Here is a 53841-nt window from a genome sequence, read left to right as displayed (position 1 = left end):
ACGGCATCCAGGCGCTGACCCCGGCCTACGTCACGAACCGCCAGATCGAGGCGGCTCGTATCGCGATGACCCGCCACATCAAGCGTGGCGGCAAGGTCTGGATCAACATCTACCCGGACCGTCCCCTCACCAAGAAGCCCGCCGAGACCCGCATGGGTTCCGGTAAGGGTTCTCCGGAGTGGTGGATCGCCAACGTCAAGCCCGGACGTGTGATGTTCGAGCTGTCGTACCCCAACGAGAAGATCGCCCGTGAGGCGCTGACTCGTGCGGCCCACAAGCTGCCGATGAAGTGCCGGATCGTCAAGCGCGAGGCAGGTGAAGCGTGATGTCGGCCGGTACCAAGGCGTCCGAGCTGCGCGAGCTGGGCAACGAGGAGCTGCTGAACAAGCTCCGCGAGGCCAAGGAAGAGCTGTTCAACCTCCGCTTCCAGGCGGCGACGGGTCAGCTCGAGAACCACGGTCGGCTGAAGGCCGTCCGTAAGGACATCGCGCGGATCTACACCCTGATGCGTGAGCGCGAGCTGGGCATCGAGACGGTGGAGAGCGCCTGATGAGCGAGAGCAACGTGACTGAGAACACCGAAGCCCGTGGCTTCCGTAAGACCCGTGAGGGTCTGGTCGTCAGCGACAAGATGGACAAGACCGTCGTCGTCGCTGTCGAGGACCGTGTGAAGCACGCGCTGTACGGCAAGGTCATCCGCCGTACCAACAAGCTCAAGGCCCACGACGAGCAGAACGCCGCGGGTGTCGGCGACCGCGTCCTCCTCATGGAGACCCGGCCGCTGTCCGCGACGAAGCGCTGGCGCGTCGTCGAGATCCTCGAGAAGGCCAAGTAATTCCTGCGGGCAAACCCGCAGGTCAGTTCCGCCAGGCTCGGCAGGGGTCCTCGTGCATGAGGCCCCTGCCGGGAACCGGCAGACGATCAGGAGATAGACGTGATCCAGCAGGAGTCGCGACTGCGCGTCGCCGACAACACTGGTGCGAAGGAAATCCTTTGCATCCGTGTGCTCGGTGGCTCCGGTCGCCGCTACGCGGGCATCGGTGACGTCATCGTCGCCACCGTCAAGGACGCGATCCCCGGTGGCAACGTGAAGAAGGGTGACGTCGTCAAGGCGGTCATCGTTCGCACCGTCAAGGAGCGCCGTCGTCCGGACGGCTCGTACATCCGCTTCGACGAGAACGCCGCCGTCATTCTGAAGAACGACGGCGACCCTCGCGGCACCCGCATCTTCGGCCCGGTCGGCCGGGAGCTGCGCGAGAAGAAGTTCATGAAGATCATCTCGCTCGCGCCGGAGGTGCTGTAAGCATGAAGATCAAGAAGGGCGACCTGGTCCAGGTCATCACCGGTAAGGACAAGGGCAAGCAGGGCAAGGTCATCGCGGCCTACCCGCGCGAGGACCGTGTCCTGGTCGAGGGTGTCAACCGGGTCAAGAAGCACACCAAGGCCGGTCCGACCGCCAGCGGTTCGCAGGCCGGCGGCATCGTCACGACCGAGGCGCCGATCCACGTCTCCAACGTCCAGCTGGTCGTTGAGAAGGACGGCAACAAGGTCGTCACGCGTGTCGGTTACCGCTTCGACGACGAGGGCAACAAGATCCGCGTTGCCAAGCGGACGGGTGAGGACATCTGATGGCGACCACCACCACTCCGCGTCTGAAGCAGAAGTACCGCGAGGAGATCGCGGGCAAGCTGCGTGACGAGTTCAAGTACGAGAACGTCATGCAGGTTCCCGGCCTCGTCAAGATCGTGGTCAACATGGGTGTGGGCGACGCCGCCCGCGACTCCAAGCTGATCGAGGGCGCCATCCGCGACCTCACCACGATCACCGGTCAGAAGCCGGCCGTCACCAAGGCCCGCAAGTCCATCGCGCAGTTCAAGCTGCGTGAGGGTCAGCCGATCGGTGCCCACGTCACGCTCCGTGGCGACCGCATGTGGGAGTTCCTGGACCGCACCCTGTCGCTCGCGCTGCCGCGCATCCGCGACTTCCGCGGCCTGTCCCCCAAGCAGTTCGACGGCCGTGGCAACTACACCTTCGGTCTCACGGAGCAGGTCATGTTCCACGAGATCGACCAGGACAAGATCGACCGTGTCCGGGGTATGGACATCACCGTGGTCACCACGGCGACCAACGACGCTGAGGGCCGCGCGCTCCTTCGTCACCTCGGCTTCCCGTTCAAGGAGGCGTGAGCGAGATGGCGAAGAAGGCTCTGATCGCTAAGGCTGCTCGCAAGCCCAAGTTCGGTGTGCGTGGCTACACCCGCTGCCAGCGCTGCGGCCGCCCGCACTCCGTGTACCGCAAGTTCGGCCTGTGCCGCGTGTGCCTTCGTGAGATGGCTCACCGTGGCGAGCTGCCGGGCGTGACCAAGAGCTCCTGGTAATCCCCCACATAGGGGATTCCTGAAGCTCTCGGTAAGCATCTGGGTCGGCAGAGGCCCTTCTCCGTATGCCGTAGGCTAGCGGGGTTGGGCGTCTGTCGCCCGTACGACTTACTACGCCGTAGGTCCACCGCGCCGCACCCGTCCCGTCTCGGATCGGGGAGAGGGATGGCGCACCAGGAAACCCCGGCGAGAGAGGCCGAAGGCCAATTCATGACCATGACTGATCCGATCGCAGACATGCTTACGCGTCTGCGGAACGCGAACTCGGCATACCACGACTCCGTGACGATGCCGGCATCGAAGATCAAGTCGCACATCGCGGAGATCCTCCAGCAGGAGGGCTTCATCACGGGCTGGAAGACCGAGGACGCCGAGGTCGGCAAGAACCTCGTTCTCGAGCTGAAGTTCGGCCCGAACCGTGAGCGCTCCATCGCGGGCATCAAGCGGATCTCCAAGCCCGGTCTCCGGGTGTACGCGAAGTCCACCAACCTGCCGAAGGTGCTGGGCGGCCTGGGCGTGGCGATCATCTCCACGTCGCACGGGCTCCTCACCGACAAGCAGGCCGGCAAGAAGGGCGTGGGTGGGGAAGTCCTCGCCTACGTCTGGTAACGGAAGGGAACGGAGGAAACAGCTATGTCGCGTATTGGCAAGCTCCCCATCACGGTTCCCGCCGGCGTGGACGTCACCATCGACGGCCGTACGGTCTCGGTCAAGGGCCCCAAGGGCTCGCTGACCCACACCGTCGTCGCGCCGATCGACATCGTCAAGGGTGAGGACGGCGTTCTGAACGTCACCCGTCCGAACGACGAGCGTCAGAACAAGGCCCTCCACGGCCTGTCCCGCACGCTGGTGGCGAACATGATCACCGGCGTGACCCAGGGTTACGTGAAGAAGCTCGAGATCAGCGGTGTCGGTTACCGCGTGACGGCCAAGGGTTCGAACCTCGAGTTCGCGCTCGGCTACAGCCACCCGATCGTCGTCGAGGCGCCCGAGGGCATCACCTTCAAGGTGGAGAGCCCGACCCGCTTCCAGGTCGAGGGCATCGACAAGCAGAAGGTCGGCGAGGTTGCGGCCAACATCCGCAAGCTGCGCAAGCCTGACCCGTACAAGGCCAAGGGCGTCAAGTACGAGGGCGAAGTCATCCGCCGCAAGGTCGGAAAGGCGGGTAAGTAAGCCATGGCATACGGGCAGAAGATCCTCAAGGGCGACGCCTACAAGCGCGCCGCGATCAAGCGCCGTCACATCCGGATCCGCAAGAACCTTTCCGGTACGGCGGAGCGTCCCCGTCTGGTCGTGACCCGCTCCAACCGCCACATCGTGGCGCAGGTGATCGACGACCTCAAGGGCCACACCCTGGCGTCCGCGTCCACCCTGGACGCGTCCGTCCGCGGTGGCGAGGGCGACAAGTCGGCCCAGGCCAAGCAGGTCGGCGCCCTGGTCGCCGAGCGTGCCAAGGCCGCCGGTGTCGAGGCTGTCGTGTTCGACCGTGGTGGCAACCAGTACGCCGGGCGCATCGCCGCCCTGGCGGACGCCGCCCGCGAAGCCGGGCTCAAGTTCTGAGCCTGCCGTAGCTAGCGGAAACAGAGAGAGGTAATTCCAATGGCTGGACCCCAGCGCCGCGGTGGCGGTGCCGGTGGCGGCGAGCGGCGGGACCGGAAGGGCCGTGACGGCGGCGCTGCTGCCGCCGAGAAGACCGCGTACGTTGAGCGCGTCGTCGCGATCAACCGCGTCGCCAAGGTTGTGAAGGGTGGTCGTCGCTTCAGCTTCACCGCGCTGGTCGTGGTGGGCGATGGCGACGGCACCGTGGGTGTCGGTTACGGCAAGGCCAAGGAGGTGCCGGCCGCCATCGCCAAGGGTGTTGAGGAGGCCAAGAAGCACTTCTTCAAGGTCCCCCGTATCCAGGGCACCATCCCCCACCCCATCCAGGGTGAGAAGGCTGCCGGCGTCGTGCTGCTCAAGCCCGCGTCCCCGGGTACCGGTGTTATCGCCGGTGGTCCGGTGCGCGCCGTGCTCGAGTGCGCCGGTATCCACGACGTGCTGTCGAAGTCGCTCGGCTCCGACAACGCGATCAACATCGTGCACGCGACCGTGGCGGCCCTGAAGGGCCTGCAGCGTCCCGAGGAGATCGCGGCCCGCCGTGGTCTGCCGCTCGAGGACGTCGCTCCCGCGGCTCTGCTGCGTGCGCGTGCCGGGGCGGGTGCGTAATCATGGCTCAGCTCAAGATCACGCAGGTCAAGTCCTACATCGGCAGCAAGCAGAACCACCGCGACACCCTGCGGTCCCTTGGTCTCAAGGGCATCAACACGCAGGTCGTCAAGGAGGATCGTCCCGAGTTCCGCGGCATGGTGCACACCGTCCGCCACCTCGTGACGGTCGAGGAGGTCGACTGATCATGGCGGAGAACAACCCGCTCAAGATCCACAACCTCCGTCCCGCCCCGGGCGCCAAGACCGCCAAGACCCGTGTGGGTCGTGGTGAGGCGTCGAAGGGTAAGACGGCCGGTCGTGGTACCAAGGGCACCAAGGCCCGCTACCAGGTTCCGGAGCGCTTCGAGGGCGGGCAGATGCCCCTCCACATGCGTCTCCCGAAGCTGAAGGGCTTCAAGAACCCGTTCAAGACCGAGTTCCAGGTCGTGAACCTCGACAAGCTGGCCGCGCTCTACCCCGAGGGTGGCGAGGTCACGGTCGAGGGTCTGGTGGCCAAGGGTGCCGTTCGCAAGAACAGCCTCGTCAAGGTCCTCGGCCAGGGCGAGATCTCCGTGGCGCTGCAGGTGACGGTCGACGCCGTCTCCGGCTCCGCCAAGGAGAAGATCACCGCCGCCGGCGGTACGGTCACCGAGCTCGTCTGAGTCCTTCGGACGACGCCTCGATGACGTAAACGATCCCGACCGGGGATACCTCACAATGAGGTATCCCCGGTTGGTCGTTCCTAGGGGGGCAGTGTCGCCGGTAAGGTGGCCTGCACTGTTCTTTTCCGTATTCGTCGAACTCAGACCGTCACCCTTGACGCAGTCGCGCGGGGGTCGCAGGAGGCACCGTGCTCACCGCGTTCGCCCGGGCGTTCAGGACGCCCGACCTGCGCAAGAAGCTCCTCTTCACGTTGGCCATCATCGTGGTCTACCGGGTCGGCACCCACATCCCGATCCCGGGCGTCGACTACAAGAACGTCCAGCAGTGTGTCCGGGAGGCCTCCGGTAACCAGGGCCTCTTCGGTCTCGTCAACATGTTCAGCGGTGGTGCGCTGCTGCAGATCACGATCTTCGCGCTCGGGATCATGCCGTACATCACGGCGAGCATCATCCTGCAGCTGCTGACCGTGGTCATCCCGCGCCTGGAGGCCCTGAAGAAGGAGGGTCAGGCGGGTACCGCGAAGATCACGCAGTACACCCGCTACCTGACCGTGGCGCTCGCCATCCTGCAGGGCACCGGTCTCGTCGCCACCGCGCGCAGCGGCGCCCTGTTCGGCCGGTGCTCGGTGGGCGGCCAGATCGTCCCCGACCAGTCGATCTTCACCACCATCACGATGGTCATCTGCATGACCGCGGGCACCTGTGTCGTCATGTGGCTCGGCGAGCTGATCACCGACCGCGGCATCGGCAACGGCATGTCGATCCTCATGTTCATCTCGATCGCCGCGACCTTCCCGTCCGCGCTGTGGGCCATCAAGAAGCAGGGCACCCTGGCCGGCGGCTGGATCGAGTTCGGCACCGTCATCGCGGTCGGCCTGATCATGGTCGCGCTCGTCGTCTTCGTCGAGCAGGCCCAGCGCCGTATCCCGGTGCAGTACGCGAAGCGCATGATCGGCCGGCGTTCCTACGGCGGTACGTCCACGTACATCCCGCTCAAGGTGAACCAGGCGGGTGTGATCCCCGTCATCTTCGCCTCCTCGCTGCTCTACATCCCGGCGCTCGTGGCGCAGTTCGCGGGAGGCAACTCGGGCTGGAAATCCTGGGTCGAGCAGAACCTGACCAAGGGTGACCACCCGATTTACATCGTTACGTACTTCTTGCTCATCGTTTTCTTCGCCTTCTTCTACGTCGCTATCTCCTTCAACCCCGAGGAAGTAGCCGACAACATGAAGAAGTATGGTGGCTTCATCCCGGGCATCCGGGCTGGCCGACCGACCGCTGAGTACCTGAGCTACGTGCTCAACCGGATCACCTGGCCGGGTTCGCTGTATCTGGGTCTGATCGCTCTCGTACCGACAATGGCGTTGGTGGGCTTCGGGGCAAGCCAGAACTTCCCCTTCGGCGGGACCAGCATCCTCATCATCGTGGGTGTCGGCCTCGAGACGGTGAAGCAGATCGAGAGCCAGCTCCAGCAGCGCAATTACGAAGGGTTCCTCCGCTGATGCGTATCGTCCTCGTCGGGCCGCCGGGTGCCGGTAAGGGAACGCAGGCCGTCCGGCTCGCTGAGAAGCTGGGCATCCCGCACATCTCCACGGGCGACCTGTTCCGCGCCAACATCAGTCGGCAGACGGAACTGGGCAAGCTCGCGAAGTCCTACATGGACGCCGGCAACCTCGTTCCCGACGAGGTGACCATCGCGATGGCCAAGGACCGCATGGAGCAGCCGGACGCGGAGAACGGCTTCCTGCTGGACGGCTTCCCGCGGAACGTCTCGCAGGCGGAGGCGCTGGACCAGCTGCTGCAGAGCGAGGGCATCACGCTGGACGCCGTCCTCGATCTGGAGGTCCCCGAGGACGAGGTCGTCAAGCGGATCGCCGGCCGGCGCATCTGCCGCAACGACTCCTCGCACGTCTTCCACGTGACGTACAGCCCGCCGAAGAAGGAGGGCGTCTGTGACGTCTGCGGCGGCGAGCTGTACCAGCGCGACGACGACTCCGAGGACACCGTGCGCAAGCGGCTCGAGGTCTACCACACGCAGACCGAGCCGATCATCGACTACTACAAGGCGCAGGGTCTGGTCGTGACGATCTCCGCCCTGGGCCCGGTGGACGAGATCACGCAGCGGGCCCTGGAGGCCCTCAAGCGCGAGAAGGCCGAGAAGTAGATCCCGGCCCTTCCGGCCGCGGTGCCCTGCCAGGGTGCCGCGGCCTTACTGTTGTACAGGTATCCCAGCCGACGTGAGTGACGGAGAGCGCAGGCCCCCATGGTGCAGATCAAGAGCCCCGAGCAGATCGCGAAGATGCGGGCGGCGGGCCTGGTCGTAGCCGCCATCCACGCGGCCACGCGCGAAGCCGCCGTTCCCGGCGCGACCACCAAGGACCTGGACGAGGTGGCCCGCAAGGTGCTCGCCGAGCACGGTGCCAAGTCGAACTTCCTGGGGTACGGCGGCTTCCCCGCCACCATCTGCACCTCCGTGAACGACGTCGTCGTCCACGGCATCCCCTCCGACGACGTCGTCCTCAAGGACGGCGACATCATCTCCATCGACTGCGGCGCGGTCGTCGACGGCTGGCACGGCGACGCCGCCTACACCGCCTTCGTGGGCTCCGGTCACGCTCCGGAGCTGGTCGAGCTGTCGCGGGTGACGGAAGAGTCGATGTGGGCCGGCATCGCCGCCATGAAGCAGGGCAACCGCCTGGTCGACGTCTCCCGGGCGATCGAGACGTACATCCGCCGCCAGCCCAAGCCGGGCGGCGGCAAGTACGGGATCATCGAGGACTACGGCGGCCACGGCATCGGCACCGAGATGCACATGGACCCGCACCTGCTGAACTACGTGGACCGCCGCCGCGGCAAGGGCCCCAAGCTGGTCCCCGGCTTCTGCCTCGCCATCGAGCCGATGGTCTCCCTCGGCACCCCGCGGACCGAGGTCCTCTCCGACGACTGGACGGTCATCACGACCGACGGCACCTGGTCCTCCCACTGGGAACACTCGGTGGCCCTGACCGCGGAGGGCCCGCTGGTCCTGACGGCTCCGGACGGCGGCAGGGCCAAGCTCGCCGAGTTCGGCATCACGGCCGCCCCCGACCCCCTGGCTTAGGGATCACTCCTATGGGGCAGACTTTCTCGATTCGCCTTTCCGGGTGTGCCGACGTAGACTGACTCGTCGGCTCTCGTGCACCCGCATGTCCGCATGCTCCCGTAAGGGAAATCCAGGGAACGCCCGAGAGTCGATCAAGGTAGTCGATTCGAAGGGCGAAGCGTGGCCAAGAAGCAAGGTGCCATCGAGATCGAGGGCACTGTCGTCGAGTCTCTGCCGAACGCCATGTTCAAGGTCGAGCTCCAGAACGGCCACCAGGTCCTGGCACACATCAGCGGCAAGATGCGTATGCACTACATCCGCATCCTCCCTGACGACCGGGTCGTGGTGGAGCTGTCTCCGTACGACCTGACTCGTGGCCGGATCGTCTACCGGTACAAGTAGATCTTGCCCGCGCCCCGGGCCCGCCCGGAGCGATGGCACTGACCCGGAGAACCTCACCAATGAAGGTCAAGCCGAGCGTCAAGAAGATCTGCGACAAGTGCAGGGTGATCCGCCGTCACGGCCGGGTCATGGTCATCTGCGAGAACCCGCGCCACAAGCAGCGCCAGGGCTGACGCACGACCATCACCCTCTGCACCTCTATCGCAGAGTTTCGCGCGACGCGAGCTGAATATGTTCATACGCAGAACCCGAGCCTTCCCGCTCGACACCCCCGGTTCGGAGGCCGGGGACCCGGTTCGTACCTGGTACGGCGGCCGGGAACCGGTTCTGTGGAAGACCTCCGAAGATTCACCAGGAGCCATTGAATGGCACGCGTTTCCGGTGTTGACATCCCGCGCGAAAAGCGCGTGGAGGTCGCCCTCACCTACGTGTTCGGCATCGGCCGGACCCTCTCGAAGGAGACGCTGGCTGCGACCGGCGTCGACCCGAACACCCGCGTTCGTGACCTGAGCGAAGAGCAGCTGGTCGCGATCCGCGAGTACGTCGACAACAACATCAAGACCGAGGGTGACCTCCGTCGCGAGATCCAGGCCGACATCCGCCGCAAGGTCGAGATCGGCTGCTACCAGGGTCTCCGTCACCGTCGCGGTCTGCCCGTCCGCGGTCAGCGCACCAGCACCAACGCTCGTACCCGCAAGGGCCCGCGTCGCGCCATCGCCGGCAAGAAGAAGCCGGGCAAGAAGTAGTCCGCAGCGGACCTCTGTCCACGGTCTTCGCTGTAGGACCGACCACCTCCCGTAGGAGTTAGTAGATGCCCCCCAAGGGTCGTCAGGGCGCTGCCAAGAAGGTGCGCCGCAAGGAAAAGAAGAACGTCGCCCACGGCCACGCGCACATCAAGAGCACGTTCAACAACACGATCGTCTCGATCACGGACCCCTCGGGCAACGTGATCTCCTGGGCCTCCGCCGGCCACGTCGGCTTCAAGGGCTCCCGGAAGTCCACGCCGTTCGCCGCGCAGATGGCCGCCGAGTCGGCTGCCCGCCGCGCCCAGGAGCACGGCATGCGCAAGGTCGACGTGTTCGTCAAGGGCCCGGGTTCCGGTCGTGAGACCGCGATCCGCTCCCTGCAGGCCACGGGCCTCGAGGTCGGCTCCATCCAGGACGTCACCCCGACCCCGCACAACGGCTGCCGTCCGCCGAAGCGCCGCCGCGTCTGACGCACGGTCGCTTCGAGGATTCGGGCGGTACGACCCCGTAACAAGGGCCGTATCGCCCGTACCCTTGCAGTACCCGCGCTTCTCACAGGTGCGGTTTCCGTCGGGTGTCAAATAGCGGGCGCCCACGAAAGAAGGATCTGATCCACACATGCTGATCGCTCAGCGTCCCTCGTTGACCGAAGAGGTCGTCGACGAATTCCGCTCCCGGTTCGTGATCGAGCCGCTGGAGCCGGGCTTCGGCTACACCCTCGGCAACTCCCTCCGCCGTACCCTCCTGTCCTCGATCCCCGGCGCCGCTGTCACCAGCATCCGGATCGACGGCGTGCTGCACGAGTTCACCACCGTGCCGGGCGTCAAGGAGGACGTCACCGACCTGATCCTCAACATCAAGCAGCTGGTCGTCTCCTCGGAGCACGACGAGCCGGTCGTGATGTACCTGCGCAAGCAGGGCCCGGGTCTGGTCACCGCCGCCGACATCGCGCCCCCGGCCGGTGTCGAGGTGCACAACCCCGACCTGGTCCTCGCCACGCTCAACGGCAAGGGCAAGCTGGAGATGGAGCTGACCGTCGAGCGCGGTCGCGGCTACGTCTCCGCCGTGCAGAACAAGCAGGTGGGCCAGGAGATCGGCCGTATCCCGGTCGACTCCATCTACTCGCCGGTTCTCAAGGTCACGTACAAGGTCGAGGCCACGCGTGTCGAGCAGCGCACCGACTTCGACAAGCTGATCGTCGACGTCGAGACCAAGCAGGCGATGCGTCCCCGTGACGCCATGGCCTCCGCCGGCAAGACCCTGGTCGAGCTGTTCGGTCTCGCCCGCGAGCTGAACATCGACGCCGAGGGCATCGACATGGGCCCGTCCCCCACGGACGCCGCCCTCGCCGCCGACCTCGCGCTGCCGATCGAGGAGCTGGAGCTCACCGTCCGCTCCTACAACTGCCTCAAGCGTGAGGGCATCCACTCGGTGGGTGAACTCGTCGCCCGCTCCGAGGCCGACCTCCTGGACATCCGCAACTTCGGTGCGAAGTCCATCGACGAGGTCAAGGCGAAGCTGGCCGGCATGGGCCTGGCCCTCAAGGACAGCCCGCCCGGATTCGACCCGACCGCCGCCGCCGACGCCTTCGGCGCCGACGACGACGCGGACGCCGGTTTCGTGGAGACCGAGCAGTACTGAGCCCTCCGTGAGGAGGCCGGTTCTGTGACTGCGGGGCCGTCGTGACTGGCCGCGCGGTTCCCCGCGTCCCTTCGGGGGCGCGGACCCTCCGGGCGTTCCCGAAAGGGACGCCCGGATCTCCGACAGGCGACCGCCTGCTCGGATACTGACCCCGGTACCTGATACGGCCGGGGCAGACACACAGGAGAAGAACATGCCGAAGCCCACCAAGGGTGCCCGTCTGGGCGGCAGCGCCGCGCACGAGAAGCTCCTCCTCGCGAACCTCGCGAAGAGCCTCTTCGAGCACGGCCGCATCACCACCACCGAGGCGAAGGCGCGCAAGCTGCGTCCGTACGCCGAGCGTCTGGTCACCAAGGCGAAGAAGGGCGACCTTCACAACCGCCGTCAGGTGCTCCAGGTCATCACGGACAAGAGCATCGTCCACACGCTCTTCACCGAGATCGGCCCGCGGTACGAGAACCGTCCCGGTGGCTACACCCGCATCACCAAGATCGGTAACCGTCGTGGCGACAACGCGCCCATGGCCGTCATCGAGCTGGTCGAGGCGCTGACGGTGCAGCAGAACGCCGTGGGTGAGGCCGAGGCCGCCACCAAGCGTGCGGTCAAGGAGTCCGACGAGGCCAAGGCCGAGGAGACCAAGGTCGAGGAGACCGAGGCCGCCGAGGCTCCCGCCGAGGAGTCGAAGGACGCGTAAGCGTTCGCGCCCCTTCAGGGCGATGGCGGGCCCGTTCCTTTTCGGAGCGGGCCCGCTCTTTTGTTGCTGAGAGGATCTGTACGTGAGTGATGAAGCAGCGCCCGGTCTCGTGCGCGTCCGCCTCGACCTCTCCTACGACGGCACCGACTTCCACGGCTGGGCCAAGCAGGCCGGCGGCAGGCGGACCGTGCAGGGGGAGATCGAGGACGCCCTGCGCACGGTGACACGGTCGAAGGAGACGTACGAGCTGACCGTGGCCGGGCGGACCGACGCCGGGGTGCACGCGCGGGGGCAGGTGGCCCATGTCGATCTGCCCGTCGGGCTGTGGGCGGAGCACCGGGAGAAGCTGCTCAAGCGGCTCGCGGGGCGGCTGCCGAAGGACGTGCGGGTGTGGCGGCTCACCGAGGCGCCGGCCGGCTTCGACGCCCGGTTCTCGGCGATCTGGCGCCGCTACGCCTACCGCGTCACCGACAACCCCGGCGGTGTGGACCCGCTGCTGCGCGGGCATGTGCTCTGGCACGACTGGCCGCTCGACGTGGACGCGATGAACGAGGCCGCCCGCGCGCTGCTCGGGGAGCACGACTTCGCCGCCTACTGCAAGAGGCGGGAGGGAGCGACCACGATCCGCACCCTCCAGGAGCTGAGCCTGGTCAGGGGCGGGGACGGGGTCATCACCGCCACCGTCCGCGCCGACGCCTTCTGCCACAACATGGTGCGGTCGCTGATCGGCGCGCTGCTGTTCGTCGGGGACGGGCACCGCGGCCCGGAATGGCCCGGGAAGGTGCTGGCCGCGGGTGTGCGGGACTCCGCCGTGCACGTCGTACGGCCGCACGGGCTGACCCTGGAGGAGGTCGGCTACCCCGCCGACGAGCTGCTGGCGGCCCGCAACAAGGAAGCGCGCAACAAGCGCTCGCTTCCCCTGGCGTCGGGCTGCGCCACCTGTTAGGGCCGCCGCCCGCCGCTAGCGGCCGGCCGCGGCCGAGGCCTGGGCCTGGCCGCGGCGGTAGATCTGGTTGACGGTGAACTGGGCCAGGTCGTTGCCGACGGCGAACACCTTGGTGTCCTGATTGGTGACGTCCTTGCCGCTGGTGAAGCCGGCGACCGTGAAGTAGGCGTAGCGGCCGTAGGCGTTCCGCGTGGAGCGGCAGAACGCTCCGTCGCAGAAGGGCTTGACGCCCTTGCCGAACAGGGAGCGCACGATGCTCCTGTCGTCGGTCTGCGCCTTGGCCTTCGTCGCCTGGGCCGCGGTGTCGAAGACGGCGACACCGACGGTGACGGCGATGTCGCCCTTGGTGTAGGTGGCGCGCAGCAGGCGGCTGCAGTCGTTGGCGGTGAGGGCCTTGGGGAGCGTGCCGCCGGCGGCACCGGCGCAGCTCCTGGTGTCGGCCGTCGGGCCCTTCTTGTACACGGCGGCGCCCATGGTCAGCTGTCTGCCCGGGAACAGGGTGTCGGCGCTGAGCGGGGCGGTGTCCTTCTTGGCGCTGGAGACGAAGACCTTGGGGTCCAGCGGCGGCGGGGCGCTGGTGGGCGCGAAGGACGGCGTCGCGCCGCCGGAGCCCGGCAGCGAGGTGCTGGCGGGCAGGCCGCTGGGTCCGGCCTGCGGGTCGCCGCCGTTCGCGGAGACGACGGCCACCGCGACCGCGGTGCCTATCGCGACCGTGGCGAGCGCGCCGCCGGCTATGAACAGCAGCTTGCGGCGCTTGTTCCGTGTCTCCGATGCCTCGGCGAGCGCGGCCCAGTCCGGAGTTCCGTCGTCGGCTGCGCCGGTCCACGGCTCCTGCTGGGAATTCGGTTTCCAGGGATCCCATTGAGACTGGGGTCCCCCCTGCCCGTAACTCATGGGGCGCATCTTAGACGGGGGGCGGAGTGCGCAGGGGCGCGTCCGGCGGCATGCCTTGTTTGTCCGTCGTCATGAGCCACGACAAGAGGGGAAGAGCCTCGTTTTGACCCGTCCGGGGCCTGGCAGGTAACCTGCTTCTTCGTTGTGTATTGGCTTGCTCATTCTCACGGGACGGGCCCTTACACCGGTCCACCGGGCCGATGACCAGCGATCAGCACGCGGTTTGCGTCACCGCGGTGCGGTCAAGGCTGTCGTGATCGTTTCGGTGACCTGTTCAGGACCATTCACTCGAAGCGAAGGCTACGAACCGTGCGTACGTACAGCCCCAAGCCCGGCGATGTGACGCGCCAGTGGCACGTCATCGACGCTCAGGACGTTGTCCTGGGCCGTCTCGCCACCACAGCTGCGACCCTCCTGCGGGGCAAGCACAAGCCGATCTACGCGCCGCACGTCGACGCTGGTGACTTCGTCATCATCATCAACGCCGACAAGGTGCACCTGTCCGGCAACAAGCGGACCCAGAAGATGGCGTACCGCCACTCCGGCTACCCGGGTGGTCTGCGCTCCGTCCGCTACGACGAGCTGCTCGACAAGAACCCCGAGAAGGCCATCGAGAAGGCCGTCAAGGGCATGCTCCCCAAGAACACGCTGGGCCGTCAGATGCTCTCGAAGCTGAAGGTCTACAAGGGTGACCAGCACCCGCACGCTGCCCAGCAGCCGGTGCCGTTCGAGATCACCCAGGTCGCGCAGTAAGTCCGGCCACCCCCTAAGACTGAAGAGAATCTGAGGAGAATCGTGGCCGAGACCACTGCCGAGCAGCCGATCGAAGAGATCGACATCGAGAGCTACACCACCGAGTCCGAGGTCCCCGTCGAGGGTGAGTACACCTCGGAGTCCATGGCCTCCCGCTTCGGCGAGCCCCAGCCGGCCGCCGGCCTGGGCCGCCGCAAGAACGCCATCGCCCGCGTCCGGATCGTCCCGGGCACCGGCAAGTGGAAGATCAACGGTCGCACCCTCGAGGACTACTTCCCGAACAAGGTGCACCAGCAGGAAGTCAACGAGCCCTTCAAGGTCCTGGAGCTCGAGGGCCGTTACGACGTCATCGCCCGCATCGCGGGTGGCGGTGTCTCCGGTCAGGCCGGTGCGCTCCGTCTCGGTGTCGCCCGTGCGCTGAACGAGGCCGACGTCGACAACAACCGTGGCCCGCTGAAGAAGGCCGGCTTCCTCAAGCGCGACGACCGTGCGGTCGAGCGCAAGAAGGCCGGTCTGAAGAAGGCCCGCAAGGCTCCGCAGTACAGCAAGCGCTAAGCTTCGCTGCCTGCTCGTACGTGGTACGGGCTTCGGCCCCGCGTACTCCGAACGCCCCGGCGGCACGCCACATGTGCCCCCGGGGCGTTCGTTTATCCCAGCCAAGGGCGTATAACGACACAAGACGCTCAAAGGCTTGTGTGATCGGATGCGGGGGCGTCTGCCACCCGACGCGGCACCTGTCCGCTTCCGACATCGATGCTTCCTCAGGAGGACAAGTGGGACGACTCTTCGGCACGGACGGCGTGCGCGGTGTCGCCAATGCGGATCTGACGGCCGAGCTGGCGCTCGGTCTCTCCGTCGCCGCGGCGCACGTGCTGGCCGAGGCGGGCACCTTCGAGGGCCACAAGCCGACAGCGGTGGTCGGGCGGGACCCGCGCGCGTCCGGGGAGTTTCTGGAGGCCGCGGTGGTGGCCGGCCTGGCCAGCGCGGGCGTGGACGTCCTGCGCGTCGGCGTGCTGCCGACGCCCGCGGTGGCACACCTGACCGGCGCGCTCGGTGCCGACCTCGGTGTGATGCTCTCCGCCAGCCACAACGCCATGCCGGACAACGGCATCAAGTTCTTCGCCCGCGGCGGCCACAAGCTCGCCGACGAGCTGGAGGACAGGATCGAGGCGGTGTACGAGTCGCACCGGCACGGCGAGCCGTGGCAGCGGCCGACGGGCGCCGGGGTCGGCCGCATCCGTTCCTACGGCGAGGGCTTCGAGCAGTACGTCGGCCATCTGCTGTCGGTGCTGCCCAACCGGCTCGACGGCCTGAAGATCGTCCTGGACGAAGCGCACGGCGCGGCCTCGGGGGTCTCGCCGGAGGCGTTCACGCGGGCGGGTGCCGAGATCGTCACGATCGGTGCCGAGCCGGACGGGCTCAACATCAACGACGGCTGCGGCTCGACCCACCTCGGCAAGCTGAAGGCCGCGGTCCTCGAGCACGGCGCGGACCTCGGCATCGCGCACGACGGCGACGCCGACCGCTGCCTCGCCGTGGACCACACCGGCGACGAGGTCGACGGCGACCAGATCCTCTCCGTGCTCGCGCTGGCCATGCGTGAGCGCTCCGAGCTGCGGTCCGACACGGTCGTCGCCACGGTGATGTCCAACCTGGGCTTCAAGCTGGCGATGGAGAAGGCCGGGATCCGGCTGGTGCAGACGGCCGTCGGCGACCGGTACGTGCTGGAGGAGATGAAGGAGCACGGGTTCGCCCTCGGCGGCGAGCAGTCCGGGCACGTGATCATCCTCGACCACGCGACGACCGGTGACGGCACGCTGACCGGGCTGCTGCTGGCGGCGCGGGTCGCCCAGACCGGCCGGACGCTGCGGGAGCTCGCCTCGGTCATGGAGCGGCTGCCGCAGGTCCTGATCAATGTGCCGGATGTGGACCGGACGCGGGTGAAGACGTCCGCGGACCTCGCTGCCGCGGTCACCGAGGCGGAACGGGAGCTGGGGGAGACCGGCCGGGTGCTGCTGCGTCCGTCGGGTACCGAACCCCTGGTCCGCGTCATGGTCGAGGCCGCCGACATCGAGCAGGCCCGTGCGGTCGCCGGGCGGCTGGCCGACGCGGTGAAGTCGGCCCTCGGGTAGTCCCTCCTGGCTGCCGGAGGGCGGGGACCGCGCGTCCCGGCCGCGGATCATCCGTGGCCGCTCGCGCGGTCCCCGCGCCTGTTTCTCAGGGGCGTTGTCGCTGCCGTGCCCAGAAGTACTTCTGGGCGAGCAGGGTCAGCGTTCCGGCGACGACGATGCCGAGCAGGTTCAGCAGCAGCTGTTCCGAGGAACGAGCGGTCTGGTCGGTGTCGCCGTACACCAGGGCCACGGCCGCGTTCGCGGCGGCGGGCACGGTCGTCACGGAGATGGCGACGCCGACCAGGGCGCCCGACTTGGCGGAGGTCAGCGACAGCGTGCCGGCGATCCCGGCGAGCACCGCCACGACGAGCGAGAACCAGTCCGGGGCGTAGATGAAGCCGGTGTTGGGCCGGTCGGCCTCCAACTGCGCCTTGCTGAACAGGCCGACCGCGTGCATGAACACACTGAAGCCGGCCGTCAGCGCCATCGCCGCGGCGAAGCCCACGAGCAGCGCGATCAGTGAGCGCCACGCCAGTCGGGGCTGGCGTCGCACCAGGGCCGTGCAGATGCCGGCGAGCGGGCCGAACTCCGGCCCCACCGCCATCGCGCCGACGATCAGGATGGCGTTGTCCAGCACCACACCGCAGGCCGCGATCATGGTGGCCAGCGTGATGAACGCGACGTAGGTGAACGAGAGCGTCGACTCCTCGTGGGTCGCGTCGGTCAGACCCTCCCACAGCACCGCGTCGGCGCCCTCGCCCGGCGCCTCCTTCTCGGCCCGGTCCGCCCGCCGGGACAGCGACAGGTCGATGTCCTCCACGGCGATCGAGCCGGTCTCGTCCAGGCCCAGACGGCGCAGACCGCTGATGAGTTCGTCACCCGCCTCGCGCGCCACGTCGCACAGCACGAGGTCTCCGGCGGGGTCGCGGGCGGCGCCCGGAAGGACGACGAGGTGGGCGGTGCCGACCGTCCCTTCGATGAGACGGACCACCTCGTCGGTCCTGTCCGCCGGCGTGATCAGGCGCAGATGCAGCATGGCGCCTTTCTAGCAGGCGGCCCTAGAGCTTGCGGAGCCTGAGGCGCTGCACCTTGTGGTCCGGGCCCTTGCGCAGGATGAGGGTGGCCCGGCCCCGGGTGGGGGCGATGTTCTCGACCAGGTTCGGCTTGTTGATGGTCCGCCAGAGGGTGCGCGCGTAGTCCAGGGCGTCCTCCTCGGAGACCTGGGTGTACTTGCGGAAGTACGAGTTGGGGTTCTGGAAGGCCGTCTGGCGCAGCTTCTTGAAGCGGTTGAGGTACCAGCGCTCGATGTCCTCGGCGCTCGCGTCGACGTACACGCTGAAGTCGAAGTAGTCGGCGAGACCGACCCGGGTGCGGCCGTCCTTGCCGGGCAGGGCGGGCTGGAGGACGTTCAGGCCCTCCACGATCAGGATGTCCGGGCGGCGGACGGTGAGCTTCTCGTCGGCCACGATGTCGTAGATGAGGTGGGAGTAGACGGGCGCGGACACCTCGCTCTTGCCCGCCTTGATGTCGGCGACGAACCGGGTGAGGGCCCGGCGGTCGTAGGACTCGGGGAATCCCTTCCGCGACATCATGCCGCGTGCCTCCAGCTCCCTGGTGGGCAGCAGGAAGCCGTCGGTGGTGACGAGTTCCACGCGCGGGTGCTCGGGCCAGCGGGAGAGCAGGGCCTGCAGAAGACGGGCCACGGTGGACTTGCCGACGGCCACGGAGCCGGCGACCCCTATGACGAACGGGGTGCCGGACTGGGAGCCCTTCTCACCGAGGAACGTGTTCAGCGCCCCCCGGAGTCCGTCCGTGGCGCCGACGTAGAGGTTGAGGAGCCGGGAGAGCGGGAGGTAGATGTCCCGGACCTCGTCCAGGTCGATGACATCGCCGAGGCCGCGGAGCTTCTCCACCTCCTCGGCGGTGAGCGGCAGCGGTGTCTTGTTCCGCAGCGCGCTCCACTCGGCGCGGGTGAGATCGACGTAGGGAGTCGCCTCCGGCCTGTGCCGGTGGGCGCTCCGGGGCATCGAGGAGACCTGTGAGATCACAGTCCATTGTTAACGGAGTTTGAACGGGGTGGTGGGGTGGGGTGCGTCACGTGGGGGTGGGGGCGGTCCGGGACATGCCGCAGGGGCGGGCGGTCTTTCACGCCCGCCCCTGCGGCTCGACGTCAGTCGGTCCGGTCGTTGAGTCCTTCGTGTACGACCCATTCCGGGTAGCCGCTCACGGGCTCGGCGTTCAGCCGCACCGGGCCGGGCTGGACCGCCAGGCCGGCCAGCACGGCCAGCGTGGTCACCGAGGTGGCGGCGGAGACGATCTTTCGTGGACTTCGGGTTCCGCGCAGGCGGAACCAGGGTCTGGAATGCAAGAGCATCCCTTTCTCGGTCGGGGAGGGCAGGCGGCCGGAAGGGCGGCGCGGAACGGGAAGCGGTGACGAGCCGAGGCCCTGATGCCTACTCAGAAAGACGCGGTGCGCACCCACATGGGTCGATGTGTGCGCATGGCCGGTACGGCGGCATGACGATGTGTGACCCCTCCCCGTGAGCGCCACGGCGCGAGCCGGTCGATGCCGCTCACTTCCCCTACGTGAACGAGGAATTTCTGTGTGCAGTCTGTGAATGAGGGCAGGGCGGCAGGCGTGGTGGCCGATTGAAGTTGGCTGGTTGTCGATCGGTTCAGTTGAGGGTGAAGAGCTCCGAGACCCCTGGTAACCCCGTGGTAATTTCCGATTTCGGGCACGCGGCGCCCCTTTTCGGCGGCTCCCGGATCGTAGGCTGCGGCACATGTGCGGAATCGTGGGATACGTAGGGTCGCAGTCGGCGCTCGATGTGGTGATGGCCGGGCTGAAGAGGCTGGAGTACCGGGGGTACGACTCGGCGGGCGTCGCCGTGCTGGCGGACGGCGGGCTGGCCTCGGCGAAGAAGGCCGGAAAGCTGGTCAACCTGGAGAAGGAGCTGGTCGACCGGCCGTTGCCGACGGGCTCGACCGGCATCGGTCACACCCGCTGGGCGACGCACGGCGGTCCCACGGACGGCAACGCACACCCGCACCTGGACAACGCGGGACGGGTCGCGGTGGTCCACAACGGCATCATCGAGAACTTCGCGGTGCTGCGCGCGGAACTGGCGGAGCGGGGGCACGAGCTGAACTCCGAGACGGACACGGAGGTGGTCGCCCACCTGCTGGCCGAGGAGTTCTCCTCCTGCGGGGACCTCGCCGAGGCGATGCGGCTGGTGTGCCGCCGGCTGGAGGGCGCGTTCACCCTGGTCGCGGTGCACGCCGACGAGCCGGACGTGGTGGTCGGCGCCCGCCGGAACTCGCCGTTGGTGGTGGGCGTCGGCGAGGGCGAGGCGTTCCTGGCCTCCGACGTCGCCGCGTTCATCGCCCACACCCGCTCCGCGATCGAGCTGGGCCAGGACCAGGTGGTGGAACTGCGCCGGGACGGCGTCACGGTGACGGGCTTCGACGGCAGCCCGGCCGAGGTCCACTCCTACCACGTGGACTGGGACGCGTCGGCGGCCGAGAAGGGGGGCTACGACTACTTCATGCTCAAGGAGATCGCCGAGCAGCCCAAGGCGGTCGCCGACACCCTCCTCGGGCGCATCGACCCGTCCGGCTCGCTGACCCTGGACGAGGTGCGGATCAGCCCCTCGGAGCTGCGCGAGGTCGACAAGGTCGTCATCGTCGCCTGCGGTACGGCCTTCCACGCCGGCCTGATCGCCAAGTACGCCATCGAGCACTGGACGCGCATCCCGTGCGAGGTGGAACTGGCGAGCGAGTTCCGCTACCGGGACCCGATCCTGGACGGCCGCTCCCTGGTGATCGCCATCTCCCAGTCCGGCGAGACCATGGACACCCTGATGGCGCTCCGGCACGCCCGCGAGCAGGGTTCCAAGGTGCTGGCGATCTGCAACACCAACGGCTCGACGATCCCACGCGAGTCGGACGCCGTGCTGTACACGCACGCCGGCCCCGAGGTCGCCGTCGCCTCGACCAAGGCGTTCCTCACCCAGCTGGTCGCCTGCTACCTGGTCGCCCTGTATCTGGGCCAGGTACGGGGGACCAAGTGGGGGGACGAGATCCAGGCCGTCATCAAGGACCTGTCCCGGATCTCGGAGGAGGTCGAGCGGGTCCTGGAGACCATGGAGCCGGTACGGGCTCTCGCGCGGACGCTGGCGTCGAAGAACACGGTGCTGTTCCTCGGCCGGCACGTGGGCTACCCGGTGGCCCTGGAGGGCGCGCTCAAGCTGAAGGAACTGGCGTACATGCACGCCGAGGGCTTCGCCGCGGGCGAGCTGAAGCACGGTCCGATCGCGCTGATCGAGGAGGACCTGCCGGTGGTGGTGGTCGTACCGTCGCCGCGCGGCCGGTCCGTCCTGCACGACAAGATCGTGTCCAACATCCAGGAGATCCGGGCGCGGGGCGCGCGCACGATCGTGATCGCCGAGGAGGGCGACGAGGCGGTCGTCCCCTACGCCGACCACCTGATCCGGATCCCGGTCACGCCGACGCTGCTCCAGCCGCTGGTGGCCACGGTGCCGCTCCAGGTCTTCGCCTGCGAGCTGGCGACGGCCCGCGGCAACGAGGTGGACCAGCCCCGGAACCTGGCGAAGTCCGTGACGGTGGAGTAGGCCGGATCACCGCCGGCAAGCGCGAGGGGCGAACGGCTTACGCCGTTCGCCCCTCGGTCACCGGTCAGGCGGTCACCAGTTGATGCAGGTCTTCGGGACCCAGCCGTCCTTCTTGTCGCCGCCGTAGTACCAGAGGTTGCTCGACTTGCCGCAGGCCTTGTACGAGCCGCCCTTGTAGGCCTTGCCGTCGTTGCAGATGCCGCCCTTGCGGCCCTTGCCCCAGATGCCGACGGCCGTGGCCGTCGTCTTCGGCGAGGTGCGGACGTTGACGGTCTCCTTGGCCTTGACGTTGACGATCGCCTTGCTGCAGTCGTGCGGCAGGGACGCCGCGGACGCGGTGCCGGCGGTGGCGACGGCGCCGGTGAGGGCCGTACCGATGAGGGCCGCGGTGGTGAGCGCGGTGCCCAGGGACTTGAACTTCAAGGCAGTGTCCTCCCGTTGTGTGCGTCGGCGTCCGTGGCGGAACGGATCATGGATCACGGATCACCGGTCGCGAGGAAGACTACTGCGAGCGGATCCGGCCATGATCTCGGGGTGTCGCGCCGCGGGGTGCTCAGTGGACGGAGAAGCCGCCGTCCACGTGGATCGACTGGCCCGTGACGTAGGCGGAGGCGCGGCTCGCCAGGAACACCGCGGCGCCCGCGAAGTCCTCGGCGAGGCCGTTGCGGCCGGTCATCGTGCGTGCGGCCAGGGCCGCCACCCGCTCGGGGTCGGACGACAGCCGCGCGTTGAGCGGGGTCATCACGAAGCCCGGCACCAGGGTGTTGCAGGTGACGCCGTGCGGTGACCAGGCCTCGGCCTGGGAACGGGCCAGGGACTCCAGCGCCCCTTTCGAGACACCGTAGGCGCCGCTCTGCACGAAGGCGCGGTGCGCCTGCTGGGAGGTGATGTGGATGATCCGCCCGAAACCCCGCTCGGCCATGCCCGGGCCGAACCGCTGGCCCAGCAGGAAGGGGGCCTCCAGGTTCACCGCCATGGTGGTGTCCCACACGTCCTCGTCCAGCTCGCTCAGGGGCGGCCTGAGGTTCACCCCGGCGGAGTTGACGAGGATGTCGGGCTCCCCGAAGACGGCCGCGGCCTCCTCGGCCGCCGCGCGCGCCCCGTCACGGGTGCCCAGATCGCCGCTCACCCAGGCCGCCCGGCACCCGTCGGCCGTCAACTCCCCGACCGTGGAGGCCAGCTGCTCCTTCCCGCGTGCCACCACCACGACCCGCGCACCGGCCCGCGCCAGCGCCCCCGCGACAGCCCGCCCGATGCCGGAACTCCCCCCGGTCACCACGGCGACCCGGTCGTCCAGCGAGAAGAGGTCGGCGAGGTAGGTACGCGATGTGGTCATGCCGGGAGCGTAGGTGACGTGGTGTCGTCGGCCCGCTGCCGGCCCGGGTCGTAGGGTGCTGGGCATGAGCATCATCGGGGTGGGCATCGATGTCGCCGAGATCGACCGGTTCCGGGCGTCACTGGAGCGCACGCCGGGGCTCGCCGACCGCCTGTTCGTGGAGCGGGAGCTGCTGCTGTCCAGCGGGGAGCGGCGCGGATACGCCTCGCTGGCGGCCCGGTTCGCCGCCAAGGAGGCCCTGGCCAAGGCGCTGGGTGCGCCGCCGGGGCTGCAGTGGACCGACGCCGAGGTGTACGTGGAGGACACCGGGCAGCCGCGGCTGCGGGTGAGCGGGACCGTGGCCGCGCGGGCCGCCGCGCTGGGCGTGCGGGCCTGGCACGTGTCGCTCAGTCATGACGCGGGCGTGGCCTCGGCCGTGGTGGTCGCCGAGGGCTGACCGGTCGGCGGTCCGGGTGTGACCGGCGGGGGTTTGCGGGCAGACTCGGTGCCATGCGTACTGCGTACAGCGTGGAGACGGTAAGGGCGGCCGAAAGGGCGCTGATGGCGCGGCTGCCGGAGGGCGCGCTGATGCAGCGGGCCGCCGCCGGGCTGGCCGCCGCCTGCGCCGAACTGCTCGGGCGGGTGTACGGCAGCCGGGTGGTGCTGCTCGTCGGCAGCGGCGACAACGGCGGGGACGCCCTGTACGCGGGGGCCCGGCTGGCCCGGCGCGGCGCCGGGGTGACGGCCGTGCCGCTGACTCCCGGACGGGCCCATGCCGGCGGGCTCGCCGCCCTGCGGCGGACGGGCGGCACGGTCGCCGCCCCGGATGCCGCCGAGGAGCTGATCGCGCGGGCCGACCTGGTGGTGGACGGGATCGTCGGGATCGGGGGCAAGGGCGGGCTGCGGCCGGATGCCGAGCGGCTCGCCGACGCGGTGGCGCGATCCGCCGCCGCCGTCGTCGCCGTGGACCTGCCCAGCGGGGTCGACGCGGACACCGGGCAGGTGCGGGGTGCCGCGCTGCGGGCCGACCTGACCGTCACCTTCGGCACGTACAAGCCCGGACTGCTGGTGGATCCCGCGCGCGAGTACGCCGGGGTGGTGCGGCTCGTCGACATCGGGCTGGAACCGCCGGCCGCCGACGCCGAGCTGGAGGCCCTGCAACACGCGGACGTGGCACGCCTGCTGCCGGCGCCGGCGGCGGAGAGCGACAAGTACCGGCGGGGGGTCGTCGGGATCGCGGCCGGCTCGGCGCGCTACCCGGGGGCGGCCGTGCTGGCCGTGTCCGGGGCGCTGCGCGGCGGGGCCGGGGCCGTACGGTACGTCGGCCCGGCCGGGGACGCGGTCCTCGCGCGCTTCCCGGAGACCCTCGTCTCCGACGCCGGACCCGCCAAGGCCGGGCGGGTGCAGGCGTGGGTGGTCGGGCCGGGTGCCGGCGACGACGCGGCGACCGTGGCCGAGGTACTGGAGGCGGACGTGCCGGTGCTGCTGGACGCGGACGGGCTGCGGCTGGCCGAGCGGGACGCGGTACGGCGGCGTACGGCGCCGACGCTGATGACTCCGCACGCCGGTGAGGCCGCGGCGCTGCTCGGCGTACGGCGGGAGGAGGTCGAGGACGCCCGGCTGGCGGCGGTGCGGGAGCTGGCGGCGGTGTACCGGGCGACGGTGCTGCTGAAGGGGTCGACGACGCTGGTCGCCGGGCCCGGGGGCGGGCCGGTGCGGGTGAACGCCACGGGGACGCCGTGGCTGGCCACGGCGGGCAGCGGGGACGTGCTGTCCGGGCTGGCCGGGTCCTTGCTGGCGGCGGGGCTGGGGGCGGTGGACGCGGGGAGCGCGGCGGCCTATCTGCACGGGCTGGCGGGGCGGTTCGCGGCCGACGGCGCGCCGGTGGGCGCGCATGACGTCGCGTCACGGATCCCGGAGGCGTGGCGGGACGTGACGGACTGAGGCCACCGTTCGGGCGGGGGGCCGCCCGTGGCCGGACGGCGGCGGGACGGCCCACTCGCGCCGGTTCGGGGGCGGCATGCCCACGGGCGTGCGGGCATAGGGGGAGGGCGACAAGGTCTGTGTGTGGGGGCGGCTGACGGTTCGCGGGGGCGGCGCCGGGGGGCTGTCGGCGGCCTCTGAGACACTGGGGGCGCGATGAGTGAGACAGCTGCTGTGCCGACCGCCGCCCTGCGCGCCCGCGCCGAGATCGATCTGGGTGCCCTGCGCGCCAATGTGCGGGCCCTGCGCGCCCGGGCGGAGGGCGCCGCCGTGATGGCCGTCGTCAAGTCCGACGCGTACGGCCACGGCGCGGTGCCGTGTGCCCGCGCGGCCCTCGCGGCGGGCGCGAGCTGGCTCGGCACGGCCACGGTCGAGGAGGCCCTCGCCCTGCGCGCGGCCGGACTGCCGGGCCGCATGCTGTGCTGGCTGTGGGTGCCGGGCGGCCCCTGGCGGCAGGCGGTCGAGGCCGACATCGACGTCTCGCTGAGCGGGCTGTGGGCGCTGCGCGAGGTCACCGAGGCCGCCCGCGCCGCCGGCCGGGTCGCGCGCGTGCAGCTCAAGGCCGACACCGGGCTCGGCCGCAACGGCTGCCAGCCCGCGGACTGGGCCGAGCTGGTCGGGGAGGCGCTGCGCGCCGAGGCCGAGGGGCTCGTCCGGATCACCGGGCTGTGGTCCCACTTCGCGTGCGCCGACGAACCGGGGCATCCGTCCATCACCGCCCAGCTCGACCGCTTCCGGGAGATGACGGCGTACGCCGAGCGGCAGGGCGTACGGCCCGAGGTGCGGCACATCGCCAACTCGCCGGCCACCCTCACCCTGCCCGAGACCCACTTCGACCTGGTCCGCACGGGCATCGCCCTGTACGGCGTCTCGCCCAGCCCGGAGATCGGCACCCCGGCGGACTTCGGGCTGCGCCCGGTGATGACGCTCAGCGCCTCGCTGGCCCTCGTCAAGCACGTCCCGGGCGGACACGGCGTCAGCTACGGCCACCACTACGTCACCCCCGGCGAGACCACGCTCGGCCTGGTGCCGGTGGGCTACGCGGACGGCATCCCGCGGCACGCCTCGGGCAGCGGCCCGGTGCTGGTGGACGGCAAGTGGCGGACGGTGGCCGGCCGGGTCGCCATGGACCAGTTCGTGGTGGACCTGGGCGGCGACGAGCCCCCGGTGGGCGCCGAGGCGGTGCTGTTCGGTCCGGGCGACCGGGGGGAGCCTACGGCCGAGGACTGGGCGCAGGCGTGCGGCACGATCGCGTACGAGATCGTCACACGCATCGGAACCCGCGTTCCGCGCGTCTATGTGAACGCATCTATGTGAACGGGCAAGAAGTCGGGTGACCGGTTGCGGACCGGCCTCCCGGAGCACCCGTGACACAGGTCACGTGACAGCACGGTGGCACCATCCGTTTCACCCACAGGCGAACTGCAGTACGGCGAAGAGGAGCGGTACGTGAGCGAGAGCAGCGCGGAGGCCGTGGCGGACGTCCTCGCCTCGGCGGCCGTCGCCTCCGCCGCGGGGGCGACGGCCGGGAGCTGGCGCAAGGCGACCGGCATCGCCGGTGCCGCGATAGGCGTGCTGGCCGCGGGCGCGGCGGCCGGCGTCGCCATCGAGCGGATGACGGTGGGCCGCGGGATGCGCAGGAGGGCCCGGCTGGCGCTGGACTCGGCGGGGCCGTACGGCACCCTGCGCGGCACCCCCGGCAAGGCCGAGGCCGACGACGGAACCGAGCTGTACTACGAGGTCGACGAGGTCGAGCCGGACCCGGGCCCGAACGTCTCCCCGCGCCGCCGCCGGCTCTTCGGCCGCAAGGCGCCCGCCCCGGTCACCGTCGTCTTCTGCCACGGCTACTGCCTCAGCCAGGACTCCTGGCACTTCCAGCGGGCGGCCCTGCGCGGGGTCGTGCGGACCGTGCACTGGGACCAGCGCAGCCACGGGCGGTCCGGGCGGGGCGTGGCCCAGACCCGGGACGGGGTGGCCCTCACCATCGACCAGCTCGGCCGCGATCTGAAGGCCGTCCTCGACGCCGCCGTACCGGACGGGCCGATGGTGCTGGTCGGCCACTCGATGGGCGGGATGACGATGATGGCCCTCGCCGCCCAGTACCCGGAGCTGATCCGGGACCGGGTCGTCGCCACCGCCCTCGTGGGGACGTCGTCCGGGCGGCTCGGCGAGGTCAACTTCGGGCTCCCGGTGGCCGGTGTCAACGCGGTGCGCCGGATCCTCCCCGGGGTGCTGAAGGCGCTCGGACAGCAGGCGGAGCTGGTGGAGAAGGGGCGCCGGGCCACCGCCGACCTGTTCGCCGGGATCATCAAGCGGTACTCGTTCGCGGGGCGGGACATCGACCCGGCGGTGGAGCGGTTCGCGGAGCGGATGATCGAGTCCACGCCGATCGACGTGGTCGCCGAGTTCTACCCGGCCTTCACCGACCACGACAAGACCGGGGCTCTCGCCTGCTTCCGGGACATGCCGGTGCTGGTGCTGGCCGGCGTGCAGGACCTGGTCACCCCCAGCGAGCACAGCGAGGCCATCGCCGACCTGCTGCCCGACGCCGAACTGGTCCTCGTGCCGGACGCCGGGCACCTGGTGATGCTGGAGCACCCGGAAGTGGTCACCGACCGCCTCGCCGACCTGCTCACCCGCGCGGGTGCGGTGCCGGCAGGGGCTACCGTAAGTGGCTATGGAACGACCAGCAGCACCGGCGGCGCAGAAGGCCGCTGAGATCCGGCTGACGATCACCTCACCCGAGCAGATGCGGGAGCTGGGCCGCCGACTGGCCAAGCTGCTGCGCGCGGGTGACCTCGTGATGCTCAGCGGGGAGCTAGGCGCGGGCAAGACCACCATGACGCGCGGTCTCGGCGAGGGACTCGGCGTGCGGGGCGCGGTCACCTCGCCGACCTTCGTCATCGCCCGGGTGCACCCCTCCCTCGGCGACGGCCCGCCCCTCGTCCACGTCGACGCCTACCGGCTCTCCGGCGGGCTGGACGAGATGGAGGACCTGGACCTCGACGTCTCGCTGCCCGACTCGGTGATCGTCGTGGAGTGGGGCGAGGGCAAGGTCGAGGAGCTGACCGAGGAGCGGCTCCAGATCGTCATCCACCGCGCCGTCGGAACCGCGGCATCGGTGGACGCCCCCGAATCGCCCGACACCGACGAGGTGCGGCACGTCATCCTGACCGGTCTGGGGGAGCGCTGGGCCGACGCCGGCCTGGAGACGCTGACCGGCTGACACCGCCGTACCGACAAGCTGTCGGCACCATATTGCGCAGGACGTCCCGGGCGTGGTGACATGGTACCCAGCCCGTAGTTAGGTGTGCCTAACCACGCCCGCCCCCGCACCTCAGGAGGCGTCCATGACCGCAGTACGGCCCCCCGAACGGCCCCGGCCCGCCGTGCCCGCCGGGGCGTCCATGCGCGACCTGCTGGCCTCGTGCGCGGCGGCGGACGCGGTCTCCCGGCCGCCACGGGCCCCGGAGCCCCCGCGGCAGGCCCCTGTGCCCGCCCGCGAACGGCGGCGCGCAGCCTAGGGCCTCTCGTCCGGCCGGCCGGCCGGTCAGGTCACGTCGGGTCGGGTCGGGTCGGTTCGGGGCGCGTCAGGTCGGGTCCGGTCCGGTCCGGTCCGGGAGGAACGCCCTAGCGGATCACCACGACCGGTACGCCGATCGTCGCGAACCGCCACATCGCGTCGCCGTCCGCCCGGCCCTCACGGATGCCGCCCGTCTTCACGCTCGGTTCCGCCATCTCGCCCGAGCCGCTGCTCACCGCCGCGCTGAACCCGATCACCACATCGTCCACGCTGGTGAAGCGCACCACGTGCTCGACGGGCAGACCGTCGGTGCCGGTGGCCATGTTCGAGCGGGACGTGACCCAGTAGATGCCCGGCGGCGGGTCGACGCTGCCCGGGCGCACCGGGAAGGTGCGCTGCACCCGGTTCCCGGGAGCGACCAGCCAGATCCGGTCGTCGTCCACCGAGTACACGACCCGTTCACCCGATCCGGAGTTGCCCGGCAGGGCCGTCGGGTCGTCCCGGTTCCGGGGCGCCTTCTTCGCGGCCGCCGCCGACGCGCTCGCCTCCGGACCGCCGCGCAGGGCCGCCGGAACGGTCGCCTGGGCCTGGTAGGCGAGGAAACCGACCGTACCCAGGGCCGCCGCGGTGAGGCCGGCCACGATCCCCGAGCTGGACCCTGCCACCGGCCCCACCTCCGTTTCGCGCCATATGTCGTACTTGGTGCAGACCGTAGCAGCCGGTGACGCTCCGTCGATGTCGGCAGTGCGCGAGCCGCGGGCGCCGTAGGCTGTTCGCGTGCTCTTGCTCGCTCTGGATACCGCCACACCCGCCGTCACCGTCGCGCTGCACGACGGCACGGACGTCATCGCCTCCGCCGGCCAGGTCGACGCCCGCCGGCACGGAGAGCTGCTGCTGCCGGCCGTCGACCGGGTCCTCGCCGAGGCCGGGCTGAAGCTGGAGGCCGTCACCGGGATCGTCGTGGGCACCGGGCCCGGCCCCTACACCGGTCTGCGCGTCGGCCTGATGACCGCGGACACCTTCGGTCTCGCGCTCGGCGTCCCGGTGCACGGCGTGTGCACACTGGACGGCCTCGCCTACGCCGCCGACATCGAGAAGGGCCCCTTCGTCGTGGCGACCGACGCCCGGCGCAAGGAGGTCTACTGGGCCACCTACGCCGACTCCCGGACCCGGCTGACCGACCCGGCCGTCGACCGCCCGGCCGACATCGCCGAGCGGGTCGCGGGCCTCCCGGCGGTCGGCGCGGGCGCGCTGCTCTACCCGGACACGTTCCCGAGCGCCCACGAGCCCGAGCACGTGTCCGCCGCCGCCCTCGCCTCGCTCGCGGCGCAGAAGCTGGCCGCAGGCGAGCAACTGCCCGCGCCCCGGCCGCTCTACCTGCGCCGCCCGGACGCCCAGGTCCCCAAGAACTACAAGGTGGTCACCCCCAAGTGACACAGCCGGCACCCCCCCGACTGCGCGAGATGCGCTGGTGGGACATCGACCCGGTCCTGGAGCTGGAGAAGGACCTGTTCCCCGAGGACGCCTGGTCCCGGGGCATGTTCTGGTCCGAACTGGCCCACGCCCGGGGCCCCGAGGCCAACCGGCGCTATCTCGTGGCCGAGAGCGGTGACCGCGTCGTCGGCTACGCCGGTCTCGTCGCCTCCGGCGAACAGGCCGACGTCCAGACCATCGCCGTCGCCCGCGACCACCAGGGCACCGGCCTCGGCGCCCGCCTGCTGACCGAACTGCTGCGGGCGGCGACCGCGTTCGAGTGCCACGAGGTGATGCTCGAATGCCGGGTCGACAACGTCCGTGCCCAGAAGCTCTACGAGCGCTTCGGCTTCGTCCCCATCGGCTTCCGGCGCGGCTACTACCAGCCCGGCAACGTGGACGCCCTGGTGATGCGCCTGACCACAGGACCCGACAGCGGCTCCGCGGCGTCCGACAGCGGCTCCGCCGCGGGTTCTTCCCCAGTACAAGGAACCGACACCCATGACTGACGAACCCCTCGTCCTCGGCATCGAGACCTCCTGCGACGAGACCGGCGTCGGTGTCGTCCGCGGCACCACCCTGCTGGCGGACGCCGTCGCCTCCAGCGTCGACGAGCACGCCCGCTTCGGCGGTGTCGTACCGGAGGTGGCGTCCCGGGCGCACCTGGAGGCGATGGTCCCCACCATCGACCGCGCGCTGAAGGAGGCCGGGATCAGCGCCAGGGACCTGGACGGCGTCGCGGTCACCGCCGGCCCCGGCCTCGCGGGCGCCCTGCTCGTCGGCGTCTCGGCGGCCAAGGCGTACGCCTACGCCCTCGGCAAGCCCCTGTACGGCGTCAACCACCTCGCCTCCCACATCTGCGTGGACCAGCTGGAGCACGGCCCGCTGCCCGAGCCGACGATGGCCCTGCTGGTGTCCGGCGGCCACTCCTCCCTGCTGCTGTCCTCGGACATCACCTCCGACGTCCGCCCGATGGGCGCGACCATCGACGACGCGGCCGGCGAGGCGTTCGACAAGATCGCCCGCGTGCTGAACCTGGGCTTCCCGGGCGGCCCGGTCATCGACCGGTACGCGAAGGAGGGCGACCCGCGGGCGATCGCCTTCCCGCGCGGACTGACCGGCCCGCGCGACCCGGCGTACGACTTCTCCTTCTCCGGTCTGAAGACCGCCGTGGCCCGCTGGATCGAGGCGAGGCGGGCGGCCGGCGAGGAGGTCCCGGTCCGCGACGTGGCCGCCTCCTTCCAGGAGGCCGTGGTCGACGTGCTGACCCGCAAGGCCGTCCGCGCCTGCAAGGACGAGGGCGTGGACCACCTGATGATCGGGGGCGGGGTGGCGGCCAACTCCCGGCTGCGCGCCCTCGCCCAGGAGCGCTGCGAGGCGGCCGGCATCCGCCTGCGCGTACCGCGCCCCAAGCTGTGCACGGACAACGGCGCGATGGTGGCCGCGCTGGGCGCCGAGATGGTCGCCCGCAACCGGGCCGCCTCCGGCTGGGACCTGTCGGCCGACTCCTCCCTCCCGGTGACCGAACCGCACGTCCCGGGCCACGACCATGTGCACGAGGTCAGCAAGGAGAACCTGTACTCGTGACGGTCGCGCTGATGTGGGAGGCGCGTGCGGCCGAGGGCCGCGGCGCGGAGCTGGTGTCCTGGGCGCGGGAGCGGCGGCTCGCCGTGGAGCCGCTGCGGCGCGAGACCTTCCGCGCGCCGCAGGACCGGGTGCTGGTCGTCACGTGGTGGGACGCCCCGTACGACGCCGAGCTGCCCGAACTGCCCGAGCCGGACGGTGACCTGGTCACCCGTGCGGTGCACCGCTGGCGCTTCGAGCAGGTGCCGGACGCCTGAAGTTGAGGGTTCCGGTCCGACTGCGCTATGATCATCACACAGCGAACGGCCGGAACACCGGCCCGGACGCAGTGCGTTGGTGGTCCAAGGAAAGACGCCCCGCTTCCTGCGGGGAGATGCAGGTGCAAGGCCTGCCCGGCGCTCCACTCGACACCCCGCCCCCGGGTTCCCGGAGGCGGGGTGTTCGCGTGAGCGGCTCAGTCCGCTCCCTCGGACGTCGTCACCTCGCAGTGCAGCCGCCGTTCGCCCCCGAGCACCCGCACCGGCCCCGTCAGCCGCAGCCGCGCCCGGTGCCGTACCTCCGCACTCGACGGGCCCACCCGCAGTTCCAGCGCGCCGGGCTCCACCACGCGGGCCCCCGCGCCGCCCGTGAAGGACGCCAGGTCCGCGTGGAAGCGGAAGGTCAGACGGCGGGCGGCGCCCGGGCGCAGGTCGAGGCGCCGGTAGCCGATCAGGCGGACGTCCGGGCGGGTCACCGAGGCCACCGGATCGTGGAGATAGAGCTGGACGACCTCGGTGCCCGCGCGGTCGCCGGTGTTGCGGACCGTCAGCGACAGGTCGTACCAGCCGTCCGTGGAGATCCCGGCCGCGGAGCCCGCGAAGTCCTCCCAGGCGAACTCCGTGTACGAGCGGCCGTGGCCGAAGGGGTACAGCGGGGTCGGGTCCAGGTTGCTGACCTCGCCCGCCAGGCCCAGCGGGGGCTGGAGATAGGTCCAGGGCTGGCCGCCGGGCAGGCGCGGCACGCTCACCGGGAGGCGCCCGGAGGGGTTCACCCGGCCGGACAGCACCCCGGCGACCGCTGGACCGCCCTCCTCGCCGGGGAAGAACGCCTGCACCACCGCGCCGAGCCGGCCGTGCCAGCGGCCGAGGGCGTAGGGGCGGCCGGTGAGCAGGACGAGGACCACCGGGACGCCCGTCGCCACGAGCGCGTCCAGCAGGCCGGCCTGGACGCCGGGCAGTCGCAGGTCCGTCGCGTCACAGCCCTCGCCCGAGGTGCCCCGCCCGAACAGGCCGGCCCGGTCCCCCAGCACCGCCACGCACACGTCCGCCTCCGCCGCCCGGGCCACCGCCTCCGCGAAGCCGGCGGTGTCCGTCCCGGACACCCCGCAGCCCTCCGCGAACGTCACCTTGGCGTCCGGCAGCTCGGCGCGCAGGGAGTCCAGCACGGTGGGGACGCCGATGCCGAGCGGGACCCCGGGGTGGCGGCTGAGGACGTGGGAGGGGAAGGAGTAGCAGCCGAGCATGGCGAGCGGGTCCGCCGCCCGGGGGCCGACGACCGCGATCCGGATGCCGGGGGCCAGCGGGAGCAGGCCGCCGGGGCTGTCCAGCAGGACCACCGACTCCTCGGCCAGGCGCCGGGCGAGGGCCCGGTTCTCCGCCGGGTCCAGGTCGAGCGGGCCCTCCGGCTCCGGCCGCCAGTCCTCGTCCAGCAGGCCCAGCTCGCACTTCTGGAGCAGGACGCGGCGGGCCGCGCGGTCCACCAGGGACTCCGGGACACGGCCCTGCCGTACGGCGGTGACGAGCGGGGTGCCGTAGCACCCCGGGGCCGGCAGCTCGACGTCGACGCCCGCGGCCAGGGCCAGATGCGCCGCCCGCGCCTCGTCCTCCGCGACCCGGTGCAGGGTGCGCAGGAAGCCGATGCCGAAGTAGTCGGCCACCACCGTGCCGGTGAACCCCCACTCCTCGCGCAGCAGCTCGGTCAGCAGCCACGGGTCGGCGCAGGCGGGCACGCCGTCGGTCTCGGTGTAGGCCGCCATCACCGAGCGGGCGCCTCCCTCGCGCAGCGCCATCTCGAACGGCGGCAGGATGACGTCCGCCAGCTCCCGTGCGCCCGCCCGTACCGGGGCGAGGTTCCGTGCGCCCGCCGAGGCCGCGTACCCGGCGAAGTGCTTGAGCGTGGCGACGACACCGGCCGACTCCAGCCCGCGCACGTAGGCCGTGCCGACCGTCCCGACCAGGTACGGGTCCTCGCCGATCGTCTCCTCCACCCGCCCCCAGCGCGGATCGCGGACCACGTCCAGCACCGGGGCCAGGCCCTGGTGCACCCCGGCCGCACGCAGGTCGCGGCCGATGCGGTGACCCACCCGCTCGACCAGCTCCGGGTCGAAGGAGGCGCCCCAGGCGAGCGGGACCGGGTAGGCGGTCGCCCGCCAGGCGGTGAAGCCTGCCAGGCACTCCTCGTGGGCGATCGCCGGAACGCCGAAGCGGTTCGCGCCGGCGATCCGGCGCTGCGTCCGGGCCAGGGCCCGCGCTCCGGCGTCCGGGTCGACGGGCGCGGTGCCGAAGGGCCGGGTCAGCTGGCCGAGGCCGCGGGTGATCAGCTCGTCCCAGTCGTGGCCGGGGGCCATCTCCCGTTGGAGGGGGGCGACCCCGTGGGCGACTCCGTGGGCGACCCCGTCACCCGGAGCGGTGCCGTCCGTGGGGGCGCCCACCCACACGCCGTACAGCTGGGCCGCCTTCTCCTCCAGGGTCATCCGGGACAGCAGGTCGGCCACGCGGGTGTCGGCGGGCAGACCGGGGTCGCGCCAAGGAGCGGTGGTCATGGAACTCCCGTCGATGGTCGGGATCGAACATGGCCGGCGGTGCTTCACGAATGTTTCGAAACAGATTCCGAATGCTCCGGGAAGCTAAGGGGCGCCAGGGCCTTCGTCAAGAGGTCCGACGGGGCTACGATCGCGGGCATGACGCCTCGGAAACCCGCGGAAACGCAGTCGGCGACCCTCGCCGAGATCGCCCGTGCGGCCGGGGTCTCCGCCCCGACTGTTTCGAAGGTCCTCAACGGCCGCGCCGACGTCGCGCCCGCGACCCGCGCGCGCGTCGAGGAGCTGCTGCGCGTCCACGGTTACCGGCGCCGCCGTGCCGAGGCGTCCCGCTCGCCGCTCATCGACCTGGTCTTCCACGAGCTGGAGAGCGCCTGGGCGCTGGAGGTCATCCGGGGCGTGGAGGCCGTGGCCGGGGACGCCGGGCTGAGCGTGGTGCTGTCCGAGTCGGCCGGCCGGCTCACCCCCGGCCGGACCTGGGCCGACCAGGTCGCCGCCCGCCGCCCGCACGGCGTGGTGCTGGTGCTGTCCGGACTCGACGAGTCCCAGCGGGCGCTGCTGGCCAGCCGGTCCATCCCGTTCGTGGTGATGGACCCGGCCGGCGACCCGGGCCCGGACGTGCCGTCCATCGGCGCCACCAACTGGCAGGGCGGCCTCGCCGCCACCCGTCACCTGGTGGAACTCGGGCACACCCGGATCGGCGCGATCAGCGGCCCGTCCCGGATGATGTGCAGCCGGGCCCGGATGGACGGCTACCGGGCGGCCCTGGAGACGGCCGGACTGCCGGTCGATCCCTCGCTCGTCGCGGCCGGCGACTTCCACCACGACGCCGGCTACCGCCTGGGCCTGGAGCTGCTGCGCCGCCCGGACCGGCCGACCGCCGTCTTCGCGGGCAACGACCTCCAGGCGCTCGGCCTGTACGAGGCCGCCCGCGAACTGGGCCTGCGCGTCCCGGAGGACGTGAGCGTGGTCGGCTTCGACGACCTGCCGGTGGCCCGCTGGGTGGGTCCGCCCCTGACGACCGTACGGCAGCCGCTGGCCGAGATGGCGGCGGCGGCGGCCCGGCTGGTGCTGGAGCTGGGACAGGCGCGGCAGGAGCGGACCGCGACGCGGGTGGAGCTGGCGACGAGCCTGGTGGTGCGGTCCAGCACGGCCGGGCCCGCCGTGGCCGGAAGCTGACGTATTGACGGACGGGGTGGGCGCGCCCACACTCCTCCGAAGTCAATCGGTTGTACGACCGAAACTTTCGGAGGCGCCCGCCATGAGATCCTCCCGATCCCCCCGATTCTCCGCACCGCCCCGATCCTCCCGGCTCCACGGAAGCTCCCGGCCCCGGAGGGCCTTCCTGCGGGCCTGTCCGGCCGTGTGGGTCACCGCCGTGGGCCTGTTCGCCGCCGGCGCCGGCACGGTCCACGCCGCCGACACCCCGCTGCGCGACCTCGCCGCGGCCAAGGGCAAGGTCATCGGCACGGCCGTCACCGGTACCAGGCTCACCGGCACCTACGGCGACCTCGCCGGAGCCCAGTTCGGCTCGCTGACGCCGGGCAACGCCATGAAGTGGGGCACGGTGGAGCCCGCCCGGGGCACTTTCGACTGGACCGAGGCGGACCGGGTCGTGGCCTTCGCCCAGGCCCACGGCCAGCAGGTGCGCGGCCACACCCTGGTCTGGCACAGCCAGAACCCGAGCTGGCTGACGACCGGAAGCTGGACGCCCGCCCAGCTCAGCGGCCTGCTCCAGAACCACATCAGCACCGAGGTCGGCCGCTACAAGGGCAGGATCGCCGCCTGGGACGTCGTCAACGAACCCTTCGCCGAGGACGGCACCTACCGCTCGACGCTCTGGTCCGACGCCCTCGGCCCGGGCTACATCGCCAACGCCCTGACCTGGGCGCACGCGGCCGATCCGGACGCCGAGCTGTACATCAACGACTACAACGTCGAGGGCGTCAACGCGAAGTCGAACGCGCTGTACGACCTGGTCAGGTCCCTCAAGCAGCAGGGTGTGCCGATCGACGGCGTCGGTCTGCAGGCCCATCTGGTCCTCGGCCAGGTGCCGCCGACCCTCCGGCAGAACATCCAGCGCTTCGCCGACCTCGGAGTCGACGTGGCGATCACCGAGCTGGACGTCCGGATGCAGCTGCCCGCCGACAGCGCGAAACTCGCCGGGCAGGCGGCCGACTTCAAGTCCGTGGTGGCCGCGTGCGCGGCCGTGACCCGGTGCGTCGGCGTCACCGTGTGGGGCTTCACCGACGCCGACTCCTGGGTGCCGGACACCTTCCCGGGCTACGGGGCGGCGACGCCGTACGACGAGAACTACCGGCCGAAGCCGGCGTACCAGGGCATCGCCCAGGCTCTGGGCGGGGACGGCGGTACGACCCCGCCGCCGGCCGGTGCCTGCACCGCCGCGTACGCCGTCACCGGCCAGTGGAGCACCGGCTTCACCGGCCAGGTGAGGATCTCCTGCTCCGGTGCCTCGCTGTCCTCCTGGAAGGTGAGCTGGGGCTACGGCGCGGGCCAGCAGGTCACCCAGGCCTGGAACGCCGCCTGCACCCAGTCGGGCGCGGCCGTGTCCTGCGCCGACGCGGGCTACAACGGCTCGGTCCCCGACGGCGGTTCGGTCACCTTCGGCTTCAACGCCTCCTGGAACGGGAGCAATCCCGTGCCGGCGGTGACGCTGGCCGGCACCCCGGGACGACCCGGAGGATGAGAATTCCCGAAGAAAACCGACTCCGGCGGCTTGCGCTAACAGTCCGCTAATAATTCGGACTTACGTTCCTGTCGTGACGCGACACGAGGAGCGGGGCGACACGGGCGGACGGGTGGGCCGACGGGCGAGAGCGCTGAAGACCGCCGGCCTCGCCCTGGCGGGGGCCCTGGTGCTGGGCACGGGGGCGGCGGGCTGGGCGTACTGGCACCTGGACCACAACATCAGGGGCGTCGACATCAACAGCGCGCTCGGCGACGACCGGCCCGCGCGGGCGGTGATCACCCCAGCGGCGCCGGCGCCGGCCGCCGCCTCCCCGCTGCCCACCGGCTCCCTGAACATCCTGGTCCTCGGCTCGGACTCGCGCGAGGGCGCGGCCGACAAGGAGCTGGGCGGCGGCGACAGCTCCGGCGCCCGGTCCGACACCGCGATGGTCGTGCACGTCGACGCGGGCCGGACGAAGGCCACCGTGGTCAGCATCCCGCGCGACACGCTCGTCACCCGTCCGTCCTGCCCGCTCGCCTCCGGCGGTGCCACGGCGGTGTCCTACGGCGCCATGTTCAACAGCGCCTACGCCGTGGGCGGTCCCGTGTGCGCGGTGAAGACCGTCGAGTCGCTCACCGGCGTCCGGATGGACCACTACCTGGAGGTCGACTTCTCCGGCTTCGCCCGGCTGGTCGACGCGCTCGGCGGGGTCGACGTCACCACCGGCCAGGACATCGACGACGACAAGAGCCGTCTGCACCTGAAGGCCGGTGCCCACCACCTCGACGGCAAGCAGGCCCTGGCCCTCGCCCGCACCCGGCACGGCATAGGCGACGGCAGCGACCTGGGCCGCATAGGGCTGCAGCAGACGCTGGTCAAGGCACTGCTGGAGCGGATGTCCGGCGCCGGCCTGCTGACCGACCCGGCCAGGCTGTACCAGGTCGCCGACGCCGTCACCGCCGGCCTCACCACCGACACGGGCCTGGACTCCCTGGGCGAGCTGATGAGTCTCGGCCGGAGCCTGGCGGGTCTCACCGCCGACCGGGTGCGGACGGTGACCATGCCGGTGGTCACGGCACCCTCCGACCCCAACCGGGTGATCCCCGAGGAACCGGCGGCGGGCGCGCTCTGGGCGTCCCTGCGCTGAGCGGGACGGCCGCCGGAGAAAAAATCCCGAGATCTTTCCGCGAGCGTGTCGATCCGGGTGTCTCCCGTTCGACGCAAGGGGTGAGCGGCGGGAACGGCCCCGCCGCCCCGACCGAAGGAGACACCATGCCCCGCTACCTGTCGCTCGTGCGCATCGACGAGACCGCCGGGCCCGCCGGAGGCCCCAGTGCGGAGCTGATGCGCCGGATGGGAGAGCTGATCGAGGAGATGACCAAGGCCGGTGTCCTGCTCGACACGGCCGGGCTGACCCCGACCGCCGACGGTGCCCGGGTGGACTGGGACGGTGAGCGGACCTCCGTCACCGACGGGCCCTTCACCGAGACCAAGGAGGTCGTCGGAGGCTACGCGCTCATGCAGTGCAAGGACCGGGCGGAGGCGCTGGAGTGGACCCGGCGCTTCTTGAAGATCCACGGCCCGGAGTGGCGGCTCGCCTGCGAGCTGCGGGAGATCGCCGAGGGCTGAGCCCGTTTGGCCCGGTGCCCGCCGGGGTGTTGCATGTGGGCTGTGGAACCACAGCCCACCGCACCGCCTCCGGACGCGGCACAGGTGATCGAGACCGTCTTCCGCCTGGAGTCGCCCCGCGTGATCGCCGGCGTCGCCCGGATCGTCCGGGACGTCGGCATCGCCGAGGAACTGGCGCAGGACGCCCTGGTCGCCGCCCTGGAGCGGTGGCCCGGGGAGGGCGTGCCCGACAACCCCGGCGCCTGGCTCACGGCCACCGCCCGGCACCGGGCCGTCGACCTGATCCGGCGCCGCGAGACCTACGCCCGCAAGCTCGCCGAGATCGGCCGCGACCTGGAGACGACCGCCCCGCCCGAGGAGCCCGCCGACCCGGACGGCATCGACGACGACCTGCTCCGGCTGGTCTTCACCACCTGCCACCCGGTGCTGTCGCCGCAGGCGCGCACCGCGCTCACCCTGCGCCTGCTCGGCGGCCTGAGCACGGCCGAGATCGCCCGCGCCCATCTGGTCCCGGAGCCGACGATCGCCCAGCGCATCGTCCGCGCCAAACGCACCCTGGCGGCGAAGAACGTCGCGTTCGAGGTGCCGTACGGGCCCGACCGCGCGGCCCGCCTCGACTCCGTCCTGGACGTCATCTACCTGATCTTCAACGAGGGCTACGCGGCCACCGCGGGCGACGACTGGCTGCGCCCCGGCCTGTGCGAGGACGCGCTGCGGCTGGCCCGCGTGCTGGCCGGGCTGATGCCGGGGGAACCCGAGGTGCACGGCCTGGCCGCGCTGCTGGAGTTCCAGGCGTCCCGCGCCGCCGCCCGTACCGGACCCGACGGCTCACCGGTGCTGTTGAAGGACCAGGACCGCCGCCGCTGGAACCGCATGCTCATCGCGCGCGGGGTCGACGCCCTCGGCCGGGCCGGGGCCACCGCGGACGGCCCCCCGGGCCGGTACGCCCTCCAGGCGGCCATCGCCGCCTGTCACGCGCACGCGTACACGTACGAGGAGACCGACTGGCGTGCCATCGCCACCCTGTACGGTCTGCTGGCCGCCCGCGCGCCGTCACCCGTGGTCGAGCTGAACCGCGCGGTCGCCGTGTCGATGGCCGACGGGCCGGCGGAGGGCCTCAGGCTGGTGGACGCCCTGGCCGCCGCCCCCGCGCTGCGCGCCTACCACCTGCTGCCCAGCGTCCGCGGCGATCTGCTGTGCCGGCTCGGACGCACCGCCGAGGCCCGCGAGGAGTTCCTCCGGGCGGCGGGACTGGCCCGCAACGACCGGGAGCGGCAGCTGCTGTCGCGCAGGGCGGGGGAGTGCGCGGAGGTCACTTCAGCGGATGGCCGATCAGCATCGTCGGCGCCCCCGCCACCCGGGTGAGGAAGACCGTGGCCGCGTTCGGGCCCTGCGGCCTGACCTTGCGGCGCAGTTCCTCCGGCTCGACCGCCGAGCCGCGCTTCTTCACGGTCAGCGTGCCGACCTCACGCTCCCGCAGCAGCGCCTTCAGCTTCTTGACGTTGAACGGGAGCCGGTCGGTGAGCTCGTAGGCGGTGGCGTACGGGGTGGGCCGCGGCTCGTCGGCGGTGACGTACGCGATGGTCGCGTCGACCAGGCCGCCGCCGACCTCCTCGGCCACCTCGGCGACCAGGTGCGCGCGGATCACGGCGCCGTCGGGCTCGTACAAGTACCGCCCCACCGGCCGTACTCCGGGGTCGGGCAGCCCGCGGCCGAGCAGCGTGCGCGGGCCCGGCAGCAGCGTGGCCCGCACGGCGCCCGGGGCGCCGGTGCCGAACCACAGCACCGCCTCCTTCACGTCTCCGCCGTCGGAGATCCACTCGGCCTCGGCCTCGGCCGGGACCACCTCGTGCGGGATGCCCGGGGCGATCTTCAGGGCGGCCCGGGGTGCCGTGCGGGCGGTCTCGACCGCCCAGGACAGCGGCGGCGAGTACGCCTCCGGGTCGAACACCCTCCCGCGTCCGCCCCGCCGGGCCGGGTCCACGAACACCGCGTCGTACCCGGCGGTGTCCACCTCCGTGACGTCGGCCTCCCGCACCTCGATCAGGCCGGCCAGCCCCAGCGCCTCGGCGTTCGCCCGGGCCGCCGCCGCGGTCAGCGGGTCCCGGTCCACGGCCAGCACCCGGATCCCGGCCCGCGCCAGCGCGACGGCGTCCCCGCCGATGCCGCAGCACAGGTCGGCCACGGAGGCCACGCCCAGCTCCCTCAGCCGCCGGGCCCGGTACGTCGCCACGCTGCTGCGCGTCGACTGCTCGACCCCGTTCGGGGTGAAGAACATCCGCCCGGCGTCCTCGGCCCCGAACTTCGCCACCGCCCGCTGCCGCAGCCGGGCCTGGCCGAGCGCGGCCGAGACCAGGGCGGCCGGGTGGTCGCGGCGCAGCCGGGTGGCCACGGCCAGCTCCTGGGCGGGCTCGGTGTCGCGCACCTCGTCGAGGAGGGCGCGGCCTTCGGGGGTGAGGAGCAGAGCGAGGTCGTTCACCGGGTCATTGTGGGCCAGTCGGTGGATGGTGCGCCTGCGGCGGCGGTGTCGGCCCGGTCCGCGGGCCGGCGCCTGGGAAGATCCGGAACCATGCGAGCAGTAGTACAAAATGACAAATATCGGGCGCGGGTCGCGAGGGCGGCCACGTGCTCCACGGCCCTCGCGCTGGCTGCCGCCGCCCTGCTGTCCGGCTGCGCCGGCGACCCCGCACCGGCCACCGGTCACGGCGGCCCCGCCGCCGCCCCGGACCCGCGGGCCCGGCAGGCGGCCGAGCACGCCCGCCTGGTCGCCGCGGCCCGGCGCTGGGGCCTGGACCACGTCCCGCTCACGCCCCCGGCCCCGCCGGCGAGGAAGCCCACCATCACCCCCCGGGACGGTTTCGAGGTGGACGGCCAGGAGGAGGAAGACCTCCCGCCCGTCTTCACCACCGTCCCCACCCGGCAGAAGGTCGTCTTCCTCACCATCGACGACGGCGCCGACAAGGACCCGGCGTTCCTGCGGATGATGAGCGAGCTGAAGGTGCCGTACAGCGCCTTCCTCAGCAACTACCTCGTCAAGGACGACTACGGCTACTTCCGCAGGATGCAGGCCCAGGGCGTGACCCTGAACAACCACACCCTCACCCACCCCTACCTGCCCGGCCTGTCCTACGAGGAGCAGCGGGACGAGATCTGCGGCATGCAGACCGTCATGAAGAAGCAGTTCGGCAGGGCGCCCACCGTGTTCCGGCCGCCGTACGGCAACTACAACGGCGACACCCTGCGCGCCGCCAAGGAGTGCGGGATCAAGTACGCGCCGATCTGGGACGAGGAGGTCTTCGTCGACCACTGGGAGTACCGCGACTGGGACCGCAGCCTGCACCCCGGCGACATCGTCCTCACCCACTTCCGCGGCCGGGACGAATGGAACGGCACGATGGTGGACGACATGCGCCGTTTCCTGAACAAGGTCACGCGCGAGGGCTACGCCGTGGCCCGCCTGGAGGACTACCTGTGAGGCGCCTGCGGGGCCCGGTGGCGGTCCTCGCCTCGGCCCTGCTCCTCACGGGCTGCGCCCAGTCCGTCGACCCCATCGAACGCCTCGGCAAGAAGGCCGCCGAAGGGGTACACCCGCACCACCACCCCGCCGCCGGCCGCGCCTACCGGCACTGGGGCCTGGCCCGGCCGCTGGCCCGCTCCCCGGTGCACGCGGTCCGGCCGCTCGCCGCGCACCGGGGGCCGCACGCCCTGCCCCCGGTGGCCGACCACGTCCCCACCCGCGACCCGGTCGTCTTCCTCACGTACGACGACGGCGCCGAGCGTGACCCCCGCTTCGTCGAGATGGTCCGCGAACTGCGGCTGCCGGTCACCCTGTTCCTCACCGACAGCGTCGCCGCCCCCGGTTACGGCCACTTCGCCCGCCTGCGCGCGCTCGGCGCCGGCATCCAGAACCACACCGTCGACCACCGGGCCCCGGCCGGACTGCCGTACGCCGAGCAGCGCGCCGAGATCTGCGGTCAGCAGGACCGCCTGCGCGCCCGCCTCGGCGTCCGCCCCCGCCTCTTCCGCCCGCCCTACGGCTCCTACGACCCCACCACCCTGCGCGCCGCCGCCGACTGCGGCATCTCCGCGCTCGTCCTGTGGCGCGCCGCCCTCACCCCGGCCGGCCTCGCCTGCACGCACGGCCCCTGCCACCTCCGCCCCGGTGACATCGTCCTGGTGGGCCCCGACGAGTCGGGGGAGCTCTCCCTGCGGGAGCGCACCGTGCGGGTGCTGAGGCAGGCGCAGGAGCGGGGGCTGACGGTGGGACGGCTCGAGGACTACCTGAGCTGACCGGCGTGGCCGTTCGGGAACCGGCCCGTCCGGACGCCCGCCTGCCGGGCTCCCGGCCGACGCGCCGCGCGCAATTGGCACTCCGCTTGACCGAGTGCTAATCACGGTCATAGTCTCGGCTCTGGCACTCAGCAGGTGAGAGTGCCAACAAAAGCGACGGGCAGGTCCGGCACCCGCGACGACGGATCGACCTGGTCGCCACCTCAGACAGTTAACCCCGAGATCTCCGAAGGGGGAGGTCGGATCGTGACGACCGCCAGCTCCAAGGTTGCCATCAAGCCGCTCGAGGACCGCATCGTGGTCCAGCCGCTGGACGCCGAGCAGACCACGGCCTCTGGCCTGGTCATCCCGGACACCGCGAAGGAGAAGCCCCAGGAGGGCGCCGTCCTCGCCGTGGGCCCGGGCCGGTTCGAGAACGGCGAGCGTCTGCCGCTCGACGTCAAGGTCGGCGACGTCGTCCTGTACAGCAAGTACGGCGGCACCGAGGTGAAGTACAACGGCGACGAGTACCTCGTCCTCTCGGCTCGCGACGTGCTCGCGATCATCGAGAAGTAATCACCTCAAGCAACTCTCTGCATTGAGCTGCGCCCCGGGCCCCCGCATCAGATAAGAAGCCGGGCGCCCGGGGCGCTGCGCTTTTCACCCACAGATTTCCGAGAGGGCTCCCGCTGCCATGGCGAAGATCCTGAAGTTCGACGAGGACGCCCGTCGCGCCCTTGAGCGCGGCGTCAACAAGCTTGCCGACACCGTCAAGGTGACGATCGGCCCCAGGGGTCGCAACGTCGTCATCGACAAGAAGTTCGGTGCCCCCACCATCACCAACGACGGTGTCACGATCGCCCGCGAGGTCGAGATCGAGGACCCGTACGAGAACCTCGGCGCGCAGCTGGTCAAGGAGGTGGCGACCAAGACCAACGACATCGCGGGTGACGGCACCACCACCGCCACGGTCCTCGCCCAGGCGCTCGTCCGCGAGGGCCTGAAGAACGTCGCCGCCGGCGCCTCCCCGGCCGCCCTGAAGAAGGGCATCGACGCCGCCGTCAAGGCCGTCTCCGAGGAGCTGCTCGCCACGGCCCGTCCGATCGACGAGAAGTCCGACATCGCCGCCGTCGCCGCGCTGTCCGCCCAGGACCAGCAGGTCGGCGAGCTGATCGCCGAGGCCATGGACAAGGTCGGCAAGGACGGTGTCATCACCGTCGAGGAGTCCAACACCTTCGGTCTGGAGCTGGACTTCACCGAGGGCATGGCCTTCGACAAGGGCTACCTGTCGCCGTACTTCGTGACGGACCAGGAGCGCATGGAGGCCGTCCTGGAGGACCCGTACATCCTCATCAACCAGGGCAAGATCTCCTCCATCGCCGAGCTGCTGCCGCTGCTGGAGAAGGTCATCCAGTCCGGCTCCTCCAAGCCGCTGCTGATCATCGCCGAGGACCTCGAGGGCGAGGCCCTGTCGACCCTGGTCGTCAACAAGATCCGCGGCACCTTCAACGCCGTCGCGGTGAAGGCCCCGGGCTTCGGTGACCGCCGCAAGGCGATGCTGCAGGACATGGCCGTCCTCACCGGCGCCACCGTCATCTCCGAGGAGGTCGGCCTCAAGCTCGACCAGGTCGGTCTCGACGTGCTCGGCTCCGCCCGCCGTGTCACCGTCACCAAGGACGACACCACGATCGTCGACGGCGGCGGCAAGTCCGAGGACGTGCAGGGCCGCATCGCCCAGATCAAGGCCGAGATCGAGAACACCGACTCCGACTGGGACCGCGAGAAGCTCCAGGAGCGCCTCGCGAAGCTGGCCGGCGGCGTGTGCGTGATCAAGGTCGGCGCCGCCACCGAGGTGGAGCTGAAGGAGAAGAAGCACCGTCTGGAGGACGCCATCTCCGCGACCCGCGCCGCGGTCGAGGAGGGCATCGTCTCCGGTGGTGGCTCCGCCCTGGTCCACGCCTCCAAGGTCCTCGAGGGCAACCTCGGCAAGACCGGCGACGAGGCCACCGGTGTCGCCGTGGTCCGCAACGCCGTGGTCGAGCCGCTGCGCTGGATCGGCGAGAACGCCGGCCAGGAGGGCTACGTCATCGTGTCCAAGGTCAAGGACCTGGACAAGGGGCAGGGCTACAACGCCGCCACCGGCGAGTACGGCGACCTGGTGAAGGCCGGCGTCATCGACCCGGTCAAGGTCACCCGCTCCGCCCTGGAGAACGCCGCCTCCATCGCCGCCCTGCTGCTCACGACCGAGACCCTGGTCGTCGAGAAGAAGGAAGAGGAGCCGGAGGCCGCCGGCCACGGTCACAGCCACGGCCACGCCCACTGAGGCGACCGCCCGCGAGTGAAGGCCCGGCACCCCGTCGAGGGGGGCCGGGCCTTCGCCCTGTCCGCCCGCCCGGCCTACCGCTCCAACTCGTCCAGCGCGCCGAGCTGCTGCATCAGCCCCAGCTGGTCGTGCTGCCACCACAGCTCGGCGATCTTGCCGTCGGCGCCGAACCGGAACATCGTCATCCCGGTCATGGTGACCCGCCTGCCCGTGGGCGGGATCCCCAGGAAGTCATCCTTGTGCGCGGCTTTCCAGGACCAGCGCGCGCAGGCCCGGTCGCCCTGGGCGAACACGTCCTCGACCGTGAACGCGAAGTCGAAGGCGGCGCGCCACATCCGGAACTCGGCGCGGACGTGGTCCAGCCCGATGGTGTCCTGCGGGGTCATCGGGTCATGGCTGTGGATGTCCTCGTCGAGCAGATCGTTCAGCGGAGGCAACTCGCCCGCGGTGCCGAGCGCCTCGAAGAACCCGCGCACGACATGCTCGGACAGGCGCTCGTCGCGCACGACGTCCAGGTCGGTGAACGTCGGCATCCCGTCGCACAGCGCGAGCAGCCCCCGGAAGATCCGGTCCGTCTCCGGGAGGTTCGAGTTCCGCATCGCCTCCTCGTACGAGGGGAACTCCACCACTTCCACGACGTGCGACGCGTCCGAGCGGTCCGTGCCGACCACCGCGTGCGTCGCCGTGCGCGTCCCCTTGGTCTGCTGGACCCAGTCGTCCATGAGCCGGTTCATCTCGTCCAGCCGGCTCGTCCTGCAGTCGATGAGCTGTACGAAGGTCATGGCGCCGCCTTCCGGCCCCCTGGTTCCGGTAACCGTCCCGCCCATTTTCCCACCGGGACGGCGGCGTCACCCCTCAGCTAGCGCGGCCCGTACTTGCGCCCCGTGCGGGAGCTGATCCCGCCCAGCAGCCCGCGCGGCGTCACCTTGGCCAGCCCCGTCAGCACCTTGTACCGCGGATCCGGGACGGACAGCGACTTGCCGCGCGCGAGGTCGGCCAGGGCCGCCGCGACCAGCTTGTCCGCGTCCAGCCACATCCAGCCGGGGATGTTGTCCGTGCCCATGCCGGCCCGCTCGTGGAACTCGGTGCGCACGAACCCCGGGCACAGCGCCATCAGCCGGACCCCGCTGCCGGCCAGGTCCCGGGCCGCACCCTGGGTGAACTGCACGACCCACGCCTTGGACGCGCCGTACGTGCCCCGGGGGACGAAGGCCGCCACCGAGGCGACGTTCACCACCCCGCCCCGGCCGCGCTCGCGCATCGCCCCGGCCGCCGCCGACGTCAGCCGGAGCACCGCCTCGCAGTGCACCTTGAGCATCCGCAGCTCGTCCGCCATCGGCACCTCCAGATAGCGGCCCTTGTTGCCGAAGCCGGCGTTGTTGACCAGCAGGTCGACCGGGTTCTTCCGGTCGCCGAGCCGGGCGGCCACCGTCTCGATGCCCTCGTCCTGCGCCAGGTCGGCGGTCAGCACCTCCACCTCGATGCCGTGCCGGTCGTGCAGTTCCGTCGCCTGTTCCCGCAGCCGCCTGGTGTCCCGCGCCACCAGGACGAGGTCATGCCCGTCCGCGGCCAGCCGCCGCGCGAACGCGGCACCGATGCCCGCGGTCGATCCCGTAATCAGAGCCGTTGTCATGGCCCAAGGGTAGTGACCCGGACCGACAGCCTCCGCTGCCCGCCGGCGCCGGGCCCCGCGCCGCCCTGACGGCCGTTCAGCCCCTCTGCTCCGTCACGTACTTCCGGGCCTTCGCCAGCGTCTGCGCGTGCAGCGCCTCGCCCGCCGCGAGCAGCCGCGGCAGCAGCTCCCGCTCGGTGGTGACCGCGCGGAACTGCATCGCCGCCGTCACCCCGTGGTCCGGCCGGTGCACGATCTCGACCGGGTCCCCGGCCCGGATCTCGCCCGGTGCGATCACCCGGAGGTAGGCACCCGTTGCGCCCTTCTGTGTGAACCTCCTGACCCAGCCGCGTTCGCCCAGATGGCCCTGGAACGTCTTGCACGGGATACGGCCCGAGGTCACTTCCAGCACCACCGCGGAGCCGATCCGCCAGCGCTCGCCGATCAGCGCCCCGGACACGTCCAGGCCGTCCGTGGTCAGATTCTCCCCGAAACAACCATTGGCCAACGGTCGGCCGAGTTCGCGCTCCCAGTCGTCGAGGTCCTCGCGCGCGAACGCGTACACCGCCTGGTCGTCCCCGCCGTGATAGCGGGTGTCACAGACCGCGTCCCCGGCCAGCCCGCTCGCGCCGGCCCCCCTGGGACCCGGCGCCGCCACCCGCACCGGGCCCTCGGCCGGGCGCTTGTCGATACCGGTCAGACCGTCCGGCTGGCTGGTGTAGGGCACCGGCCGCGGCCGGCCCAGATTGACGGAGAGAAGCTTCATCCCAGCACGCTATGCGATCCCGCCCAAAGCGTCGACGCACTATCGGGAAGCTCACCCAAGGCTGCCTTATGCTCGACAGGTGATCGAGGCCCGTCATCTCCGCGTTCTGCGCGCCGTCGCCACCACCGGTTCCTTCTCGGCGGCGGGGCGTGAGCTGGGCTGCACCCAGCCCGCCGTCAGCCAGCAGATGAAGGCCCTGGAAGCCTCGGTCGGCACCCCGCTGCTGATCCGCAACGGGCGCGACATGCGCCTCACCCAGGCCGGTGAGGCCCTGGTCCGGCACGCCTCCGGCATCCTCGCCGGGCTTACCGCGGCCGAGGAGGAGGTCGCCGCCATCGCCGGCCTGCGGGCGGGCCGGGTCCGGCTGGTCTCCTTCCCCAGCGGCAGCTCCACCCTGGTCCCGACGGCCCTGGCCGCCCTGCGCGCCGCCCACCCCGGCACCCGGGTCTCCCTGGAGGAGGCCGAGCCCCCGAGGTCCGTCGGACTGCTGCGGGAAGGCGACTGCGATCTGGCCCTGGCCTTCCGCTACGAGGGGGCGGCGGTCGCCGAGGACTGGGACGATCTCGTCGTACGCCCTCTGCTGACGGACCGTCTGGTCGCCCTGGTGCCCGAGCGGCACCGGCTCGCGCGCGCGGAGAGCGTCGCCATCGGCGAGCTGGCCCGCGAGCCGTGGATCGCGGGGTGCCCGCGCTGCCGCGGTCAGCTGATCGAGGTGTGCGAGGGGGCCGGGTTCACCCCGCGCATCGACTTCGCCACCGACGACTACCCGGCGGTGGTCGGCCTGGTCGGCGCGGGCCTCGGCGTCGCCGTACTGCCCCAGCTGGCCGTGGAGTCGGTACGTCCGCGGGGCGCGCGCACGGTCCGGCTGGAGCCGGCGGTACGGCGCGAGATCGTCGCCCTCACCCTGCCCGACCTGGCACAGGTGCCGGCCGTGTCGGCGACGCTGGAGCAACTGGCCCGGGCGGCCGGGCGCGCCTAGCGGTACGGCGCGGGTACGGCGGCAGAGCCATGGGCACGCGCACGCGTGCCCAGTGGGGAGGAATGGCGCATCCGGCGAACCGGAGATGCAGAAACGTTCCTTCAGTGGTTCGGGGCAGTACCCCCGCTGGTGGTCGATGCCGTCACCAGACGGTTGCGAGCCCGCCCCATCAACTCCTCACGCTCGTCCTCGGTCAGTCCGCCCCAGACGCCGTACGGCTCGCGCACCGCCAGTGCGTGCGCGGCGCACTCCGCCCGGACCGGGCACCTCATGCAGACCTCCTTGGCCGAGTTCTCACGAGCGCTCCGAGCCGCCCCGCGCTCGCCCTCCGGGTGGAAGAAGAGCGAGCTGTCCACCCCGCGGCATGCAGCCAGCAGCTGCCAGTCCCACAGGTCCGCGTTCGGTCCGGGAAGGCGGGAGAAATCTGCCATTACGTGACCCCTTGTAGCCGATCTGGGCGGATACGGTGCCAACGACCGTACATCTCCGGTCTAAGGAGATGAAAATATGACTCATTGCGAATCTAGCCCCGGACACTACGAAACGGGAAGAAAAGGCGCCAAATGGGGCATGGGTTGTGATGAAAAGTTGAGGGACCGTTGGGCATGTCTGCACCGTGTCGGTCCCCTCACGTAGAGTGCCGAAGACGGCACGCGGCCCCGTAACTCTTTCGAGTGACCGTCGTTGAGAGTGCGGAGGCGGTTGAAAAAACAAGCGCTCGGGCAGGCGTCCGAGACGGTCGACCGCACAGGTGACGATTCCGTACCAGCCTGGAGGCTCAAGGTGACGCGCATCAGCTGCGGAGGGCGGTCATGACATCCGTCCTCGTCTGCGACGACTCCCCGCTTGCCCGAGAGGCGCTCCGCCGCGCGGTCGCGACCGTGCCCGGTGTCGAGCGCGTGACGACTGCGGCCAACGGCGAGGAAGTCCTCCGCCGCTGGGGCGCCGACCGCTCCGACCTCATCCTGATGGACGTACGCATGCCCGGCCTGGGCGGCGTCGAGACCGTGCGCCGGCTGCTGTCCGCCGACCCCGGCGCGCGCATCATCATGCTCACCGTCGCCGAGGACCTCGACGGGGTGGCCCTCGCGGTCGCCGCCGGCGCGCGCGGCTACCTGCACAAGGACGCCTCGCGCGCGGAGTTGCGCGCCACGGTGACGCAGGCGCTCGCCGACCCGACCTGGCGCCTCGCACCGCGCCGGCTGCGCTCGGCGGAGATGGGCGCCGCGCCCACGCTCACCGCGCGTGAGATCCAGGTCCTGGAGGGCATGAGCCACGGCCGCTCGAACGCCGAGATCGGCCGCGAGCTGTTCCTCTCCGAGGACACCGTGAAGACGCACGCACGGCGCCTGTTCAAGAAGCTCGGCGCCTCGGACCGGGCCCACGCGGTGGCCCTCGGCTTCCGCTGGGGACTGGTCCGGTAACGATGCCAGGCCGTGCGGGCCGCCCGGCACCGGGCGCTGCCCGGCCGTGTTCCCGGTCTCACTGTCGTCCGTGCTCGTGCCCGTGGCTGGGGTACGCGGCTCCCGCGCGGGCGACCGGCCCGGGCCATGGCACCGGATCGGACCAGCGGTGGTCCGGCGCGGTCGTGCGCCATGTCCGGAGCGGACCGCGGCGCGCTCTCTCCCTGTCCGCGCGGGCCCGTGCGCTGTCTGGTGGTGCCCCGACAGGCGCGCCGAGGGGTGCGGGGGACCGGGCGGACGGCGGCGTGCCGTGCCCGCTGGGAGTCCCCGGGGTGCGTCCTGACCTGGCCGTACGGTGACGGGGGCGCGTGCGTCCGTGCCGCTTCCGGCGCGGCGTGGCCGGGGCGCGACCGCCCCGGTGGTGCGCTCTCGACGTACGTCCCGGCGGGCGAGTCCGCGACGCCCCCGGTGGCACGTGCCCGAGGGTGACGTCCGCGGCGCACGACAGCCCGACGCGGCACGCCGCCGCTGGGGCGCCCGTCCGTCACCGAACCCGCTGGAGGGGCGCGGGCAAGGCGGCCCGCCGGACGCGCGGTGCTCGTTTCGGCGCGGATGCCGCATCCTTGAGGTGTGGAGTCTCTCGGGGACGAGTCGGTCGAGCGGAAGGGGAGGGCGCAGGGAATGAGTGCCGGCGCACCTGCTCATAACGCTTCGGTGCACAACCACGAACACGATGCGACGGACCGGACGGCCGCAAGGCACCATGGACCGATGCGCGACGACGAGGCGGGCACGGCCCCTGGCGCGTTCGGCGCGCTCGTCCACCGTGCCGTCGACGGCGACGAGCAGGCCACGCACGACCTGCTCGCCCACGTCCACCCCCTGGCGCTGCGCTACTGCCGCACCCGGCTGTCCCGGCTGCCCGGCGACGCGCGCCACTTCGTGGAGGACCTCGCCCAGGAGGTCTGCGTCGCGGTCCTCCTCGCCCTGCCCCGCTACCGGGACACCGGCCGCCCCTTCGAGGCGTTCGTCTTCGCCATCGCCTCCCACAAGGTCGCCGACCTCCAGCGCGCCGCGATGCGCCACCCGGGGTCGACCGCGGTGCCGTCCGACGAGATGCCCGAGCGGCCCGACGACTCCCTCGGCCCCGAGGAGCGCGCCCTGCTCAGCAGCGACGCGGAGTGGGCCAAGAAGCTGCTGGCCAACCTTCCCGAGAACCAGCGCGAGCTGCTTCTGCTGCGCATCGCCGTGGGCTTGACCGCGGAGGAGACGGGACAGATGTTGGGTATGTCACCCGGTGCGGTCCGCGTGGCCCAGCACCGGGCCCTGAGCCGCCTCAGGGCGCTCGCCGAACAGTAACCACCCTGCGCCGGGCCGCCGTAGCTCCGGCCCTGAACCGGTGCGCCCTCGTTTCCGTACGAACATACGAAGCCTGAAGCGACCCCGTACCGTGGAATTTGCTAGCGATGCTTCCCGTTAGCATGGACATCCGCACCGAGCAAGGCCATTTGGGGAAGGTGTCATGACTGCCAACGTCGACGGAGTGCCCGGAAAATTCGCGACACTCGGGCTGACCTACGACGACGTGCTGCTGCTGCCGGGCCCGTCGGACATGGCTCCCGACGAGATCGACACCGCCTCGTACGTCTCCAAGAACGTGCGGGTCAACATCCCGCTGCTGTCCGCCGCCATGGACAAGGTGACCGAGTCCCGCATGGCGATCGCGATGGCCCGCCAGGGCGGCGTCGGCGTCCTGCACCGCAACCTCTCCATCGAGGACCAGGCCAACCAGGTCGACCTGGTCAAGCGCTCCGAGTCCGGCATGGTCGCCGACCCGATCACCATCCACCCGGAGGCCACGCTCGCCGAGGCCGACGCGCTGTGCGCCAAGTTCCGCATCAGCGGCGTCCCGGTGACCGACGGTGACAAGAAGCTCCTCGGCATCGTCACCAACCGCGACATGGCCTTCGAGAGCGACCGCAGCCGCCGTGTGCACGAGGTCATGACCCCGATGCCGCTGGTCACCGGAAAGGTCGGCATCTCCGGCCCGGAGGCCATGGAGCTGCTGCGCAAGCACAAGATCGAGAAGCTTCCGCTGGTCGACGACGGGAACGTCCTCAAGGGCCTGATCACCGTCAAGGACTTCGTCAAGGCGGAGAAGTACCCGAACGCGGCCAAGGACGCCGAGGGCCGCCTGCTGGTCGGCGCGGCGGTCGGCGTGGCCGGTGACGCCTTCGAGCGCGCCCAGGCCCTGATCGAGGCCGGTGCCGACTTCATCGTCGTGGACACCGCGCACGGCCACTCCCGCCTGGTCGGCGACATGATCGCCAAGATCAAGTCGAACTCCGCCGGCGTGGACGTCATCGGCGGCAACGTCGCCACCCGCGACGGCGCCCAGGCCCTGGTCGACGCGGGCGCCGACGGCATCAAGGTCGGTGTCGGACCGGGCTCCATCTGCACCACCCGCGTGGTCGCGGGCGTCGGCGTCCCCCAGGTCACCGCGATCTACGAGGCCGCGCTCGCCGCCAAGGAGGCCGGCGTCCCGGTGATCGGCGACGGCGGTCTGCAGTACTCCGGCGACATCGCCAAGGCCCTGGTCGCGGGTGCCGACACGGTGATGCTCGGCTCGCTGCTGGCCGGCTGCGAGGAGTCCCCGGGTGAGCTGCTGTTCATCAACGGCAAGCAGTTCAAGTCCTACCGCGGCATGGGCTCGCTCGGAGCCATGCAGACCCGTGGCGACCGCAGGTCGTTCTCCAAGGACCGCTACTTCCAGGAGGGCGTCGCCTCCGACGAGCAGCTGATCCCCGAGGGCATCGAGGGCCAGGTGCCCTACCGCGGTCCGCTGTCCTCCGTCGTCCACCAGCTGGTCGGCGGCCTGCGCCAGTCGATGTTCTACGTCGGCGGCCAGACGGTGCCCGAGCTGCAGACCAACGGCCGGTTCGTGCGGATCACCTCGGCGGGCCTGAAGGAGAGCCACCCGCACGACATCCAGATGACGGTCGAGGCGCCGAACTACAGCAGCAAGAAGTGACGCACGCGCACGCGTGAGGCGCGAAAGGGCGGCCCCGGAGTATCCGGGGCCGCCCTTGCCGTACCGGTCGGCGATACTGGAAGGCGCTGCAACGCATAGGGAAAGGCCACCAACGTGACTGAGATCGAGATCGGGCGCGGCAAGCGCGGCCGCAGGGCGTACGCCTTCGACGACATCGCCGTCGTCCCCAGCCGCCGTACGCGGGACCCGAAGGAGGTCTCGATCGCCTGGCAGATCGACGCCTACCGCTTCGAGCTGCCGTTCCTGGCCGCCCCCATGGACTCCGTCGTCTCCCCGGCCACCGCGATCCGCATCGGCGAGCTGGGCGGCCTCGGCGTGCTCAACCTCGAGGGCCTGTGGACGCGGTACGAGGACCCGCAGCCGCTGCTGGACGAGATCGCCGAGCTGCCGTCCGAGGCGGCCACCCGCCGCCTCCAGGAGATCTACGCGGCTCCCATCAAGGAGGAGCTGATCGGCGCGCGCATCAAGGAGGTGCGCGACTCCGGCGTGGTCACCGCCGCCGCGCTCTCCCCGCAGCGCACCGCCCAGTTCTCCAAGGCGGTCGTGGACGCGGGCGTGGACATCTTCGTCATCCGAGGTACGACGGTCTCGGCGGAGCACGTGTCGTCCTCGCACGAGCCGCTGAACCTGAAGCAGTTCATCTACGAGCTGGACGTCCCGGTGATCGTCGGCGGCTGCGCCACCTACACCGCCGCGCTGCACCTCATGCGCACCGGCGCGGCCGGCGTCCTGGTCGGCTTCGGCGGCGGCGCCGCGCACACCACGCGCAACGTGCTGGGCATCCAGGTCCCGATGGCCACGGCCGTCGCCGACGTGGCCGCGGCCCGCCGTGACTACATGGACGAGTCCGGCGGCCGGTACGTGCACGTGATCGCCGACGGCGGTGTCGGCTGGTCCGGCGACCTGCCCAAGGCGATCGCCTGCGGCGCCGACGCGGTGATGATGGGCTCCCCGCTGGCCCGCGCCACGGACGCGCCGGGCAAGGGCCACCACTGGGGCATGGAAGCGGTCAACGAGGAGCTGCCCCGCGGCAAGAAGGTCGACCTCGGCACGGTCGGCACGATCGAGGAGATCCTCACCGGCCCGTCCCACACCCCCGACGGCTCGATGAACGTCTTCGGCGCCCTGCGCCGCGCGATGGCCACCACGGGCTACAGCGAGCTGAAGGAGTTCCAGCGGGTCGAGGTGACGGTGGCGGACAGCCAGCACCGGCGATAGCCGCCGCGTCGGTCCTACGACGCCGGAAGGGCCGGTCACCCCGGGTGCGCCGCCGATCCCCAGCAGGTCTACGACCGGTTGCGCGCCCAGGGTCCGGCCGGC

General features: G+C 71.0%; 64 protein-coding genes (1 of these 64 only partly in view). 51 read left to right on the top strand and 13 right to left on the bottom strand.

Annotated elements, in window-relative coordinates:
* From rplP to truA, 23 genes are all read left to right on the top strand, one after another.
* Positions 1-326, top strand: partial view of a 50S ribosomal protein L16 gene (gene rplP, locus AB0B40_RS04810; protein WP_009190136.1) — the 3' portion only. It extends 94 nt beyond the left edge of the window; only the last 326 of its 420 coding nucleotides appear in the window; its start codon lies beyond the left edge, outside the window; its stop codon occupies positions 324-326.
* Positions 326-550, top strand: coding sequence for a 50S ribosomal protein L29 (gene rpmC, locus AB0B40_RS04805; protein ID WP_010036720.1), 225 nt, complete (start codon positions 326-328; stop codon positions 548-550). The genes rplP and rpmC overlap by 1 nt, the downstream gene beginning before the upstream one ends.
* Positions 550-834, top strand: coding sequence for a 30S ribosomal protein S17 (rpsQ, locus tag AB0B40_RS04800; protein WP_014674375.1), 285 nt, complete (start codon positions 550-552; stop codon positions 832-834). The genes rpmC and rpsQ overlap by 1 nt, the downstream gene beginning before the upstream one ends.
* Positions 835-933: 99 nt before the next feature.
* Positions 934-1302, top strand: a complete 369-nt coding sequence (gene rplN / locus AB0B40_RS04795; RefSeq protein ID WP_003998823.1) for a 50S ribosomal protein L14 — start codon at positions 934-936, stop codon at positions 1300-1302.
* Positions 1303-1304: 2 nt separating this feature from the next.
* The gene (gene rplX / locus AB0B40_RS04790) at positions 1305-1628 is read left to right on the top strand and encodes a 50S ribosomal protein L24 (RefSeq protein WP_310764877.1); all 324 of its coding nucleotides are present in this window, start codon (positions 1305-1307) and stop codon (positions 1626-1628) included.
* The gene (gene rplE, locus AB0B40_RS04785; RefSeq protein ID WP_019753095.1) at positions 1628-2185 is read left to right on the top strand and encodes a 50S ribosomal protein L5; all 558 of its coding nucleotides are present in this window, start codon (positions 1628-1630) and stop codon (positions 2183-2185) included. The genes rplX and rplE overlap by 1 nt, the downstream gene beginning before the upstream one ends.
* A 5-nt stretch (positions 2186-2190) precedes the next feature.
* Entirely contained in the window at positions 2191-2376 is a 186-nt protein-coding gene (locus AB0B40_RS04780) for a type Z 30S ribosomal protein S14 (RefSeq protein ID WP_003948630.1), read from the top strand.
* A gap of 210 nt (positions 2377-2586) precedes the next feature.
* Entirely contained in the window at positions 2587-2985 is a 399-nt protein-coding gene (gene rpsH / locus AB0B40_RS04775) for a 30S ribosomal protein S8 (RefSeq protein WP_026248232.1), read from the top strand.
* Positions 2986-3009: 24 nt separating this feature from the next.
* The gene (gene rplF / locus AB0B40_RS04770) at positions 3010-3549 is read left to right on the top strand and encodes a 50S ribosomal protein L6 (RefSeq protein WP_161296468.1); all 540 of its coding nucleotides are present in this window, start codon (positions 3010-3012) and stop codon (positions 3547-3549) included.
* A 3-nt stretch (positions 3550-3552) separates the two neighbouring features.
* On the top strand, positions 3553-3936 hold the full coding sequence (gene rplR, locus AB0B40_RS04765) for a 50S ribosomal protein L18 (RefSeq protein ID WP_053661883.1): 384 nt from the start codon (positions 3553-3555) through the stop codon (positions 3934-3936).
* A 39-nt stretch (positions 3937-3975) separates the two neighbouring features.
* Positions 3976-4581, top strand: coding sequence for a 30S ribosomal protein S5 (gene rpsE / locus AB0B40_RS04760; protein WP_003992370.1), 606 nt, complete (start codon positions 3976-3978; stop codon positions 4579-4581).
* A 2-nt stretch (positions 4582-4583) separates the two neighbouring features.
* Positions 4584-4766: a 50S ribosomal protein L30 gene (gene rpmD, locus AB0B40_RS04755; RefSeq protein WP_003974250.1), complete on the top strand. Its 183-nt coding sequence runs from the start codon at positions 4584-4586 to the stop codon at positions 4764-4766.
* A gap of 2 nt (positions 4767-4768) precedes the next feature.
* Positions 4769-5224, top strand: coding sequence for a 50S ribosomal protein L15 (gene rplO / locus AB0B40_RS04750; protein WP_003974249.1), 456 nt, complete (start codon positions 4769-4771; stop codon positions 5222-5224).
* A gap of 188 nt (positions 5225-5412) precedes the next feature.
* Positions 5413-6726, top strand: a complete 1314-nt coding sequence (gene secY / locus AB0B40_RS04745) for a preprotein translocase subunit SecY (protein ID WP_345046748.1) — start codon at positions 5413-5415, stop codon at positions 6724-6726.
* Positions 6726-7388 (top strand): adenylate kinase, encoded by a 663-nt coding sequence (locus AB0B40_RS04740; RefSeq protein ID WP_345046750.1) that lies wholly within the window; start codon positions 6726-6728, stop codon positions 7386-7388. The genes secY and AB0B40_RS04740 overlap by 1 nt, the downstream gene beginning before the upstream one ends.
* A gap of 99 nt (positions 7389-7487) precedes the next feature.
* Positions 7488-8324: a type I methionyl aminopeptidase gene (map, locus tag AB0B40_RS04735; RefSeq protein WP_345046751.1), complete on the top strand. Its 837-nt coding sequence runs from the start codon at positions 7488-7490 to the stop codon at positions 8322-8324.
* A gap of 162 nt (positions 8325-8486) precedes the next feature.
* A complete protein-coding gene (gene infA / locus AB0B40_RS04730) occupies positions 8487-8708 on the top strand; it encodes a translation initiation factor IF-1 (protein WP_003948620.1) in 222 nt (73 codons plus the stop codon).
* A 59-nt stretch (positions 8709-8767) separates the two neighbouring features.
* On the top strand, positions 8768-8881 hold the full coding sequence (rpmJ, locus tag AB0B40_RS04725) for a 50S ribosomal protein L36 (protein WP_003998809.1): 114 nt from the start codon (positions 8768-8770) through the stop codon (positions 8879-8881).
* Between the two features lie 192 nt (positions 8882-9073).
* Entirely contained in the window at positions 9074-9454 is a 381-nt protein-coding gene (gene rpsM / locus AB0B40_RS04720) for a 30S ribosomal protein S13 (protein WP_009300593.1), read from the top strand.
* Between the two features lie 65 nt (positions 9455-9519).
* Positions 9520-9924, top strand: coding sequence for a 30S ribosomal protein S11 (rpsK, locus tag AB0B40_RS04715; RefSeq protein ID WP_003956432.1), 405 nt, complete (start codon positions 9520-9522; stop codon positions 9922-9924).
* 148 nt (positions 9925-10072) lie between these two features.
* Entirely contained in the window at positions 10073-11095 is a 1023-nt protein-coding gene (locus tag AB0B40_RS04710) for a DNA-directed RNA polymerase subunit alpha (protein ID WP_003966937.1), read from the top strand.
* Positions 11096-11288: 193 nt separating this feature from the next.
* Positions 11289-11789, top strand: coding sequence for a 50S ribosomal protein L17 (gene rplQ, locus AB0B40_RS04705; RefSeq protein ID WP_345046753.1), 501 nt, complete (start codon positions 11289-11291; stop codon positions 11787-11789).
* A gap of 82 nt (positions 11790-11871) precedes the next feature.
* Entirely contained in the window at positions 11872-12735 is an 864-nt protein-coding gene (truA, locus tag AB0B40_RS04700; RefSeq protein WP_345046754.1) for a tRNA pseudouridine(38-40) synthase TruA, read from the top strand.
* A gap of 15 nt (positions 12736-12750) precedes the next feature.
* On the opposite strand, the gene AB0B40_RS04695 is transcribed toward truA, so the two are convergent.
* Positions 12751-13629 carry a hypothetical protein gene (locus AB0B40_RS04695; protein WP_362262854.1) on the bottom strand — a complete coding sequence of 293 codons (879 nt, stop codon included), beginning with the start codon at positions 13627-13629 and terminating at the stop codon, positions 12751-12753.
* A 309-nt stretch (positions 13630-13938) separates the two neighbouring features.
* On the opposite strand from AB0B40_RS04695, the gene rplM reads away from it, so the two are divergent.
* The 3 genes from rplM to glmM all read left to right on the top strand — a co-directional run bounded on the left by rplM (position 13939) and on the right by glmM (position 16514).
* Complete coding sequence (rplM, locus tag AB0B40_RS04690; protein WP_030345455.1) at positions 13939-14382, top strand: 50S ribosomal protein L13; 444 nt, start codon at positions 13939-13941, stop codon at positions 14380-14382.
* Between the two features lie 42 nt (positions 14383-14424).
* Complete coding sequence (rpsI, locus tag AB0B40_RS04685) at positions 14425-14937, top strand: 30S ribosomal protein S9 (RefSeq protein WP_161162943.1); 513 nt, start codon at positions 14425-14427, stop codon at positions 14935-14937.
* Positions 14938-15155: 218 nt separating this feature from the next.
* Positions 15156-16514, top strand: a complete 1359-nt coding sequence (gene glmM / locus AB0B40_RS04680; protein WP_345046757.1) for a phosphoglucosamine mutase — start codon at positions 15156-15158, stop codon at positions 16512-16514.
* An 85-nt stretch (positions 16515-16599) separates the two neighbouring features.
* On the opposite strand, the gene AB0B40_RS04675 is transcribed toward glmM, so the two are convergent.
* The 3 genes from AB0B40_RS04675 to AB0B40_RS04665 form a co-directional block, all read right to left on the bottom strand.
* Complete coding sequence (locus tag AB0B40_RS04675; RefSeq protein ID WP_345046759.1) at positions 16600-17529, bottom strand: DUF389 domain-containing protein; 930 nt, start codon at positions 17527-17529, stop codon at positions 16600-16602.
* A 22-nt stretch (positions 17530-17551) separates the two neighbouring features.
* Entirely contained in the window at positions 17552-18520 is a 969-nt protein-coding gene (coaA, locus tag AB0B40_RS04670) for a type I pantothenate kinase (protein WP_362263136.1), read from the bottom strand.
* A gap of 143 nt (positions 18521-18663) precedes the next feature.
* A complete protein-coding gene (locus AB0B40_RS04665) occupies positions 18664-18861 on the bottom strand; it encodes a hypothetical protein (RefSeq protein ID WP_345046760.1) in 198 nt (65 codons plus the stop codon).
* 415 nt (positions 18862-19276) lie between these two features.
* On the opposite strand from AB0B40_RS04665, the gene glmS reads away from it, so the two are divergent.
* The gene (gene glmS / locus AB0B40_RS04660; RefSeq protein ID WP_345046762.1) at positions 19277-21124 is read left to right on the top strand and encodes a glutamine--fructose-6-phosphate transaminase (isomerizing); all 1848 of its coding nucleotides are present in this window, start codon (positions 19277-19279) and stop codon (positions 21122-21124) included.
* Between the two features lie 72 nt (positions 21125-21196).
* On the opposite strand, the gene AB0B40_RS04655 is transcribed toward glmS, so the two are convergent.
* Both AB0B40_RS04655 and AB0B40_RS04650 read right to left on the bottom strand, forming a co-directional pair.
* Complete coding sequence (locus AB0B40_RS04655; RefSeq protein WP_345046763.1) at positions 21197-21547, bottom strand: hypothetical protein; 351 nt, start codon at positions 21545-21547, stop codon at positions 21197-21199.
* Between the two features lie 130 nt (positions 21548-21677).
* Positions 21678-22460, bottom strand: coding sequence for an SDR family oxidoreductase (locus tag AB0B40_RS04650; protein WP_345046764.1), 783 nt, complete (start codon positions 22458-22460; stop codon positions 21678-21680).
* A 64-nt stretch (positions 22461-22524) separates the two neighbouring features.
* Between AB0B40_RS04650 and AB0B40_RS04645 the strand changes: the two genes are divergently transcribed.
* From AB0B40_RS04645 to AB0B40_RS04620, 6 genes are all read left to right on the top strand, one after another.
* Entirely contained in the window at positions 22525-22896 is a 372-nt protein-coding gene (locus AB0B40_RS04645) for a holo-ACP synthase (RefSeq protein ID WP_345046765.1), read from the top strand.
* A 53-nt stretch (positions 22897-22949) separates the two neighbouring features.
* Positions 22950-24383, top strand: a complete 1434-nt coding sequence (locus AB0B40_RS04640) for an NAD(P)H-hydrate dehydratase (protein WP_362262848.1) — start codon at positions 22950-22952, stop codon at positions 24381-24383.
* Positions 24384-24578: 195 nt separating this feature from the next.
* A complete protein-coding gene (gene alr / locus AB0B40_RS04635) occupies positions 24579-25739 on the top strand; it encodes an alanine racemase (protein ID WP_362262845.1) in 1161 nt (386 codons plus the stop codon).
* Between the two features lie 132 nt (positions 25740-25871).
* Positions 25872-27140, top strand: a complete 1269-nt coding sequence (locus AB0B40_RS04630; protein WP_345046767.1) for an alpha/beta hydrolase — start codon at positions 25872-25874, stop codon at positions 27138-27140.
* Positions 27100-27648 carry a tRNA (adenosine(37)-N6)-threonylcarbamoyltransferase complex ATPase subunit type 1 TsaE gene (gene tsaE, locus AB0B40_RS04625; RefSeq protein WP_345046768.1) on the top strand — a complete coding sequence of 183 codons (549 nt, stop codon included), beginning with the start codon at positions 27100-27102 and terminating at the stop codon, positions 27646-27648. Before AB0B40_RS04630 ends, tsaE begins: the two co-directional genes overlap by 41 nt.
* A 124-nt stretch (positions 27649-27772) precedes the next feature.
* Positions 27773-27946 (top strand): hypothetical protein, encoded by a 174-nt coding sequence (locus tag AB0B40_RS04620; protein WP_345046769.1) that lies wholly within the window; start codon positions 27773-27775, stop codon positions 27944-27946.
* Between the two features lie 106 nt (positions 27947-28052).
* Here AB0B40_RS04620 and AB0B40_RS04615 read toward each other — a convergent pair whose 3' ends face one another.
* A complete protein-coding gene (locus tag AB0B40_RS04615) occupies positions 28053-28610 on the bottom strand; it encodes a hypothetical protein (protein ID WP_345046770.1) in 558 nt (185 codons plus the stop codon).
* 112 nt (positions 28611-28722) lie between these two features.
* Here AB0B40_RS04615 and tsaB point away from each other — a divergent pair, with 112 nt between their 5' ends.
* Genes tsaB through AB0B40_RS04595 form a run of 4 tightly spaced genes read left to right on the top strand, consistent with a single transcriptional unit; the run spans position 28723 to position 31259 of the window.
* The gene (gene tsaB / locus AB0B40_RS04610; RefSeq protein ID WP_345046772.1) at positions 28723-29379 is read left to right on the top strand and encodes a tRNA (adenosine(37)-N6)-threonylcarbamoyltransferase complex dimerization subunit type 1 TsaB; all 657 of its coding nucleotides are present in this window, start codon (positions 28723-28725) and stop codon (positions 29377-29379) included.
* 29 nt (positions 29380-29408) lie between these two features.
* A complete protein-coding gene (gene rimI, locus AB0B40_RS04605; RefSeq protein WP_345046811.1) occupies positions 29409-29927 on the top strand; it encodes a ribosomal protein S18-alanine N-acetyltransferase in 519 nt (172 codons plus the stop codon).
* Positions 29920-31005 carry a tRNA (adenosine(37)-N6)-threonylcarbamoyltransferase complex transferase subunit TsaD gene (tsaD, locus tag AB0B40_RS04600; RefSeq protein ID WP_345046773.1) on the top strand — a complete coding sequence of 362 codons (1086 nt, stop codon included), beginning with the start codon at positions 29920-29922 and terminating at the stop codon, positions 31003-31005. The genes rimI and tsaD overlap by 8 nt, the downstream gene beginning before the upstream one ends.
* Entirely contained in the window at positions 31002-31259 is a 258-nt protein-coding gene (locus tag AB0B40_RS04595; RefSeq protein ID WP_345046774.1) for a hypothetical protein, read from the top strand. The genes tsaD and AB0B40_RS04595 overlap by 4 nt, the downstream gene beginning before the upstream one ends.
* 197 nt (positions 31260-31456) lie before the next feature.
* Here AB0B40_RS04595 and AB0B40_RS04590 read toward each other — a convergent pair whose 3' ends face one another.
* Entirely contained in the window at positions 31457-33802 is a 2346-nt protein-coding gene (locus AB0B40_RS04590; protein ID WP_362262838.1) for a glycoside hydrolase family 3 N-terminal domain-containing protein, read from the bottom strand.
* 138 nt (positions 33803-33940) lie between these two features.
* On the opposite strand from AB0B40_RS04590, the gene AB0B40_RS04585 reads away from it, so the two are divergent.
* From AB0B40_RS04585 to AB0B40_RS04565, 5 genes are all read left to right on the top strand, one after another.
* Complete coding sequence (locus tag AB0B40_RS04585) at positions 33941-34978, top strand: LacI family DNA-binding transcriptional regulator (protein ID WP_345046776.1); 1038 nt, start codon at positions 33941-33943, stop codon at positions 34976-34978.
* A gap of 184 nt (positions 34979-35162) precedes the next feature.
* Positions 35163-36506, top strand: a complete 1344-nt coding sequence (locus AB0B40_RS04580; RefSeq protein WP_345046778.1) for an endo-1,4-beta-xylanase — start codon at positions 35163-35165, stop codon at positions 36504-36506.
* Between the two features lie 73 nt (positions 36507-36579).
* A complete protein-coding gene (locus tag AB0B40_RS04575; protein WP_345046780.1) occupies positions 36580-37635 on the top strand; it encodes an LCP family protein in 1056 nt (351 codons plus the stop codon).
* 125 nt (positions 37636-37760) lie between these two features.
* Entirely contained in the window at positions 37761-38117 is a 357-nt protein-coding gene (locus AB0B40_RS04570; RefSeq protein WP_345046781.1) for a YciI family protein, read from the top strand.
* A 42-nt stretch (positions 38118-38159) separates the two neighbouring features.
* A complete protein-coding gene (locus tag AB0B40_RS04565) occupies positions 38160-39482 on the top strand; it encodes an RNA polymerase sigma factor (RefSeq protein ID WP_345046783.1) in 1323 nt (440 codons plus the stop codon).
* Here AB0B40_RS04565 and AB0B40_RS04560 read toward each other — a convergent pair.
* Positions 39430-40596, bottom strand: a complete 1167-nt coding sequence (locus AB0B40_RS04560) for a class I SAM-dependent methyltransferase (protein ID WP_345046784.1) — start codon at positions 40594-40596, stop codon at positions 39430-39432. The genes AB0B40_RS04565 and AB0B40_RS04560 overlap by 53 nt on opposite strands.
* A gap of 90 nt (positions 40597-40686) precedes the next feature.
* On the opposite strand from AB0B40_RS04560, the gene AB0B40_RS04555 reads away from it, so the two are divergent.
* The 4 genes from AB0B40_RS04555 to groL all read left to right on the top strand — a co-directional run bounded on the left by AB0B40_RS04555 (position 40687) and on the right by groL (position 44709).
* Positions 40687-41592 carry a polysaccharide deacetylase family protein gene (locus AB0B40_RS04555; RefSeq protein WP_345046785.1) on the top strand — a complete coding sequence of 302 codons (906 nt, stop codon included), beginning with the start codon at positions 40687-40689 and terminating at the stop codon, positions 41590-41592.
* Positions 41589-42407 (top strand): polysaccharide deacetylase family protein, encoded by an 819-nt coding sequence (locus tag AB0B40_RS04550; RefSeq protein ID WP_345046786.1) that lies wholly within the window; start codon positions 41589-41591, stop codon positions 42405-42407. The genes AB0B40_RS04555 and AB0B40_RS04550 overlap by 4 nt, the downstream gene beginning before the upstream one ends.
* 246 nt (positions 42408-42653) lie before the next feature.
* Entirely contained in the window at positions 42654-42962 is a 309-nt protein-coding gene (gene groES, locus AB0B40_RS04545; RefSeq protein ID WP_004955293.1) for a co-chaperone GroES, read from the top strand.
* Between the two features lie 118 nt (positions 42963-43080).
* On the top strand, positions 43081-44709 hold the full coding sequence (gene groL / locus AB0B40_RS04540) for a chaperonin GroEL (RefSeq protein ID WP_345046788.1): 1629 nt from the start codon (positions 43081-43083) through the stop codon (positions 44707-44709).
* A gap of 74 nt (positions 44710-44783) precedes the next feature.
* Here the strand turns inward: groL and AB0B40_RS04535 are convergent, their stop codons facing one another.
* The 3 genes from AB0B40_RS04535 to AB0B40_RS04525 all read right to left on the bottom strand — a co-directional run bounded on the left by AB0B40_RS04535 (position 44784) and on the right by AB0B40_RS04525 (position 47087).
* On the bottom strand, positions 44784-45491 hold the full coding sequence (locus AB0B40_RS04535) for an ester cyclase (protein WP_345046789.1): 708 nt from the start codon (positions 45489-45491) through the stop codon (positions 44784-44786).
* Between the two features lie 77 nt (positions 45492-45568).
* A complete protein-coding gene (locus tag AB0B40_RS04530) occupies positions 45569-46342 on the bottom strand; it encodes an SDR family oxidoreductase (protein WP_345046791.1) in 774 nt (257 codons plus the stop codon).
* A 76-nt stretch (positions 46343-46418) separates the two neighbouring features.
* A complete protein-coding gene (locus AB0B40_RS04525) occupies positions 46419-47087 on the bottom strand; it encodes an MOSC domain-containing protein (protein WP_345046792.1) in 669 nt (222 codons plus the stop codon).
* Between the two features lie 79 nt (positions 47088-47166).
* Here AB0B40_RS04525 and AB0B40_RS04520 point away from each other — a divergent pair, with 79 nt between their 5' ends.
* Positions 47167-48066 carry a LysR family transcriptional regulator gene (locus tag AB0B40_RS04520; RefSeq protein WP_362262828.1) on the top strand — a complete coding sequence of 300 codons (900 nt, stop codon included), beginning with the start codon at positions 47167-47169 and terminating at the stop codon, positions 48064-48066.
* A gap of 101 nt (positions 48067-48167) precedes the next feature.
* Here the strand turns inward: AB0B40_RS04520 and AB0B40_RS04515 are convergent, their stop codons facing one another.
* Complete coding sequence (locus AB0B40_RS04515; protein WP_345046795.1) at positions 48168-48497, bottom strand: WhiB family transcriptional regulator; 330 nt, start codon at positions 48495-48497, stop codon at positions 48168-48170.
* Positions 48498-48878: 381 nt separating this feature from the next.
* Here AB0B40_RS04515 and AB0B40_RS04510 point away from each other — a divergent pair, with 381 nt between their 5' ends.
* From AB0B40_RS04510 to AB0B40_RS04495, 4 genes are all read left to right on the top strand, one after another.
* On the top strand, positions 48879-49490 hold the full coding sequence (locus tag AB0B40_RS04510) for a response regulator transcription factor (RefSeq protein ID WP_003948568.1): 612 nt from the start codon (positions 48879-48881) through the stop codon (positions 49488-49490).
* A 750-nt stretch (positions 49491-50240) separates the two neighbouring features.
* On the top strand, positions 50241-50828 hold the full coding sequence (locus tag AB0B40_RS04505) for a sigma-70 family RNA polymerase sigma factor (RefSeq protein WP_030345526.1): 588 nt from the start codon (positions 50241-50243) through the stop codon (positions 50826-50828).
* 163 nt (positions 50829-50991) lie between these two features.
* Positions 50992-52500, top strand: coding sequence for an IMP dehydrogenase (guaB, locus tag AB0B40_RS04500; protein ID WP_362262824.1), 1509 nt, complete (start codon positions 50992-50994; stop codon positions 52498-52500).
* 114 nt (positions 52501-52614) lie between these two features.
* On the top strand, positions 52615-53739 hold the full coding sequence (locus AB0B40_RS04495; protein ID WP_161298540.1) for a GuaB3 family IMP dehydrogenase-related protein: 1125 nt from the start codon (positions 52615-52617) through the stop codon (positions 53737-53739).
* The last annotated feature ends 102 nt before the right edge of the window (positions 53740-53841 follow it).

Source organism: Streptomyces sp. NPDC042638 (assembly GCF_040647235.1).
GTDB classification, from domain to species: domain Bacteria; phylum Actinomycetota; class Actinomycetes; order Streptomycetales; family Streptomycetaceae; genus Streptomyces; species Streptomyces rameus.
Note: the sequence above shows the minus strand (reverse complement) of the source record. Positions and strands in the feature narration are given on the sequence as shown.

Coding starts and splice junctions, on each gene's coding strand:
- rpmC (WP_010036720.1), top strand. CDS start 326: ATGTCGGCCGGTACCAAGGCGTCCGAGCTGCGCGAGCTGGGCAACGAG.
- rpsQ (WP_014674375.1), top strand. CDS start 550: ATGAGCGAGAGCAACGTGACTGAGAACACCGAAGCCCGTGGCTTCCGT.
- rplX (WP_310764877.1), top strand. CDS start 1,305: ATGAAGATCAAGAAGGGCGACCTGGTCCAGGTCATCACCGGTAAGGAC.
- rplE (WP_019753095.1), top strand. CDS start 1,628: ATGGCGACCACCACCACTCCGCGTCTGAAGCAGAAGTACCGCGAGGAG.
- AB0B40_RS04780 (WP_003948630.1), top strand. CDS start 2,191: ATGGCGAAGAAGGCTCTGATCGCTAAGGCTGCTCGCAAGCCCAAGTTC.
- rpsH (WP_026248232.1), top strand. CDS start 2,587: ATGACCATGACTGATCCGATCGCAGACATGCTTACGCGTCTGCGGAAC.
- rplF (WP_161296468.1), top strand. CDS start 3,010: ATGTCGCGTATTGGCAAGCTCCCCATCACGGTTCCCGCCGGCGTGGAC.
- rplR (WP_053661883.1), top strand. CDS start 3,553: ATGGCATACGGGCAGAAGATCCTCAAGGGCGACGCCTACAAGCGCGCC.
- rpsE (WP_003992370.1), top strand. CDS start 3,976: ATGGCTGGACCCCAGCGCCGCGGTGGCGGTGCCGGTGGCGGCGAGCGG.
- rpmD (WP_003974250.1), top strand. CDS start 4,584: ATGGCTCAGCTCAAGATCACGCAGGTCAAGTCCTACATCGGCAGCAAG.
- rplO (WP_003974249.1), top strand. CDS start 4,769: ATGGCGGAGAACAACCCGCTCAAGATCCACAACCTCCGTCCCGCCCCG.
- AB0B40_RS04740 (WP_345046750.1), top strand. CDS start 6,726: ATGCGTATCGTCCTCGTCGGGCCGCCGGGTGCCGGTAAGGGAACGCAG.
- map (WP_345046751.1), top strand. CDS start 7,488: ATGGTGCAGATCAAGAGCCCCGAGCAGATCGCGAAGATGCGGGCGGCG.
- rpmJ (WP_003998809.1), top strand. CDS start 8,768: ATGAAGGTCAAGCCGAGCGTCAAGAAGATCTGCGACAAGTGCAGGGTG.
- rpsM (WP_009300593.1), top strand. CDS start 9,074: ATGGCACGCGTTTCCGGTGTTGACATCCCGCGCGAAAAGCGCGTGGAG.
- rpsK (WP_003956432.1), top strand. CDS start 9,520: ATGCCCCCCAAGGGTCGTCAGGGCGCTGCCAAGAAGGTGCGCCGCAAG.
- AB0B40_RS04710 (WP_003966937.1), top strand. CDS start 10,073: ATGCTGATCGCTCAGCGTCCCTCGTTGACCGAAGAGGTCGTCGACGAA.
- rplQ (WP_345046753.1), top strand. CDS start 11,289: ATGCCGAAGCCCACCAAGGGTGCCCGTCTGGGCGGCAGCGCCGCGCAC.
- AB0B40_RS04695 (WP_362262854.1), bottom strand. CDS start 13,629: ATGAGTTACGGGCAGGGGGGACCCCAGTCTCAATGGGATCCCTGGAAA.
- AB0B40_RS04675 (WP_345046759.1), bottom strand. CDS start 17,529: ATGCTGCATCTGCGCCTGATCACGCCGGCGGACAGGACCGACGAGGTG.
- coaA (WP_362263136.1), bottom strand. CDS start 18,520: ATGCCCCGGAGCGCCCACCGGCACAGGCCGGAGGCGACTCCCTACGTC.
- glmS (WP_345046762.1), top strand. CDS start 19,277: ATGTGCGGAATCGTGGGATACGTAGGGTCGCAGTCGGCGCTCGATGTG.
- AB0B40_RS04650 (WP_345046764.1), bottom strand. CDS start 22,460: ATGACCACATCGCGTACCTACCTCGCCGACCTCTTCTCGCTGGACGAC.
- AB0B40_RS04645 (WP_345046765.1), top strand. CDS start 22,525: ATGAGCATCATCGGGGTGGGCATCGATGTCGCCGAGATCGACCGGTTC.
- AB0B40_RS04640 (WP_362262848.1), top strand. CDS start 22,950: ATGCGTACTGCGTACAGCGTGGAGACGGTAAGGGCGGCCGAAAGGGCG.
- alr (WP_362262845.1), top strand. CDS start 24,579: ATGAGTGAGACAGCTGCTGTGCCGACCGCCGCCCTGCGCGCCCGCGCC.
- tsaE (WP_345046768.1), top strand. CDS start 27,100: ATGGAACGACCAGCAGCACCGGCGGCGCAGAAGGCCGCTGAGATCCGG.
- AB0B40_RS04620 (WP_345046769.1), top strand. CDS start 27,773: ATGACCGCAGTACGGCCCCCCGAACGGCCCCGGCCCGCCGTGCCCGCC.
- rimI (WP_345046811.1), top strand. CDS start 29,409: ATGCGCTGGTGGGACATCGACCCGGTCCTGGAGCTGGAGAAGGACCTG.
- tsaD (WP_345046773.1), top strand. CDS start 29,920: ATGACTGACGAACCCCTCGTCCTCGGCATCGAGACCTCCTGCGACGAG.
- AB0B40_RS04590 (WP_362262838.1), bottom strand. CDS start 33,802: ATGACCACCGCTCCTTGGCGCGACCCCGGTCTGCCCGCCGACACCCGC.
- AB0B40_RS04585 (WP_345046776.1), top strand. CDS start 33,941: ATGACGCCTCGGAAACCCGCGGAAACGCAGTCGGCGACCCTCGCCGAG.
- AB0B40_RS04570 (WP_345046781.1), top strand. CDS start 37,761: ATGCCCCGCTACCTGTCGCTCGTGCGCATCGACGAGACCGCCGGGCCC.
- AB0B40_RS04555 (WP_345046785.1), top strand. CDS start 40,687: ATGCGAGCAGTAGTACAAAATGACAAATATCGGGCGCGGGTCGCGAGG.
- groL (WP_345046788.1), top strand. CDS start 43,081: ATGGCGAAGATCCTGAAGTTCGACGAGGACGCCCGTCGCGCCCTTGAG.
- AB0B40_RS04535 (WP_345046789.1), bottom strand. CDS start 45,491: ATGACCTTCGTACAGCTCATCGACTGCAGGACGAGCCGGCTGGACGAG.
- AB0B40_RS04530 (WP_345046791.1), bottom strand. CDS start 46,342: ATGACAACGGCTCTGATTACGGGATCGACCGCGGGCATCGGTGCCGCG.
- AB0B40_RS04525 (WP_345046792.1), bottom strand. CDS start 47,087: ATGAAGCTTCTCTCCGTCAATCTGGGCCGGCCGCGGCCGGTGCCCTAC.
- AB0B40_RS04515 (WP_345046795.1), bottom strand. CDS start 48,497: ATGGCAGATTTCTCCCGCCTTCCCGGACCGAACGCGGACCTGTGGGAC.
- AB0B40_RS04510 (WP_003948568.1), top strand. CDS start 48,879: ATGACATCCGTCCTCGTCTGCGACGACTCCCCGCTTGCCCGAGAGGCG.
- AB0B40_RS04505 (WP_030345526.1), top strand. CDS start 50,241: ATGCGCGACGACGAGGCGGGCACGGCCCCTGGCGCGTTCGGCGCGCTC.
- guaB (WP_362262824.1), top strand. CDS start 50,992: ATGACTGCCAACGTCGACGGAGTGCCCGGAAAATTCGCGACACTCGGG.